The following is a 56,957-nucleotide window of genomic DNA, read 5'->3' as shown; positions in this document are numbered from 1 at the left end:
CAAAAATAAGGGCAAGCGTGGCGTACGCTTTAAGGTCGCGCCGTTCCTTCCGATAGATCATAAAAGCAATAAACGCCGCCAGCGCGAGCATGCCTGCGGCCCCGCTCACTGCACGATGAGACCATTCTATGAGTGAAGACAGCGTATGGGCGGGAACGAACTTCCCGTTACAGAGCGGCCATTCCCGGCCGCAGCCAAGCCCTGCATCCAGCTTCGTTACTGCGGTCCCACCCAGCGTGGCCATCAGCATAACAAAGCTGGAAGCATAACTCAGCCATTTCAGTTGTTTGGTATTCACTTTTTCCTCACCTGCTATATTCATTGGATTTACACAAATTAAGCTGCTCTTTCATTATAACCGATGAGGATATACATATCATAAGTCACATGTGACAAAATGATCAAATCATGAAATAACGCCACCCAAATGGATGGCGCTTGTGACTTTTGGTATTGCGTACCCTATTCCTTATGCTCCGCCGTATCGTGCAGAGTCCGGTACACATCCAAGGCACGGTTCAGGAAATCTTCAATTTCCTCCCGGGATTTACGGGCTTTGTTGACGAACCGGACAAGCTCGCGTCCGTCCGTATAGGCAACGAAGCTTGGAATGCCCAGGATATTCTGTTCCTGACTGACATCCCCTACCTTATCCACATCCACCTGAAGGAACGTGATGCGGTCTCCGTACTTCTCCTCAACCTCAGGCATAAATGGGTCAATGAATTTGCAATCTACGCACCAGTCTGCTTTGAAGACGGCAACAACCAAATTGCTGGACTGCGTTTCTACAGTAAACGCACCAGCGGATGTCACTTCTTTCATGAGCTTCAGTCCTTTCTATCGTTATCTCTCTTAGTCAATCAAAACGAAGAGTGGAAGTCAAACTTTTAGGCCATAATGTGACTAAATTCTTCTTACGTTATAATCACCTGCCAAGGTACATATTGACTCACTTTATTCGAAAGAGAGGGATCAACATGAGCCAGCCCTTTCACCAGGGTGACTCCAAGTCGCCCGGGCTTGCCGCAGTACTTAAAGAAATGCTTCTATCGCTTCCTTCCATGGTGAGTGAGGTGGTAAAGAGCAAAACCGCAGGCATCGCTGCCTCTTCACGCCTAAGGGAAGAGAAAATTCACCTGGACTGGAATGAGGCGTCTGCCAGGACCGTATATACAGAGGTGGAAGACCTCCTTAAGCGGAGCAGTCAGGGGCGGAGACTTGACGAGCCGCTGGGATTGATTGTCGATGCCAAGGATGGCCTAACCCCCGAAGACCAGCGCGTTATTGAGGAAATCGAGGAATCGGTGCGGATGAACAATATCAGCAATATCACCCGGACAGAGGCCTACCTGAAATGCTACCAGGCTTACCCTGAACTGCAATGGTCTTTCCTGGCCCATATGGTCTCGCGCAATGCAGGCTGGAACATGAGTGATCTGCGCGGCGGCCAAATGTATCCGCTGCTGGATGAGACCGGCAAGGAAGTGACCTACCGCTTTCTGGAAAGATGCAACGCGTTAATCTTCCAGGATGCCTACCCTCAGCTGATGCTCTATATGAAAAGCCGGGAGATCGGGTCAAGCCTGTTCTATCTGCTCCCTCACTTCCATGTCTCCCGGTTTATGCGGCCTTTCTGGGACCGCTTCTGGCTGGAGCGCGGCAGTGCCCTGCTGGCTGTAGGCCTGATTATCAACGAGCAAAATTACATTGAGAAACGGGTCGTCCGGAACCCCTACTTTCAGAACCGGGTCACGGAAAAAGCGAATTTCCACCTGCACAATTGGGCAGGACTCAATCAGATTATCTTTCCTCTGCTGGATCTGGATTCAGTATCTGCGGAAGACGGCACTCCAAAGCAGCAGGAAAAACAGACTTTGGATGCTTCATCCTGTCCCGAAGGGCATATTCCGCGGCTGGCCGGACGGATTCTTGGCGACTTCTCCAGTCTCAGCACGCGAATTACCTTCGGCAAGAACCTGTACGCGCTGCTCTTCGGCCTCGCTTCCCTGAGGAAAGGAGCCGAAGCCTTCGCCTCGCTTGTTCCGCACACCGGATCAAGGGCCGACTATTGGCCAGCCTTGTTCACCACAGACAAGGACCAAGCCTTGGGCCCAGGCCTTGAAGGGATGGAACTTCTTGAGCAGACCAGCCTGCCGGAAGGCAGACGCCTGTATGCGCCCAAGCTGCTTGACGCCTGGGGCGACACTTCATACGAGCCCATCTCCAGAGAGGATTGGCTGCAGGATCACAGCGCCCTGGACGGGCTGAGCAAGCCTCAGCAGCCCTATCTGTGCGATATCAGCTTCGAGCACCGGCTTGGTATTATCAAAACCGCCTTTGCCCATGATACGGCAAGTGGAACCGATCATTGAACAAGGGAGACACCGAAGTGTCTCCCTTGAAATTCAACGTATAAAGCTGTGCAGCACCAAATTTATGCGGAGCCAGCGGACCCGCGTTGGAGCCGCATAAGCGGGCGCAGTATTTTCTGGAGCACTCTCGGATAACTGCCCAGCTCGTCTTTGCGGACCACCCGCATGACTACCAGCATAACCGGATACAGAATGAGTACAGAAATACCTACCAGGCAGCAGGCGAAGAAGAAGCCCACTCTTGGCGGCAGGACAGCCGTTGTAAGGTCGCCCAGATAATTAAGGCCATATCCTGCTCCGAACAAAACAATTACGGTAAGCAGGAAGCCTGTCCACCGTCCGCTCATAATATGGAATGGCACAATCGCCTTCATCGAACGCAGATTAAGCAGTGTGATCACAAGGAAGCACAGACCCGTGCCGATGATAATCCCATAGATTCCAAAGAAAGGGGCTAGCGCGAAGCTGGCAATCAGCTTCACCACGATCCCAACAAGAACATGTCCCATGGACAAATTCACCTTGCCAAGCCCGATCAGAATTGAACTAGACGTTGACATCGTAATCTGAAAGATGGTTCCAAGGGTAAGCAGCCCGATAATTCCGCTTCCCTCCAGGCTGCTGAACAGAAGCCCATTCACGGAATAAGCTGCCGCACACAGAATGATGACAATCGGCATACCCGTCAATATCGATACCCGCATAGCGAGTGTAATCTGGCGTTCCAGGTGCGGACGGTCCCCTCTGGCAAACGCCGCCGCGATGACAGGCAGAAGCGATGCGCTCAGTGCGATGGACAGAATTGGCGGAATTCCCGCGATACTCTGTGCCCGGCTGCCCAGAATACCCAGTGTGTTCGTGGCCGCCAGGTTACCCATCTGGTGAATCAAGAGCGGCTTGACAAGGGTTCCGTCAATGAAGTTGACCGCTGGTACAGCCAAGGAAGCGAGCACAATAGGAATAGACAGCTTGAAGATGTCACCGTAAATGCGCATCAGTGGGAGCTGCTCGGACCCGGTTGACAGGTCCTCAAGCTGCTGTCTCCGGTCTTCTTTCCGCAGCTTACTGGAAAACCACATCAAGATGCCGAATGCTGCAACACTTCCAAGCACGCCGCCGAAGGAAGCACCCGCAGCTACCCATTCATCCTTATAATTCGCATGCAGCAGGAAGAATGCCAGCCCGATTCCGGTAATAACCCGCAGCACCTGCTCCATAATCTGAGAGATGCCGTTAGCGGCCATATAACCTCTACCCTGGAAATACCCCCGCATCATCGCAATAGTCGGGAACAGCAGCAGCGCCGGCGCAATCGCCCGGATAGCAGGCACGGCCTCAGGCTGCTTCGTTAAGGTGGCATAGACTGGTGCCAGCGTATAGAGCAGCACTGTCATGACGAGACCGATAAACACGGCAAAGATCAGCGCCGCCTTGTAGACCCGCTGCGCTTCGCCTGGGCGCTTTAAGGCATAGCGCTCGGAGACCATTTTGCTTAGTGTGCTGGGAATTCCAGCGGTGGCCACGGTAAGCAGCATCAGATATACGTTGTTCGCCACCGTGTAGGACGCATTGCCGACAGCCCCAAAGATGTGCTCAAGCGGGACACGCTGCACAAGCCCTAACACACGGGCTACCAGAGCCGCTGCGGCGAGGATCAGCGTTCCCTTTATAAAAGATTCTTTCTTAGACAAACCGATTTCCCTTCTTTCTCGGACCTATTCCTGGTTAGAAGCTGATAATCCAGATGAAGAATACAATAATCATCACGATTTCAAGCAGGATTTTGACGACCATGCTGCTGAACAAGCCAACGACCGAACCAAACCCGACTTTCAGCGATTTTTGAAAAGATGACCCTGAAATCAGTTCCCCTGCTACCGCCCCAACGAAGGGGCCGATAATGAGCCCAAACGCCGGAATAACGAAGGGACCGATAATTGCCCCGATCGTACTAAGCCATACGGACGCCTTGCTGCCTCCGAAGCGTTTAACCCCCCAAGCTCCCACCGCATAGTCCGCAGCCAACAGAACGATCACGATCAGCGTCTGCAGGGTCCAGAAACCCCATCCAAAATGCTCGAATGTAAAGAACCATCCGTACACGAAGAAAGCCGCATAGACCGCGATAACCCCAGGAAGAACGGGGATGACCGCTCCCGCAAGTCCCACGAGGAACAGCCCAATGATTAGAATCCAGCCCAGAATATCCACTAGAGTATCACTCCTCCGGTAAAATAAACTTCTGGATCACCTCGGCTATTCCGTCATCATTATTGGACGCCGTCACATAATCCGCGTTCTCCTGCACAGCGAGCTGAGCATTGCCCATAGCAACGCCAAGTCCAGCCGCCTGAATCGCCGCAAGGTCGTTCAGGCTGTCGCCAACGGCAATAACCTGGGACATGTCCAGCCCAAGAAGCTCACAGACAATTTTGATTCCTGTCGCTTTGTTGACCCCCTCAGGGTTAATCTCAAAGTTATACGGGGATGAATTGGTGATTTCGAGACCTCCCATATCCTGCAGCCTCATCAGAATTTGATGACGGAGATCGGCGTCCTCAGTATGATATCCGAACTTAATCCAATGGTTCACATCCACCAGAGCAGGGTCCCAGTTCTTCTCATTATATGATCCTTCCACCGAATAAGCCCAGAACCATACACCAAGTTCTGCAGCAATTCCATGCATCTGTTTGACTAGCTCTTTGTCCAGCAGTTCCCTGCGGTACAGCTCATGAGGCGTCTTCCATACTTCACTTCCATTGACTGTAATCATCGGTGTGTTCAGGCCAAGCTGATCTCCGAACGGCACCGCTTCATTGAATGAACGCCCGGTGGATAAGCAGACATGAACCCCGGCCGCAGCCGCTTTGCCGATCCATTCTGCTGTCTTTGGTGATATCTCGTGATTATCGTTAAGTAAGGTCCCATCCATATCGAGTGCAAGCAGTCGGTATTTCATCCGTTCATCCTCCATCTTCTGATACAATATAGGTTATCTATTTATCTCTAAACAACATCTTAGTCATTCTACCACAGGAGCCGCAGACCAACAAAGCGATTCCCCGCACAATGAGAAACCGGTCCCCGCCATATTAGGCCGAAGACCGGTTCAAGGAATTTCACCACCTGCGCTATTCATTATCCTGTAATCATAATAAGCGCCAGCACACCAAGTGTAATTCTTGCCCGCTGCAGGGGGCTTTTCTTAATCTTGACTTCCATGGACGCCAACTCCTTTAAGTTCTTGATGGGGATCAGGACACGGCCGTACTCGGGAACACTCCCCTCGAAATTTTCCTCAATAAAACAATGTTTCCTTAATGCAATTTTATTCAATAATTAAAAATAAGGCAAGGGGTTTTCCCCCTATGCCTTAGATTTGGGCGCCATCGTCAAACCTCTATACCAAGTGCTGCAAATGATTATACATCTGTTTTACCGAGTGGTGTTCTTAGAAACATTGGAATTATCAGCGTTCTGGCTCATCTGTCCCTTCGGAACTCCGTCCAAGCCATATACGGAATCATATGCGTCAAAAATCTTCCGGGCGACCGGCGCCGCGCTTTGTGCTCCGAAGCCGGCTTCAGGAATCATTACCGCAATAGCAAGTTTGGGCTTATTGCGGGGAGCGAAAGCGATGAACACCCCGTTATCCACATTTTCTTTCCCCGCCCATTGGGTGGAAGTCCCTGTTTTCCGGGCGAAATCATACTTAAATCCCTCGAACGAACTCACCTTGGTCGCCATCCCTTTATGAATTACGTTCCAATGTGCCTCACTAAATTCGGCCTTCCCAAGTAATTTGGGTTCGAACTTCTTGATCACCTTGCCAGAGCTGTCCCTGATCGTATCCACAATATGCGGCTCCATCCGGCGTCCCTTGGAGGCAAGCATGGCCGTGTACTGGGCAAGCTGCATCGTTGTATATTTCCCCTCCTGCCCAAATGCGGCGCGGGCCATCTTCGATTGGGTGGTCTCTTTCTTGTTCGTGTAATAATCCCGACCACCCTCATATTCATTAGGAAGATCCACCCCTGTCGGGATACCGAGTCCAAACCGCTTCATGTATCTGTCCCAAAGCTCGATCGAATCCTTGCCTTTGCTGCTGTACATCTTAAGCCCGACCATATCAATCATGAAGGCGTTAGAGGATTCCTTAATTGCCTCCTGTGGGGAGATGGCACCAAGCACATGCCCTGAGGAGTTTTTAATCCGGGTATTGTCTTTCCCGAACTCAGCATACCCTTTGTCATAATATGTTGAGTACGGACCAAAATATCCTTCATTTAAACCGATCAGCACGGTAAGCGGCTTAATCGTTGAACCCAGGTACACAACAGACTCAAGACGATTTTTGGCCTCGCTGGGGCGAAATGAGCGGATTGTGCCATTTTGATAAATGTATTTGATTTTATCGAAATCGTCATGGGTGATCCCGCCTGTCCGCCACACATTCGGATCGTAGTCCGGCATGCTCGCCATAGCCACCACCTTGCCTGTATCCACCTCCATCGCCACCGCATAACCAGCTCTGGCATTTGGATGAGTCCTTCCATTGACGAGGTGGGAATGAAGCCAGGTCAGCTGCTCAGATATCGCTTTCTGGGCGGCAATCTGAATATCCTTATGAATATTGAGGTACAGATCATTCCCCCTCTCAGGCGGGGTTATTCCCTCCAGACCCTTGGCCATATTTTTAGGGTCTACGGAGACGCTTCTGAAGCCGTTCTTCCCCCTGAGCACATCTTGATACTGGAGCTCCAATCCATCGTACCCTACGTCTTCAAGCTCTGTATATTGGAGCGCCGGATCATCGTTCTTCTTCTCCCTGATCTTCTTATATACTTTAAGACTCGTCGAAGCTCCCTTAAATTTCTTAATATATCCCACAGTCTGAACCGCAACACCGTTGACCCCGCTCTTGCTATCGTTGTAATAGTTGCGGACACTCTCTTCCACAATATAAAGCCCAGGATATTTAGATTTATTCTCTGTGAAATAAGCAACTTCATCTTTACTTAGTCCTGCTTTTATTCTCCGCGGTTCGAATCCTCCGCTGCGCATGGACAGGATATCCATCGCATAAATGATGTCCTTGAGCTCCTGCTGCTCCTGCGTGGGATCACCAAGCTCTTTGAATTTAGCCATAAGCTCTTCCCCAAGCTTAATTGCCTTCGGAAGAAATTTATACTCAGCGTTTAAAGTTATGTACAATGACTGCACCGGCGTCGAATAAGCCAGCTTCTCGCGGGAAGCATCATAGATCGTTCCCCTAATAGGAGGAAGCGGCACATTTTTGACATTCGGGTCCTCTGTTCCGGGAACAAGCTTAGGGCCCTCTACGAACTGAAGCACGGCAAGACGCAGAATGATGACGGTAAAAATGATAAACGATCCGAAGAAAAATAAGTTTAGGCGGAGATGGGATTGCCTTTTCTTGGTGACCTCCTCTTCTATACTGCTGCGGTCCTCACTGAACTTCATACCCGCTTCCAACTCCTTCCTCTCTCGATAACCAGTTCCATCGTATCACAGCTATGCGCCAATATTGGTTACAATTGGATAACTAAATAAGCAGGTAACGCCATTCCCTAATACAGAGCGCATAATATCTTTCCGCCCAAGCATTGAATATTTAGAGTTAAATCAAAAATAGGATTCATGACAATATAATAGCTATTAATCTATAAATGTATAAAAATAATATACATAATTGAGAATATATGGTATTTTGTGTTTGTGTTGGCCGACATGGTTATTTCACTAAAAAGGGAAAGGGTGGAATTGCATATCATGAAAAAAATATCTCTTTTATGTTCCTCTATGCTAGCCGCGTCTCTTTTAATGGCTGTCCCAAGTTTTGCTGCCGAGTCAAGCCAAAGCTCCGTGGATTTGGTCCAAAGTTCAGTGAAATCTACCCCGACATCAATTTCTGACTTACTAATTACGCCTAGCTCAGTAGCTGGATATTGGAAGACTGATCTCACGGAAAATAAAACAAAAAATCTAGCGACATTCACAATTACGGAAAAATCGACTATTACATTACTTGTTACCCAGAAAAGAACTGGGGGTACAGGCCCAGCGATTAATAAAGCTAGGTTGTATTATCATCTCACAAGTTCTAGTGGGAAAGAACTAACATTTAAAGATGTCTACGGTGACACCACTAATGAACAAGTTTCCTGGACTTATGTCTTGCCAGGTACTTATACGTTAAGCGTTTATATGCCACCAGAAGCTGGTTCTGGTGTTACAGCAGCTAGCACAACAGGCAACGTTTACACTACCCCGTCTCCTAAGAACTGACTCCGTTTATGAGACAGGGATCAAAAACAACTTTTAAGTCTAAGCAGCCAATTGTCGGAAGTAAACCGGCGACTGGTTGTTTAGTTTTGTTTAAGAAAGTAGCCATAGACACCAAAAGCCAAGGAACTAAGCGAAAACAGACCGCTTAGTCCTTGGCTTTTTACGATGATTATCCTGCTTTTCTGGTGAGCGTGCTCCAATGTTTAGTTTTGGGACAGCCTCTAGTTTAGTAAATTGCTGCTACTAATTATCGATTCCCGGCCCCGTTAGTCTGACCGCTCTTCCCGTCCTGATTGCCGGACTGGTTCTGAAGCGTCTTCTTCGGAATGCCGTCAAGACCATATTCCATATCATAAGCATCGAATATCTTCCGGGCTATAGGAGCCGCACTCTGAGCACCGAATCCCCCTTCAGGAATGACAACCGCTACAGCCAGCTTCGGCTTATTGCGCGGCGCAAAGGCGATGAACACCCCGTTATCCACGTTCTTGTGACCAACCAACTGGGTGGATGTCCCTGTCTTACGGGCAAAATCATAAGGGAAATTGTCAAAGGAGCTTACATCCGTAGCCATCCCCTTAATGATTTCGTTCCAGTATGAACTCTTGAAATTCTCCTCATTCAATACCTTAGGTGTAAACTTCTTAATAATGTTCCCCTTGGAGTCTTTAATCATGCTGACGATGTGGGGCTCCATACGTTTCCCCCGGGTAGCCAGCATGGTCGTGTACTGTGCCAACTGGAGAGTTGTGTATTTCCCCTGTTGGCCGAAGGAGGCATAGGCCAGGCGGGACAAGGCCGTCTCCTTCTTATTCGTGTACTCCCGGAAACCAAGATATTCATTAGGCAGATCTACTCCCGTAGAGACCCCGAGCCCAAACTTCTTCATGTATTCATCCCAAAGCCCGATGCCCTTCTCTCCATACTTCTTGTAAAGCCTCTCCCCGACCATATCAACCATGAAAGTATTCGAGGAGTGCCGGATTGCATCAGCCGGGCTGTTCAGATAACCATACACGTGCCCTTGGGAGTTGCGGACCTTGGAGGAGTCATTCTTACCAAAGGTAGCATAACCCTTATCATAATAAGGCGTGCTTGTTGTGAACAATCCATCATTCAAGCCAATCAGCACAGAGAGCGGCTTGATCGTGGACCCGAGTAGAACCACGGATTCCGGGTGCTGGCCCTTCTGGCCCGAACCGAAGGATCTGATCGTGCCGTTCTGGTACACGTTTTTGATTTTATCGTAGTTATCGCCGGAAATCCCCCCGGTACGCCATACATTTGGATCATAATCCGGCATGCTTGCCATGGCCACAACATTGCCTGTATCCACTTCCATCGCAACGGCAAAACCGGTTCTGGCATTCATGTGATACTGGCCGCTCACCGGGTGGGTATGAAGCCAGGACAGCTGGTCCATGATGGCTTTTTGGGTCGCCGTTTGGATCTTGCTGTCAATGTTCAGATAGACATCATGGCCCTTCTCTGGTGGAGTAATCTCGGTAACCCCACTGGCCATGTTGCGCGGGTCGACGGACACACTCTTGAAGCCATTCCGGCCGCGCAGCTCATCCTGGTACTGGTACTCAATCCCGTCAAAGCCTACATCCTCTGTATCGGTATACTGCAGAGCTGGATCATCCGCCTGTCCGACCTTCTTCTTGTAGAAGTCCAGCACAGTCGAAGCTCCTTTGAACTTCTTGATGTAACCTACCGTTTGAACCGCAATACCGTTTATGCCGTTACTTGGGTCCGTATAGTAGTTACGGATACTTTCCTCAACGACATCAATCCCAGGATATTCGCTCTTGTGTTCCATGAAATAAGCAACTTCCTTGTTGGACAATCCCACCTTCAGACGACGCGGGGCGAATCCGCCGCTAAGCTTGGACTTCAGATCCATCGCTTCCACCACGTCTTTCACGGTCAGCTTCTCACCGTTCGAATCACCGAGCTCATTGAACTTCGCAACCAGCTTAGTGGCTAGAGCCTGGGCATTGGCCTCGTTCTTTCCTGTATACTCCTTGGTAAGTGTCATATACAGCGATTGAACCGGCGTGGAATAGGCTAACTTCACATTCTGCCGGTCATATATCGTACCCCGGGTTGGTGGCAGCGGAATATCCTTAACTGCCAGATTGCCACCCTGCTTAACCAGCTTGGGACCTTCCACAAATTGAAGTATAGCCAGACGCACAATAATCACGGTAAATATAGCAAATGCGGTGAAAAAAAACAGATTAAGACGAATATTAAAATGACGCTGCTGCGCGGCCTGTTTCTCCCGCGGGTCATCCTCGTAATTCTTTTTCATTGGTTTTCCCCTGTAGCCTCCCTGATGCTTAATAGTTCTTCCCGTATTTTATCACAGGGTAATCGGACTAGGCGAATTTCTCTCAAGCCAGCCCCTATATGGCTTTATCTGCAATATGTGTCTCGTTAAAAGCCTTCGGGTTGAACCAGTCCCCGCTTTGGGCCCAGGTCGGATCAAGCGGCACCCATTTCTTCAATTCACTCAGGTAAACCTCGTTCCAGGCATGAGGGCCGTATCCACCCTGACCGTTATAACCAAGTCCGGTAATTACCTTCACCTTCAGGCCCTGTGAACGTGCCATAACTGCGTACAGACGGGCATAATCAATACATACCCCCCGTTTGGTTTCAAACGTCATCGCAGGTGTCTGTTCATGCCAAATCTGCTTCTCTTCGTAATCCTTGACTTTGTCATAGTCATAACTGATTCGCGTGCCTACCCAATCATACAGCTTACGCGCCTTCTCCTCGTCCGTGGCAGCCCCTTTCACAACAGCTGCTGCCGCACCCACGATGTTATCGGGAACCTGGGCGTCAAGCACCTCATATCTGCGCTGCATGATCCCATTCAGTTCTTCCTCCATACTTCGGGTGAAGACGGGAAGCTTCTCCTTGATCAGATTGCCCGATAAAGGCACAATGATAGACTGGGCCCCCTCGCGATACACAGGTGAAGCTTCAACATAACGGCTGAAGCCGCTGTTCGGATACAGGGTGACCACGATAAACAGTACAGCGATAACGACGATACAGCGGGCCGCACCGATGACCGCACCGATGCCTGCGCCAGCCAAACGGCTGAGCAGGGACGCAGGCCGGTCACTCCCACCACCAAAGCGGTGGATCAGGGATGCTCCGCCAAATACAAGTGCGGCAAGCAGACCGAGTACGGACCGGACCACCCAATACCCGATAATAAAAACAACTGCGAACCGCATGAGCGGAAACTCACGGATTGCAGTAATCAGTGTGTAATATATTTGCTCCCACTTGTTTAAATCTCTGGACGGCAGGTCAATGCTGGTCAGCCACTTCTGCACAATGGGCGACAGCCACATCGCCAAAGGCACGGATAGGGCAATCCCCGCCAGGGAGAGGACACCTCCGCTGATCAGGGAGAATAGACGGCCTGCCGACCTCGATCCCCCTCTGATCAGGCCCTGCAGGACAGAGACCGCCATGATCAAAATTAATAACAGATTGATAAAATTATAATTTTGCACATTTTGAACCCAATCTGGCACGTCAAATAGCCCCTCTCTTTGATCGTCTGGACTCAAAATGATCGTAGTTTATTTCGAGTTCCTCTTAGCTTCCTGTATAAAAGCATTCAAAGCATCGCTCCGGCTCCATTCGCCCAGCGATACGTCCCGGAAGGTGACTTTCACCTTATCACTGTCCGCACTCCCGCTAACCTCAAGATTCGGCGACTTGATCACAAAAGTGCCATCCGCTTTTCTAGTGAACTTTGCTTCCTTGGCTTCACTTGTCATCATCTTGATAGCTTCGCTCTTGACTGCATCCGTTGTCTGGGTGGTCAGCGTGGATGCCACCTGTCCAAGGTCCTTCAGGGACATTCCGCTATAAATCACCACGAATGCCACAATGACAAGAATGAGCCCCCATTTGACTACAGTCTTCACCAGGTTGGCAATCAGCAGCAGCACAACCAACGCAATTACAAGCACAAGCCAGTTTTGTTTAAAAAACTCAATCCAAACTTGAACGTCCATCCTTCTTTATACACTCCTAATTATCATTTGTTGGTGGAGCACGCCGGGCAAGGCGCCAAGTTGCCTTTTATATTATACATGATGGCCACACCTGGTGTCAGCCTAACCCCGCTTGGGGACTGTATCCAGCCCTTTTATCCAAATAAAATTTAAAAAATATATAAAATGAACTTATTAAGGTTCCCTTAAGGGGCGCTGCGATGCCGAGTGTTCTTACGACCGCTGTTGTCTCCGAAATGCTTGAACTAGATATCCAGTGGGGGCATTTCGGAGACAAAGGCGGACGCTCCGCTTCTTCAGAATCACTCGTCCTCTCCGCTCAGAGAGGTTAATTTTTAAAGTTCGTTTTATATAGCATAAGTTCGTCCCTTAGAACGTACAAGTAGAGCATATAGTTCGGTCGCTTGGCTGAAGCAGACCGGCTTGCTTTCGAAGCGAGTTTTGCTTTGCAAAACTAAGCCTGTGCTTTCGAAGCGAGTTTTGCTTCGCAAAACTTTAAGCCCATGATTTCGAAGCGAGTTTTGCTTCGCAAAACTTTAAGGAGGGACGGTATGAAGATCGCATTTTGGCTGTATTTTTTTATGTTCATCGCTTTTTTTGACCTGCACGCCCAGTATCCGATCCTGACGCCGTTCGCCCTGTCGCTCGGGGCCGCCCCCACCTTTATCGGCTGGATGATGGGCATTTACTCCATCACTCATCTGCCCGGAAATTTGCTTGCCGGCAGGGGCGTGGATAAACACGGCAGCCGCCGGTATCTCATATTCAGCCTGATTTCGGCCGGGATCATCCTCCTACTGCAAGCCCATGTCACCGCCCCTTGGCAGCTTCTGATGCTTAGATCACTGAGCGGCTTCGTGCTGGCCTTCCTGGCCCCTGCCTGCCTTGCTCTCCTTGCATCGCTGTCCCAAGACCCGATCAAGCAGGGCAAGCTGATGGCCGGGCATGGAGTCATGCACACCCTTGCTTCCGTGGTCTCCCCGGCTGCCGGGGCATTTCTCGTCGCTCAGGCCGGGTTCGCCACCACCTTCCAATCCCTCGGCTGGCTTCTTATCGGAACCGGCATCATTGCGATCTTCCTGATCAAGGGGAACCAGGGAAGCACCCCGGCAGTTTCGGGACATCTGACCAAGGGCTATGACGAAGTCCAAACCACCGGATTCCGTGTGATTCCCCTAAGGTTCTACCTGCTGCCCCTGGCTGTAGCCTGCTCCCAAGGTATCCTGTTCTTCGAGCTTCCGCTGCAGGCAGGGGGCATCTCGGGCATTCTCAATACCGGACTCTACTTCTCCCTGCTCAGCCTGGGGGCCCTGGTCACCTTGTGCATGCTCTTCTTGCACAGGTACTCCCCTTACGCACGGGCTACCACTGGCGTGCTGGGCATGGCGCTGGCATTCTACTCCATGGTCGCGAATTGGAATATTCCGCTGGCCGTATCACTGGTCTTTCTCGGCATGGCAAAGGGAGTGCTATTCCCGGCCATGGCCTCTTTGTTCATCGAGCTGAGCGGCGGTAAAAGACTGGGCACCGTATTCTCCCTGCAATCCATTGCGATGTCGCTGGGCGCTTTTCTCGGTCCGGTGCTGGCGGGCCAGATCCGCCACACCCTCTCGCCCTACTTCCTGGCTTTCCTCCTGCTGATGCTTCTGCTTGTAACAGTGCCGCCCATGCGCAAGAGGTCCAAAGCTGAACGTACCGCCGGACAGACTCCACCCGCGGTGGTTTAATCTGCGGATTAATCCATGGTTCGTTATAGGCTGCCGCACAAGACACATTAGCCCTGCCTGCATAATCTGCTTATGTAATCACCATTACTTGAAGGCAGGTGAATATCATGAGTCACGTCGATCATTGCGGTTCTGGACCTGTCGGACCTGGATATGGATTCTGGACATCCACAACTACTATCCTTGTTCTGTATATTCTTCTTGTAATCATCCTCCGCACACCTTTCTTCTAAGAACATCATACATGAGTGGGTATACACCCAAACTCAGAGACTTGCCCGCTGCACAGGGCGGGTCTCTTTTATTTTGCATGGAAAAGAGGGTGCGGTTTAAACTAACAGAAGAAACCCTAGCCTGCGAGGTGAGCCATTATGCCAGTATATATTATTGTGGAGGGCAAAAACGACAAGAGCAAGCTGCGCCGCGTCTTGAATGATGAGGTCGAGATTCTGTGCACCTTCGGGACGCTGAACACACTTAAATTGGAACAGCTCCGCCGAAAGATCAGGGACGAGGAGACCTATCTTTTTCTGGATAACGACTCTTCCGGCAAAAGAATCCGGGGAATTCTCCGGGACGCCTTCCCGGATGCCGGCCATATTTATACCCGCCGGGGTTATGCAGGTGTCGAGGGGACTCCTGACGAATATATTATTCAGCAATTAGAAAAAGCCGGCCTGGAAGAGTACATTGTGTACCCTCCAGCCAGCTTCTGATTACAGGCTTCCGGATATCCCCGGCGTCTCCTATTCCTTGGCCAACCGTTCAACCTCTTCCGCAATTTCCTTCGCGGTTACGTCATCCTTGTAATATTTGCGGTAGTTGCCATCCCGGTCCACCAGCGCAATCAGGTCCGAGTGCATGAAATTGCCGTCCCGGTCCTTGTTTACAATGAACTGGAACGTATTCATCGCGAAATCGGCTGTCTTCTTCTCGTCGCCACGAAGGAAATACCAGCCGCTGTAGTCAGCACTGAATTTGTCCCCAAATTCCTTGATCTTTTCCCGGGTATCCCGGACAGGATCGAAGGACACGGATACAAAGCTGACATCCTTGCCAAACAAGCCGTCCTTCTTCAATTGATTCTGAATCTGGGACATTTTGAAGGTGGAGATTGGACATACGTCAGGACAATTGGTAAAAAAGAAATAAAAGAGCCGGACCTTCCCGTTCGTATCCTGCAATGTGACAGTCTTTCCATCCACATTTTCCATTGAAAAATTCTGAACGGGTCTAATGACTGGAATTTTGGGCTTGCTGTATGTATCAATAAGAAGATAACCCGCCAAAATCACACAGATCGCAAGCAGAATAAAGCTCCACTTGTATTTCTTAAGCAGTGTCACAACTTAAGCCTCCTTAATGAATGGATATCTAAAAAAAGAACCCCATGTTCCCATGGGATTCTCAGGCAACCAACAGAGATTAATGGTGAACTGTATCCAGAATCAGGACAAGCAGAGTGAACATTAAATAACTGATGGAGAAAAGAAATACTTTTTTGGCCCAGGTATCGTTATCCGTCTTCTTGCTGAAGCCTGCCAAGGCCATGACCAGCCAAATTACAGCAAGCGCCTCACCAATAATCAGGAACCAGATTCCTGTGTATCCATACGCATACATCAACGGAGGAATCGGCAGCAGAAGAGCGAGATAAGGAATCATCTGAAACTTCGTTCTCTTGATGCCTTTCACAACAGGAAGCAGCGGGAACCCAGCTGCACGGTATTCTTCAACCCGCCGGATGCCAAGCGCCCAGAAATGGGGCGGCTGCCACAGGAATAGAAGAGCGAACAGCAGAACGGCGGCCAAATCAATCTTGCCGGATACAGCCACATAACCGATAACCGGTACGGCAGCGCCTGAAATAGCCCCTACAGATGTGCTCCAGGTAGAGGAGCGCTTCAACCACATCGTGTAAATGCCTGCATATACGACAAATCCTACAATGCCGCATATTCCGGCCAACCACCCGGAGAACGCGAACAACACGCCAAATCCCAGAATACCCAGAATAATTGAATACCACAACACAACGTTAGGCGTAAGCTTGCCGGTAGGAAGGGCACGAGTCTTCGTCCGTTCCATCTTACTGTCAAGCTCACGGTCATAATAGTTATTGAATACGCAAGCGGAAGCCATAATCAGAACGGTGCCGAGAAGTGTAAGCAGCAGCTTTCCATATTGTAAATCCCAACCGGAAGCAAGCCAAAAACCGGCAAATGCCGCAATCAGGTTGGAGCGAAGGATTCCGGGCTTTGTTAAAGCAACAAAATCTCTCCATGTGGCTGTATCGCCAGTCGGTGAAGGTCTCATAGTTATAGCTGGGGAATCCGAAGGAGCAGTGTAACTATATTGTTTACCCACGCGGATAGTTCCTCCTTATATGTTCATAGCGGGACATCTTATCCATCCTCGCTATAAACTTTATCATATCAAAAACGGTTAGTGTTTGACAATTACTGAACAATCGGAGTCATTGTATGACAATTCGGTGACACATGTCTGATGGACAGCATAAAAGCCGGACTTATTGTCCGGCCTTTGTAATATCAATGCCTGTCCATATAAAAGTTCGTTTTTCGCCCGGTCATGCTTTAGGTAGAAAGCCCATTCTTTCCTGCACCTCAGCAAGGGTCTTGGCAGCCATGGCCTCAGCCCGCTCGGCGCCCTGGCGGAGAATTTCGGTAATTTCACCAGATTCCCGGATCTCCCGGTACCGCTGCTGAATCGGCTCCAGCTTGGTGACCACAACCTCAGCAAGATCCTTCTTGAACGGACCATACATTTGTCCTTCATAGCGCTGCTCCACTTCGCTGATGGACAGGCCTGAACATTGGCTGTAAATGCTGATCAGGTTGCTGACTTCCGGTTTATTCGCCGGGTCATATTTCACCTCACGTCCGGAGTCCGTCGTGGCGCGGCTGATCTTCTTGCGGATATCCGCGGGTGAATCCAGAAGCGCAATATAACTGCCTGCATTCGGGTTGCTCTTGCTCATTTTGCTTGAGGCGTCATCCAAGGACATCACGCGCGCGCCCACTTTAGGAATATATGGCTCAGGGATCGTAAAGAAATCCCCGTATCTGTGATTAAAGCGGCCGGCCAAATCCCGGGTCAGCTCCAAATGCTGCTTTTGATCTTCCCCAACCGGAACAAGGTCCGCATTATACAGGAGAATATCCGCGGCCATCAGGGAAGGATAAACAAATAATCCTGCACCCACCGAATCCTTGCCAGAGGACTTGTCCTTGAATTGGGTCATACGCTCCAGTTCCCCCATCGAGGTCAAAGTGGTCAGAATCCAGCCGAGCTGGGCGTGCTGAGGCACATGGGACTGCATATAGACGTTTGCCTTGCTCGGGTCAATTCCCGCCGCGATGAACAAAGCGGCAACCGACTCGGATTGCTCACGTAAAGCGGCAGGCTCCTGGGCAACTGTGATCGCATGGAGATCCACAACCATAAAGTTGCAATCATACTCATGCTGAAGCTGAACAAAATTTTGCATAGCTCCGATGTAATTTCCCAAGGTCAGCTTACCGCTGGGCTGAATGCCGGAAAGAACGATTTTTTTCATTTTTTTCTACTCCTCTGTATAGATATTCTGAATATCCCTTTTTTTATTCTGAGAACACAAAAAAGCCTCACATCCGCAAGGGACGTGAGACCGTGGTGCCACCCTAATTCGCCGGCATTCCGGAACGGGAATGCTGCAGCCTTTGTGTTCTTGTTAACGGGGAACAACCGGCCGAACATACTGGGATGACTGCCTGTAAGGCAGACTCCGTTCCTCTCGGCGCTCCGGGGTCCATTCATCACTAGCATCCTGCCGGTTCGCATCCACCACCGGCTTTCTGGTAAGGGTGTGCTTTTGACTACTTCTCCCCATCAACGCATTGCATATCGCTCAAGTTTATGTTTCCATAATAATTGTGCCTAACCAATACTGTCAAATCAGATTTTCCGTCCATCCTTAAAAGTGTTATGATAGGTCTAGCTTTGGAATTTTGATTATAGTGGGAAAAGGAGCAACGATATGAAAAAAGTGACCAAAGGGCAATGGAACGGCTACGACACTTATATTTTACATAGCCGCGAACTTGAAGTCACACTGTTGCCACGGCTCGGGAATAATGTAATCGGCCTTACGGACAAGGTGCAGCAGCGTGAAGTGCTGCGGCGGCCCGAGGAGAATGAACTCGATTTTTATCTGCAGAAACCTTACCACTTCGGTATACCTCTCCTGATTCCGCCCGGAAGAATCCGCAGAGGCGAATTCGAGTATGCCGGGCAGCACTACCAATTCGACCGCAATACAGCGAACGACAATCATATTCACGGACTCCACCGCACCCAATGCTGGAGGGTTAGTGATATAGAAGAAGACGAAGAAGGCTGCGCGATTACCACCGAGTTTCTGACCTCAGATGATCCAGAATGGCTTCGTCAGTACCCGGTACCGCTGAAGCTCGAAATGACCCTAAGACTTCAGGGAGCAACCCTGTCCCAAACGTTCAGGATTACCCATTTGGGTGAAACCCCGGCTCCGTTCGGCTTAGGCCTACATACCTGGTTCCTCCTCGATGGACGACCTGACGAATGGACCCTACGTCTTCCGGTAAGTGAGACTTATCTGCTGGATGAAGAGAATGTGACTACAGGCGAGACAGCCTCTCTTGGAGATTTAGATCGCCTTAATACAGGACTTAATCTCGCTGGCACTAACTTCGACACCATGCTGAGCATAGGCGGCAAGCCTGTTCAGGCTGATCTTCAGCGCAAGGACGGATACACGCTCCGCTACTCGGCAGATCCGAAATATTTCAAACATTGGGTTCTCTATACGAAAGGGGAAGCGGACCAGTTTCTCTGCATTGAGCCCTACACCTGGATTCCAAATGCTCCAAATCTGAAGCTGCCTAATGAGGTCACAGGCCTGATAGATCTTCAGCCAGGCGAGCAGCTTGCTTTGCAGGTGAATCTGGATATTGTATATCCTTCTTAATCTATCTTGCCTAACAAGCGGTTGTCGCACCAGTTCAAGCTGGTGGTAACCGCTTTTTTATTTTGGGAGCTTTCAAACCCCTGAAGCCGCCTGCGATAGCCTAATAATTACCACCTCTTTCACTCTGATCTCTTGTGCATATTTTATGAGTCTAAAACCATACTAACATCACTAAGGTCGAAGGAGGTGACAAACATGGCAGGTTCAAACAGCCGCAGCGGAAGTCGTCGCAGCAACAACCTTATCGTTCCTCAAGCTAACCAAGCTCTCCAACAACTGAAATATGAGGCAGCTCAAGAGCTGGGTGTAACTATTCCTCAAGATGGTTACCTTGGAGACAACACTTCCCGTGAAAATGGTTCCCTCGGGGGCTACATCACAAAACGTCTGGTGCAATTGGCAGAACAGCAATTATCGGGTCGTTCTAACCTATAATTTGCGTTCTCTCCTAACTTCGATATAAAAACGGGCGGTCTGCTTCGGCAGGCCGCTTGTTTTTTTGTTACAACACTGTATTGAAGTATTGACAAATTGTCTGGATCGAATATCATTGTTGTATGACTATTGAACAACTTAAATCCAAGGATGAGACACTGGTGCATATGTTGAAAGCCCTGGCTGACCCAACACGACTGCAGATCATCAGGACTTTGCGTGATACCAAAGCTGAGCTGAGCTGCGGGGAAGTGGGCGACAGGTGCGAAGCTTCCAAGTCTAATGCTTCCTATCATTTTCGTACTCTGCGGGAGGCCGGACTAATTCTTGTACGGAAAGAGGCGCAAACAAAGTACATACAGATTAATGAAAGCACATTTACCCGTTTTTTACCTGGATTCCTGGACACCCTGTGATCCGGGTATCTTTTTGATGATTAGTTCAATAGTTGTTTAACTAATGAATCATGTTGGGGAGGATCAAGATTTGAATACAGCTGTGATGGGATTGTTATTTTTAATTATGTTTGTGATTGGTACGGATACTTTTTTAATTAGCCCACTTCTTCCGGTGCTTCAAACCACATTCCATGTGAACGCCGGTGCAGCAGGATGGATGGTTAGTGCCTATGCTCTAGGTTATGCGTTGTTCGCTCTTCTCGCAGGTCCCTTGTCCGACCGCCTAAACCGCAAAAAGGTTATGATCATGGGGCTCGTCTGCTTCTCCCTTTCCACCGGGCTGTGTGCCGCAGCATTTGACTTTTGGAGTATGAACCTGTTCCGCTTTGCCGCCGGGGTGAGTGCGGCGTTTGTCACCCCCCAGGTGTGGGCTTCAATTCCTCTTCTGGTACCTAAAGATAAAATACTTAGGGGCATGGGAATCGCCACGGCCGGGCTGTCCATTTCACAGCTTCTGGGCCTGCCTATCGGCAGCTATCTTGCTTCGGTGAACTGGCGTGTTCCATTTGTCGCGCTTGCACTAATCGCCTTATTCCTTGGGATAACGGCACATGCCGTGCTTCCTGGCCTGCTCCCCCACACCAAGGATACACAAGCCCGAGAGAGCCAGTCTCTAATCAGAACTTATACATATCTTTTGCGTTCTACTACGGCAGTACTCGCTTTTGGCGCGTATTTCATATTCCAATTCGGTAATTTTGCCGCCTTTTCCTTTTTAGGTTCCTGGTTGTCGGTATCATTTCATCTGGGGGTATCGGACATTGGGGGAGTTATGCTGTTCCTGGGCCTTGGAAATACCATCGGCAGTTTAGGGGGAGCAACGATTGTCCAGCGAATCGGGGTGAAGAAAACTTTGCTTATAGGGATAACTACCAGCGGTTTTATATATCTTCTGCTCGCTAATTCACCTTATCTTTGGATGGTCAAGGCCGGTTTGTTTGTAATCTTCATGATTAGCGGCACCTTATTTCCGCTTATGATCAGCTGCTTGCAGAGCCTGTCTTCTACAGCCCGTGGCACTACCGCGGCACTTTCCAATGCCTTGATGTATTTGGGAACATCACTTGGAGCTGCGGCCGCCGGTGGACTCTTTCAGGCCACAGGGACTTTCCTGTCCGTAACAATACTGACCTTTATCTCATTTATCTTGTTCTTAATCCTGTTTAATTCAAGTGGAATCCTGAAACCGCAGGTACCTGAAAAAGCTTGAGTTGGTTTAAAAGCAGGGCTTTCCAGATATCGCTCCAATGCGTACCGGTACAAGTCCTGCTTTATGTATGTTCTAAATTTCACATATCAAGACCACTCTTGAAATGTGCTGGTTGCATCCTTCCTGGGATAACGAATCATCAAATTAGCCATATTGTAATTGGACTCAAGTGTGGCATCCACAATCACCATATCCTGGCGGAGCGCAAATTCATAACTGATCTCCCCATGCGTCCAATGACGCTTAAAATTAAGCGATTCGATAGCCATCTTTCTGAATGAAGCTTGTTGGGCTGCCGTTAACCCGCTATCCCCTCCTGATAAATGTCCATTTCTTCCACTAATCGGATTCTGGCGGATACCGAATTTGCCGATAACATTGTTGCGGATTTGTACAAACACCGTGCCTGAAGTCAGGCCCGCCAACTCCGCTTCTAGTTCTCTGAACACAAGATCAAGCTGTCTTGGCAGAGAAAATTGGTCAGTTTTCAACAATATCCACCCTCCCTTCGCTATGTAATCCCCTATATATAGGGCTTCCGTCTCATTATATGCCATTCTAATATACCCATCAACAATAACCTACAAAATTGGGTATATATGCCTATATGATATATTTTTTCAATTTTATTCTTCCTCATGATTCGCTATTTCTTCTTATATAACGACAAAAATCCCCACCCGCACATAAAGAAATGCACCCTTGAAGCCTGATCAACCGGCTAAAAGGATGCATCCTATAACTTCAATTATTTACTTGGTCATCTCCAGGAACAACTCCACATCGGCTACGGCAAGAGAAACCGCCTCTTCCCAGAAATCAGGCTTAGTCAGATCCACGTTCAGATGCTTACGTGCCAAATCTTCTACCGTCATGCGCCCGGTATCACGCAGAAGCGCATCATACTTCTCGGCGAACGCTTCCCCTTCACGCTGTGCCCGTGCGAATATGCCTGTGCTGAATAGGTAGCCGAAGGTATACGGGAAGTTGTAGAACGGAACATCCGTAATATAAAAATGCAGCTTGGATGCCCAGAAATGAGGATGGTAGGATTCAAGCGCTCCATTATACGCTTCTTTCTGTGCTTCCACCATCAAAGCTGAGATCTCTTCTGCGTTCAGAAGGCCCTCTCTACGCTTCTCGTAGAACCGGGTCTCGAACAGGAAGCGGGCATGAATGTTCATAAAGAAAGCGACACTGCGCTGGATTTTATCCTCCAGAAGTGCGATCTTCTCCTCATCACTAGCCGCGTTCTTCACCTGCGCATCCGACAGAATCATCTCCGCAAAGGTGGAAGCGGTCTCTGCCACATTCATGGCATAGTTCTGGCAGAACGGCGGCAATCCGTCCATCACATGCTGGTGATAGGCATGACCAAGTTCATGTGCAAGTGTTGACACATTGGAGGCCGTACCACTGTATGTCATGAAAATTCGGGTCTGGCTGCTTTCGGTAAGAGACGTACAGAAACCGCCAGGCCTCTTGCCGGAACGGTCCTCTGCCTCCACCCAGTTCTGATTGAAGGCCTTGACCGTGAAATCCGCAAGCTTCGGGCTAAAGCCGTTGAACTGTTTCACAATCTCTTCAGCCGCATCGTCGTAGGCAATCTTAGCATCCGCAGAACCAATCGGAGCCTCCACATCAGCCCAGCTCAGGCGTTCGACACCCAGAAGCTTGGCCTTGCGTTCAAGATACTTCACAAATATCGGTTTATTCTTAGTAATAACCGCCCACATAGTATCGAGCGTCTCCTGCGACATCCGGTTGATGCTGAGCGGCTCCTTCAGCACGCTGTCCCAGCCGCGCTTCTCATACAGCTTCAATCTGAAGCCCGCAAGCCGGTTCAGGGTGTCTGCGCAGTAATCCGCCGCAGCTTCCCAGGCCTCCTCCCACTTGACGAAGGCCTCTTGGCGGACCTCGCGGTTAGGCGAGTGCAGCTTGTTATGAGCTTGACCAGCAGAGAGCAGCACCTCTTCCCCGTTCTCGTCCTTGAACGGAATCGTTACCTTGCTGACGATGGTATCATAGTGCTGTCCCCATCCGTGATAACCATCCACAGCCAGATCCAGAACAAGATTTTCTTGCTCAGGAGACAGCTTTTCCCGGGTCTTCTCCCGGCTTTCGTTCAGTGCGAAAGCAATCGGTTTAATCTCGTCCCGGTTGATCCATGCCGTGAATACCGCATCTTCCGTGCTGCCAAGCACATTCTCAAAACGGGTATTCACTCCCTCCAGAGCAGCATTCAGGGACGTAATCTTACCTGCCAATTGGACTGCTTTCTTGTCCGTCGTGTCCTGTGCCGTCAGGCACTCGGTGAACGAGGAGGCTTCCCTCAGCCTGGAATATGCGCTTTGGAGGGCTTCAATAAACCCGTCCAGAGAAACCGTATCTTCAACCGATTGCGGTGCTTCTAGAGCGTTGACCTGCCGTGCAAGGTCAGAGATATCCTGCTCAAGCTTGTTCAGGAATTGTCCGAACTCCTTGGAGGAGGAACCTCCCGGAAATACGCTTTCCAAATCCCATGTCAGCCCTACTGGCTTCTGCAGTTGTGTCATTTCATCTCATCCTTTCGTATGTCGCTGTATTGATCGACTATGGCTCAAAAGTGTATAACTAAGATATAGCCCTCCAGGGCAGATAAGGAGGAACCATATGAGACCACTTCAAATATCAGCCGAAACCGCTGTGAAATTAGCCGAGAAACTCGGGGTCCCTTTAGAGAACCTTATGCATATGCCGCAGCATATTTTACTTCAAAAGATCAGTGAGCTTGCCAAAGAAGAGGCCGGCTCGGAAGATAAGCCAAAGTCATGATTCCTTTTGAAAGAACACTTCCCTATGATGTGGTAATGGGTGATGTATATGTACAGAGCTGTCCTTTCTGCGGAAGCGAGAATGTTCTGCTCCCTATGAAGCCCCAGGAGCTTAAGAGTGTGCGTGAAGGCAAGAAGAAGCTGCTCGTCTTCCCCTGCTGTTACAACAGGGTAACAGTCGTGGACAGCGATCAGGACTATCTGCTTACCGATCAGGACATCCGGCGGTAGCAAGCCTGTCTTATTTATAATGATACCGCGGGAATCTCACGGCTGAGATTCCCGCGCTATTTTGCCAGCTAGCTATTCATCTCCTCGGGAATCTCCAGCTTCGCAGCAAGCATGTCCTCTCTGAGAACAGCCCACTGCTCACGTGAGGCCCTGATCATGGCCGCATCCATAATCTTCTTATCATTGATCACTCTGGAGAACCACCTTACGGCTTCAGAGTAATTGCCGGTGCGCCTGTTCAGCTCACCGATCAGATACATGAGGCGGGCATCATTCGCCCCGGCCCCCTCAAGCTCGTACACGCGGATATAGGATTCTAGACTAAAGCCCAGGAACCTCAGCTCCTGTTCCTTAAGCTCCTTATACCGGTACAACCAGGCGATATGATGAAGCAGACTCGAAATAATCCGCTCCTTCTCTTTGACCACCTGAGCGCACAGCAAAGCAAGTTTATAAGTCTCCAGCGCGGTTTCCCAGTCCCGGGGCCCACCGAAATCGCGAAGGTTGATCCTGTCCCCGATCTGTTTCTTGAATTCTGCCCGCTGAGATTCCTTAAGACGCTCGTCGAAATTCTCAGAGAACGCAAACCCGCAGGAAGGGCATACCCTTACAACATAGAAATCGGGATTCTCCTTGGCATAATAACGGCAGAAATCCGTATCCGTCTTCACCGCCCGTTTGAAGCTTGGTCTCACTCTTGATGTCATAAATTCATGTTCGCACTGAATACAAGTTACCTTAATCGTATAGAGCGGCTCCAGTTCCAATTTGCCCTACTCCCTTTCATTCTCTCAAGGATCTGATTGTGTAGTGAAGGTCATTTGTCCTTAATCTATTGCGGCGTATTGATGAAGTGATGCGCAGGTCCAGACAGACGCTGGAGAATAAATGCCCTGAACGGGTCTTCTATCCCGATCTCCTGCAGTGCGGAAGCCATACAGCTAAGCCAAGCCTCCGCCCGTTCCTCGGTAATCGGGAAGGGCATATGCCTTGCGCGCATCATCGGGTGACCATATTGATCAGAATACAACGAAGGCCCTCCAAAGAACTGTGACAGGAACATAAACTGCTTCTCCATCACTGGAAATATATCCTCAGGAAAAAGCGGGCCGAGCAGCGGATGTGCCTGGACTTTAGGATAGAAGGCCTCAACCAGGCTCCTTAGGGTCTTCTCGCCCCCCAGATTGTCGTATATAGACAGACTCGGATTATAATTCATCGGTTATTCGCCAACTTCCTTGTGATATATCTGCCGTTATATTATACCAATAAATCGCATCAGGTTGTACTTCCACGATATATAAGATCATTTCACAACCTGTCCATTGGTAATTCTCAGGGTCAACTTATTATAGGGAACAAAAAAAGACGCTAATTGAAGTTAGCGTCCTTACGTCAGTTAGGTTGTTAGTAGCTTCGCCAATCCTCTTCCCCGGAATGGACAAGAGAGGCGCGTATAACATATACAAAGGCGCATACGAGAACACCGGCGACAAAACTCATATCCATCACTCCATCCATATGAATTAAATTCATGCCGAAAGATCAGACGCATCTTTTGTATTTGTATTTTATCATAACCCTGCAAAAAAAACAGCCCAATCTGAAATCGCTTTCTTGCTTTTTTTGTACTGTTTGTCCCTGTCCGTTCATAGCCATAAGTAAGGATTTTGGCAATCACCGAGGGGGCTGAGAATCATGCTGTCAAAAAAATGGGGAGGGCCTCTTCTGTTGGCCACAATGAGTTTTCTATTTGTACTCATGCTCATCTATCCAGGCCCCGCCTGGAACGCAGGCGTCAGAGGCCTGGCCATCTGGTGGGACGTCCTGTTCCCTTCGCTCTTCCCCTTCTTTGTCATATCGGAAATGATGCTGGGCTTCGGCATTGTCCATTTCATCGGAATGCTTCTCGACCCGTTCATGAAGCCGCTGTTCCGCATCCCCGGCAGCGGGGGATTCGTAGCTGCCATGAGCTTCGCGTCCGGTTACCCGGTGAGCGCCAAGCTGACCTCCAAGCTCCGCGAGCAGCGGCTCATCACCCGCGAGGAAGGGGAGCGGCTCGTTGCATTCACCACGACCTCTGACCCGATCTTCCTGATCGGGGCGGTCTCGGTCGGCTTCTTCCATAACTCGCAGCTTGCAGGAACGCTGGCGCTCGCCCACTACGGGGGCGCCTTAATCGTGGGCATCCTCATGCGGTTCCACGACCGGGGAGCGCCGCCCACACCTGTACCTGTGCGGCAAGGCAAACCCCAGGGCTTCATCCTGCGCCTCGCGCTAGCGGCTATGCATGAAGCCCGCCTCAAGGATGGCCGCCCCTTCGGCGAGCTGCTGCGGCAGGCCATCATCTCCGCCCTTCAGCTTATGACCGTTGTAGGCGGACTGGTGGTGGTCTTCTCGGTGCTGCTGGAGGTCCTGGGAACTTCCGGAATCATGACCCAGCTGTACGAGCTTCTCCGGCATGTCCTTACCTCATTGCAGCTGCCCGCAGCGTTGGCCGAGCCTTTTGTTGGTGGCGGCTTCGAGGTTACCCTGGGGGCCAAAGCGTCGGCGGCGGTAGCCGGGGGCGTGCCCCTGGTCTTCAAGGCGGCAGCGGCGGCCTTCATTCTGTCCTGGGCCGGACTGTCCGTCCATGCCCAAATCGCAAGCATTCTGAACGGGACGGGCCTGAGGTATCTCCCTTTCATGGTGGCAAGGCTCATTCATGCCGTGCTTGCAGGACTGCTGGTCCCCCTTCTTTGGCCGCTGACCGGGCCTGATACAGAGGTATTCCTTGACTTTGGGGCTCCTGCCCTTTCAGGTGCGGGATGGGAAAGTTTTCCCTATGCCCTGCTGCTGCTGTTGCTGGTTCTGGCTCTGCTTCTCATTTTGTCCCTTTTTTCTGGAGTCATTCAGCGGCTTTGGAACCCTGTACGAATAACTAACCGGAAATGAAAGATTGTTTTCTGTTCTAGAATTGATTATGATCGGTACAAGACACAAGGCAAAGGAGCTTTCAACTTGAGATATTACGTTCTTGACCGCGGAGATCAATTGTCTGTCGAGTTAAGTGAGCAATTTCATAAGCTGGCGGCCGAAAATGGGTTTGAAATGGATGCCGAATCTCCTGAAATCGTCATCTCGATCGGGGGAGACGGTACGATGCTGCATGCCTTCCACACCTTCATAGACCGGATTCCTTCTATTGCATTCGTCGGGATTCATACAGGCCACCTTGGGTTTTATGCGGATTGGAAGTCTAATGAAATACCGGAGCTCATCCAGTTAATGATAGGGCACAAAGCTCCAGACCTTCCAAGACCACGCATCGTGAACTATCCATTGATTGATCTTGAAGTGAAGAAGAAATCAGGAACCTCGTCCTACATTTGTTTGAATGAGTTCACGCTCAAGGGAGTTGACGGCACGGTTGTAGCCCAGGTTGACATTAATGACCAGCAGTTCGAGATGTTTCGGGGAGACGGCATTTGTGTCTCGACACCCGCAGGGAGCACAGCATACAACAAAAGTCTTGGAGGAGCCATTATCCATCCTTCCATAGAAGCCCTCCAGATCACAGAGATCGCTTCGATCAACAACAGGGTGTTCCGTACGGCTGGCTCTGCCCTTGTACTTCCTAAGCATCACCATAGTGACATCTACTCTCGCAAAGATCAGCGATTACTGCTGACTATCGATCATATTAACCAGCCCGTGGACGATTTAATCTCAATCCGCTGCCAGGTTGCCAAGCAGAAGGTCAGCTTCATCCGGTACAGGCCGTTTCCGTTCTGGAATCGGGTCCGCAATGCTTTTCTCGGCTAAGAGATATATTTGAATAGGAACAACAGACAGAAGCTGGCGGATCTGTTCCGCCGGTTTCTTTGGCGTTCTGGTAAATGGTTGAAAATTAACCGTAGACTTTGATTTGCAGCAGTGGTATAACCGATCTATCTGTTTAAATTTTTTCATAAAGGTGGACTCATTTCTGTGAAACGTATTCTATCTGTATTAGGAGCGGTGAGCCTGATTCTCTCGATGTCCCTTCCCGCCAGCGCGGCCCCCGGGTCCATTTCAGTTTACCTGGATGGAAACAAAATCAGCTTTCCTGCGGGAGCGCCGTATACCAGCCAGGGCACCACGCTTGTCCCCTTCCGGACGATCTTCGAGAAGCTGGGGCTTCAGGTGACCTGGAACGCCAAGACGCAGACCGTAACAGGCAGCAAAGAAGATCTGACCATCCAGCTCACCCTGGGCAGCAACCGGGCCAGCATTAACGGGGTAATCCAGAAGCTGTCCGTGCCCCCCGCCACGGTAAAGGGAACAACCTATGTGCCCCTTCGTTTTGTCGGCGAGGCAGCCGATGCCAAGGTGGATTGGAACGAAGGCTCGGGCTCCATCACCATTCAAACGGCCAAATCCACAGCAGTGGAGCAGGAGAAAATTCGCAAGCTGCTTGTTCAAGTTCTGAGCTGCTTGGATAAAGGTGATTACAACGGACTAAAGCCTTATTTGTCCGCTGATTCGCCTTTTCAAGACAGTGAGAAGGAGCTTAATGAATGGTCTCAGAATAACAGCCAGATTAGCAAAATTACCGATTTCGAATTCGTGTCCTTGAACCAACGGACCGGGGAAGCCTTTGTTGAAACGGTGGAGGACACGCATAGAACGGGCGGTTTATACATGCCTGATATGCTGAATCAGATGATGTACACCGTAGTGAAGGAAGATGGCCTTTGGAAGCTTCAGGATTTTGAGATCAAGGAAATCACGTATAAGCTTCCTGCCGATGCGCTGACCAAAACCGTGAATGTGCCGAGCACGGAGGACAGTAAAATTAATGAAGTGATAAATTTATACAATAAATATTTATCAGACAAAAATTTGGATGGGATTCTTGCGCTTTCTGATCCGGGTATCATCACGGATGAATTTAAAGCTAACCTTCAATCCGTTTTTGCAAGTAGAAAGATGTGGGAAGGCGACGTGAAAATCTCCAATGTAAGAACGATTTACTACTCTGAGAGCGAAGCGGCCGTTTACTTTGAGGAGAACTATTTAAATCCGGATACCAAAAGCAGCTTAATCCTGGGGAATGTCTTTGTTCTGCACAAATCCACAGAAGGCAAATGGCTTATTAATGCAGGCTACAGGGTATCCAAGAAATTCAAAGGGGAAGAAAATTAGACTATGACCAAAATCTCTATCCGTAATGCAATCATCACATCAACTCTTGCTGTATCCCTACTGCTGACCCCGGCTGCTGCAATGGCCGCTGACAGTCAACAAACAACTGATGAGCAAACGTCGCAGCCCTCGGACCTGCAGCTGATTCAGGAGGTGCTGGATTACATTAACCAATACAATGTCTCTGGCGTCACGAAGGAGCAGCTCATCCGCGGGGCCATTGAAGGCATGGTCTATGAGCTGGATGATCCCTATTCGGAGTATTTCACCGCTGAAGATCTGAAGCAGTTCCAAGACTCCATCAATCAGGACTATGTAGGAATTGGTGTTACTTTATATGTGGAGAACAACAAACTGATGGTAGACAGTGTGATTCCCGGCTCTCCAGCTGAGACTAGCGGAATTAAAGCAGGGGACATCATTACACGCATAAATGGACAGCCCGTCAAAGGTTCAGACTCTGCAGCTGATTTAGCGGGGGATGCGAATAGCAAGGTTACGGTCACTGTGCAGCGCGCGGGCAAAAGCTTAACTTTCAACATCACCCGGGCGGAAGTGTACATACCTTCGGTGGAGGCTTCCATCAGCAGCAGCAAAATTGGCTACATTAAACTCTCCAGCTTCTCGGAGACAGCCGATGAAGAATTTAGCGCAGCCATGAGCAAGCTTAAGGGCGCAGGGATGAAGTCGCTGGTGCTTGATTTGCGCAACGACGGAGGCGGTTATATCGAGACCGCAACCAATATCGCCAAGCAATTAATGGATAAGGGCATTCTCATGTATACCCAGGATCAGAGCGGCCAATTGGTCCCTCAGACCGTTACGGGCGGGGAGAAAATCGGGGTTCCTATCATCGTTCTAACTAACGAGAACAGTGCCAGCGCCTCCGAGATTCTGACAGGTGCGCTTCATGATAATCGTCTTGCAACGACAGTGGGTACCACTACCTTCGGGAAAGCGCGCATTCAGAATGTGATTCCCTTGTCTAATGGGGATGCGCTTAAGCTGACGACCCAGAAGTATCTGACTCCGAACAAGCTGGATTTTAACAAAATCGGGCTAAAGCCGGATTTTGAAGTCCGGGGCAGCACGGCACAGTTGGTCACCGCTTTCTCCCTTGCGGGAATGAAGAGCATGAAGATCACGGGCGACAACCATTCCCTGACTCTTAACGGCCAGCGCTTTGACGGCGTACTGGGCAGCATTAAGAAAGGAAACTCCATCTATGTGCCTTCCCGGGTACTTGCTGCCATGCTTCAAAGCGAAGTAAGCTGGAATGCCAAGGAGAAGAAAATTATCATTACAGATGCACGCGGACGCCAGAGCAGCTTCACCGTAAGCTCAGGACAAGTAGTGTTCCAGAATGGGGATAGCTATATTGAAATCCATCAGTTCGTGAAGAAGTATCCGGCCCTCAAATGGAGTTACGCCCAGAACAAGCTCACGCTTAGTGTGCAGTAAAATATAATCAAAGTGCTGTAATAAATAAGGGAAACGGCGAGCCTTCAAGGATCGGCATTTCCCCGTAACTCTGCCAAAACAAAAAAAAGTCCCTGATATGAATGAAGGAAACTCCATTCATATCAGGGACTTTCATGTTTACCCATCATGCACCGTAGGCCAGAGCAGACGGCTTACCTTGGAATTACTTACCCCTCCCGGGTTGTTGCCTGACCCGCAGAAGCAGTCTTTGGCTGCTCTGACGACAGCGGCTGCTTTCCCTGAGCTAACCCTTCAACTCCAACCGTGGCACTTGCTTGCTTGGACTGGAGGGCAGGGCTTAGCTTGTCCTTGGTCTCCTTGGTCTCCTTGGTCTCCTTGGACTCTTTAGTCTCTTTGGCATCCACGGATTCCTTGGCTCCTTCAGGCTCGCGGGCAACGTCCTTCACCCTTTGAAGAACAAAGTAAGGACAGCCAAAATTACAGTACTCATTAATATAGTCCATGATTCCAGAAATGGAGGAATCCTTGCTCACCTTAGGGTGATTATCGCGGTAAAACCCCTTGAGGCGAAGCTGGTTGTAACCCCAATCACCAATCACGTAATCATACCGCTCAAGCACATCGCTGTATCTCTGTTTAAAAGCTTCCGGATCCCAGCCATTCCGGTTCTCCTGAATCAATTCATAGCTTTTGCCGTTCACCTGGATCACAACAACGTTCCCCCTTACTTCACTTAAGCTGGCGTATGAACGCCTTCCTTCGAGCTCTTGGCTGATTTCACCTGCTCGTGTGCATGATAGGAACTGCGGACAAGCGGACCGGATTCTACATGGCTGAAACCGCGCTTCAGTCCCTCTTCCTTCAGCTTAACGAACTCTTCAGGACGGTAATATTTCTCCACGTCCAGATGCTTCGGAGACGGCTGCAAGTACTGGCCAATAGTCAGGATATCTACATCCACTGCGCGCAGATCGTCCATCGCTTGGAGAATTTCATCCCACTCTTCTCCCACACCAAGCATAATGCTTGACTTGGTTGGAATGTCCGGCTGCATTTCCTTGGCTTTCTTCAACAGCTCCAGGGAGCGGCTGTATTTGGCCTTGGCGCGAACCCGGTCGGACAGGCGTTCTACCGTCTCGATATTGTGATTTAGAATGTCTGGCTTCGCATCCATAACAATCTTAAGTGACTCCGTATCTCCCATAAAGTCTGGAATCAGCACTTCAACACTGCACAGAGGAAGACGCCGGCGGATGGCATGTATGGAGCCCGCAAAGATCTGTGCTCCCCCGTCCTTCAGATCGTCCCGGGCAACACTGGTGATGACACAGTGCTTCAGGTTCATATTCTCGGCTGCTTCAGCTACACGTTCTGGTTCTTGAAGATCAAGCTCGGTTGGCATTCCAGTATTCACCGCGCAGAAGCGGCAGGCACGTGTGCAGATATCTCCCAGAATCATGAATGTAGCGGTCCGGTTGGCCCAACATTCATATATATTTGGACAGCGAGCTTCCTCGCAAACGGTATGCAGTGTTTTGGAGCGCATCATATTCTTGATGTCCTGATAATTCTCTCCGGTAGTCAGCTTAATCCGAATCCAGTCGGGTTTTGGCTCTTTCACTTTGTTAGACAACGGGTCTGACCTTCCTTCTCTGATAGAATAAGCACTAGACAATTGAACAGAAGATACATCATCTCGTTCCCAGGCTCATAATAATACGGCCTTTCAAGTATGTATTCTCCGTTCATTCGTGTTTACTGCCCATTATTATACCATGAATGGAATTGAAATACTTCATTCACACCCGCAGAATAAAATCCCTTTCCTTGCTCCATATTATAGAATCATAACTTGCCTAATAAACAAGCTTTAGAGGGAGAGGAGGACAACAAATGCATAACAGGGACTCACTGCAGGGCAAAATCGTTAGTATCCTGCTTGGCCTGTTGGTTATTACTACGGTCTGGAACGCAAGGACTCCAACCGCCTCGGCCACCAATGCCCTGCGGCCTCAGGAAGAAACCAAACAGGATCCTTTTCTGGCCAGACGCCATCTCTATGAAGAAATCGGCGCACTCGTCCACATTCCCTGGTACCGGCTCGCAGCCGTAGACCAGTATGAGCGTACAATGACGCCCAGCTCCAAGCTGGCTAAGCCCGACGGGCGGTTAACCCGGTTATCCATCATTCCTCCCGTTTGGTCAGGATGGCTGAATCCCGAGCCTGAAGATACCAACCCTGTATCCATCTCCCTTTTTGCTGGAATCGGCAGGGATGCTAATGGTGACGGTGTCGCTGATCCCACTGACGACAGGGACGCTTTATATACAATTGGGCGTTATATCGCCGGATTCGGATATGCGGAGGATGACTTCCAAATTGCCCTCTGGAAATATTACCAGAATGACCGGGCAGTTCATCGAATCAGCCAGTTCGCCAAGATCTATGAGGCATTTAACCGCCTGGATCTGTTCGACAACGCATTCCCGCTCCCGATCTCTAATCTGTACAGCTACAAGGATACCTGGGGCAGTTCCAGAAGCTGGGGAGGATTCCGTATTCACGAGGGAAACGACCTGTTTGCTCCCTATGGAGTACCCGTCCGGAGTGTATGTTATGGGATTGTTGAGACCAAGGGCTGGAACCCTTTCGGGGGCTGGCGGATCGGAATCCGGGATTTGAACAATCGGTATCACTACTATGCGCACTTAAGCGGGTATGCCAAAAACATTAACGTTGGCGACATGATGACCCCCGGAAAGGTTATCGGATGGGTGGGAAGCAGCGGCTACGGTCCGCCCGGAACCCAGGGGAAATTCCCCCCTCACCTCCATTTCGGCATTTACAGGGATAACGGAAGAAGCGAGTGGGCCTTCGACCCCTACCCTCTTTTAAAGCGTTGGGAATCAAGTGAGAAGGCACAGCTTCATAAGCGCAAGAAGACGCCCTCAGAATAAGGGCGTCTTCTTCTCTTTATTGGAAACACTAAATTAAGACGTCGGCTTTCCTTCTTGCGAAGGATGTGTGGGCAGGGTGATATTTGGTGCATTCGGGCTGTTCTCCCCTACCGGATTGCCGTTGTTGTCATAGTAGTAGGTTGGGACATCCCCCACCACAAGAAGATAAGAGACCGGAATTTCCGTCTCAACCGACTGGGGTACCATATCGAATGGAACTACCACCGCAACCTCTGTCTTGACCCGTAAGTAGACCTCCACAAGAATCATATTGATTCCCGCATCCTGTCTGCGCGTGTTGAGGTCCACCTTCACTTCGCTTTTGGGCTCAAGCCGAAAAGGAATTCTCGGGCCAAAGGAAGCCAGAATCGGACTTCCGAGGGCCTGCCCCAGCGGGATATTCTCAGATAACTTGGAAATCCGGTCCAGCGTTGATTGGACCGTATGGATGGTGTCTGAAGTGATCTTCATATGCGCCGAGTAGTTAATGACGAATCCCTTGATTTTGCCGGTCTCATCCGTCTTCCATTCAATCAAATCATCAAACTGCTTCTGATCCTTAACCTGTGCTGTAATGGCCTCATTGATCGATTCCGTTGCAATTTGCTTGACCCGGATCTTGGCCAGATTGCTGATCGGATCTCTCATCTGCCTTTCGACATACAGGAAAAACTGAACAAGACATACACCGGCTATGATGACCCCGAACAGCCAAATTCTCCGTCTGCCTACCTTCTTTCGCTGCCGCCGGCTGTGCCATCTCCTTCTTCTCCACACTCCCATGCCCCCCTGCTGCAGTCCATGTTTCTATATAACAGGGTATGCATGTCAGCATGGAAAAAGAAGACCAAGTCCACCTGCAGAAATCAGATGGACTAGTCGATAAATTTTACTTGCTTCGCTTCAGATCATTCATAATTTGCCGTCCTGTTGGAGTCTGAGCCAGTCCGCCGCCTGCGGTCTCGCGATGCTTCTCGGGCATCGCCGAGCCCACCTCCAGCATGACTTGTATCACCTCATCGGAAGGAATCACACTGCGGACCCCGGCAAGAGCCATATCTGCCGCGGCAAGCGCGGTAACTGCACCGAATCCGTTGCGGACGATACAAGGAATTTCTACCAGTCCTCCAACCGGGTCACAGATAAGTCCTAGCGTATTCTTCAGAGCCAGCCCCACGGCGTGCACTACCTGCGCCGGAGTACCACCCCTAAGCTCTGTCAGCGCACCCGCAGCCATACCGATTGCCGATCCTACCTCAGCCTGGCAGCCGCCTTCAGCTCCCGACACAAAAGAATTGTTCGCAATCACATAACCGATTGCTCCTGCGGTGAACAGGCCATACACCATCTTCTGGTCATCCCAGCCGAATCTGTCCTGGCAGCTGATGAACACCCCCGGAATAATTCCACATGAACCGGCCGTAGGTGTGGCAATAATCCTCCCCATCGAAGCATTAACTTCAGATACGGCCAGGGCATAAGCCATCGCCTCCGAAGCGGCTCCGCCCAGACAAGGCTCACCTGATTCACTGTATGACTTCACTCTTTGGGCATCCAAGCCCGTAAGACCACTCGGTGAAGTCGTGTTCTCCGTTAATCCCCGCCTTACCGCGTCTTTCATGACCTCGTAATAGTCGGCCATTTTGGCAAATTCAAGTTCCTTCGGCCTTCCCGATTCAGCGCTCTGTTCCTCCAACATCAAAGATCCAATACTGATGCCCCGTTCCTCGGCTAACTTGGCAAGCTCTCCTAATGTCTGGAAATTCATAATTGACTTCGCTCCCCTTTATGTTGTGGCCCTGCGTCCAGGTTAATTTCGGTCACTGCGTGAACAGCAGGCAGATCTCCCAGGTCATGAAGAAGCAGGTGCTCGGCAGCAGCATCCAGCTCAAGAACGGTCAATGCCTCCCCGCTTCGCTGCTTGCGGTCAAGCGACATATGCCCAATGTTAACCTCCCACTTTCGAATCACTTCGGTTACATTCGCAAGCACGCCTAGCCAATCCATGTGGCGTATTAGTATGGTGGGATAGGTGCCGGTCAGCTTTACACTGAAACCGTCAATATCCACAATCTCAATATTCCCGCCGCCAATAGAAACCCCTATTAACGTTAACTTCTCTTCAGGCTCGTCCCCGTAAAGCCGCAGCTTGACGGTATTAGGATGGGGGAACAGTCCCGTCCCTGAACGAAAAGTTACCTCCATCCCGGCTTCTGCAGCAAGGCTGAGGGATTGCGGGAGCCTTTGGTCATCCGTCGTGAAATCAAGCAGGCCACCAATAATCGCCCTATCGGTTCCATGACCCTGATAGGTTGCCGCAAATGAACCGTAAAACGTGACTTCAACCGACTTAGGCATATGCCCGAACAGCTGCCTGCCGACTCTTCCGATTCTGGCCGCCCCAGCCGTATGCGAGCTGGAAGGACCGACCATTGCGGGACCAATGATTGAGAATACATCTTTAAAACGCATCTAAAGCAGCCCCCATAGTATAAACTTGTTCCTATGATTAAATAGTACTGATAAATCTGGAAAATGCCATAAACTATGTTAACGCGTTAATCCAGCTCAATGTCATGCCCTAATCCCAGAACAGATCACAGACTGACCAGACCTGCTCAAGACCAGTGAAAACTTCTTGACTGAAGCAATTAGGCTGAGAAGTTATTGTCTGCATCTGTAAGCTTGAATAACCGCCACATCACTCCTCTGGTCATCACTCCGCTCTCAGATCGCCAGATTCTACCCTCCACCATCCGGATGTTACGGCATTAGGCAATGCTGTAAGCCTTAAAATTAAAAAAGACGATCAGGGCTATATAAGCCCCAATCGTTTTCCAGCACGCTCAAGCCGGTCCAGAGCAAAATTCAGATCGTCTTCTGTATAACTTGCCGTTATAATCAATCTGACCCTGCCTTTGTCCATCGCCACCGTTGGATAGACAATACCTTGAGCGAACACGCCCTCTTCAAGCAATGCATCCGAGAACTGCATCGCCGCAGCCGGATGGGAGGCCTATGATGGAGCTGTATAGCTTTAGCAAGGAGTTCGGCAGCACAATTACCAAGTGCTGCTCATATCGGATGCATGTACTTGGAAGAAAACGGAAAGATTGGAATGCACCAAGCAGTTATCCCCCAGCTACTGTTAATTCTCTCCGGGAGGGGATTTTCAGTGGGGGGCAAGGTGAAACTGCCTCAGTCCAAGCAGGTGACGCTGTATTTTGGGAAAAAAGGGAATGGCATGAAACAAGCCCCGAAGAGGGATTAATCACAATTGTGATCGAAAGTGAAGAGCTATGCCCCTCAATGTATATGACTCCGAAGAGAGAAAGTTATACCTTACAGGCTCCGTGGGGATTTTGAACTAGGGTAAAAGAGATCTTAAAAGCAAAAGGCAGAGAGCCTTAATAAAAGTATCTCTGCCTCTTGCTTTTTGGCGGAATCAAGTTGAATTGTAACAACCTAATTTGTTAGTTTTAAGATCATTTGAGACAAAACCAGTCTGTTATTGGCTGCTTTTTTATAATGACTGCTTGAGACTGTTTATAACATGATTATTATAAGATGGATCGAGATAAAGCAATGTTAATGCCTATCATGTACTAATGAATATTTTGTACTCTTAAATATGTAAAAACTCCTCATCCTGATTAAATAATAGATAAAAAGTGTTAACATCCAGCCCCTTCTTGCTATACAATACCGGAACTTTTTCATCTGGAACACCTTCAAGTTTTATATTCACCAACGCTTGGTCAAAGGCCTCCTTTAGAGAAAGACCGAAACCTAATGCAGAATACAATTGTGATGCAAAAAAACGTGCTGCTGAATCACCAATTGCATCATTCATCCCAATAGCAGCCCCAACGTGCTCTGCTACAGCTTCAGCCATTGCGGATGAAAAACAATTATTAAAAATCACAAGTTTGACATAACCTGACGTAACCTTAAATAATGAAACTATACCTTCCAAACTAACAATCTTAGGCTCACTTTTTTCATCAAGTAGAATTAATTCGCCTTTATCGCTTCCATGGCCGCTAAAATGCACTACTTGTGGTTTATATTCATTTAAAGATTGCAAAAGATCATGCGTTCTAGTCGACCACTTTGAAATTAAATTAAACCTCTCACGGTGCTTTGCTCTACTAATCCGGTCCTCAATATCCCTTACCTCGTCATCTAAACGCAATGAATCACCTATAGGATTAGCCGCAAAAAATAATATTTTAATAACTTCTCTATTCACAGTAGAATTATTCCTTTCTACATTTTTAGTCTTTATTAATTGGATATCAGTAGAACTTTCACTTGCCACTGTCTTTCTCAAAGACCACTCGAGAACAAAGCGCTCCGATAATGAAAGTGCATGACTTGTTTTTATGTGCAATAAGTACTTGTTTTTCTCATAATCCGGTAAAATCGCACAAGCTATTAAAAAAGCTCTTCGACTCCAGGGGTCTAATGTTGAAAAATTTTCTTTTTGTTCTCTAATCCAAGTTGAAGCCCCTGCCTCGTAGGCAGCAAATATAATTTTCCTTCTGACCTCAGATGATGAAAACTTAAATAAAGCCAAAAGCCTGTTTAAATGATTTAATTTTGCATTGCTTGAAAATAAATTTAAAATTGCTATGTAGAAATACTCGTTTGCCTTAATAAGATCATCATCTAGTATAGTAACGATTTGATCTCCCAGAACTAAAAAGTTATCCTCGAAATTCCTGCTTGCAGATATTAAATAATGGCACACATCACTAATTGCAGGTACCAGTTGCTGAATATTTAACAGAGTATACTCAATTCCATTTGGTGCGCCAATTTGCCCCAACCTTCTATATATCCATCGAATTTTCTTATAGTCCGGTTCATCATCTTCTAGATAACTATCTATTATGCCACGAATATTTACATCAGAAAACAAGTCTTGCTCATCTTGGTCTAAGCTTTTGTAGTTAATGCTTTGATAAGGACCAGAGGTATGCTTACTTAATACACTAATCATCTGATGCTCATTTTCACTTAATGAGTTATCATTCAACATTCTGTTACATAGATCAGAAAATTCATGATCTTTGTATACACAGGTTTTCTGTTTTTGAAGAATCAGCCTTTGTTGTTTATCCAGTATTTCAGCCATACGAAGAACTGTAATTTGCGCCTCCTTTTCATCATTACAAAAGACATATATATCGTCGGCATAACGGCAAAATTCCATTCCTTTTAAAAACAAACTATCATCTATAGGGATTAAAGCCATTTCCGCAAGTAGATGTGATGAATGAGGACCTATTGGTATTCCCCTAGGTACTGTCTTAGTGATGTCCCCAAGCAATCTCATAATAAATTCTATAATGTCATTAGGGAATAAAGACTCTCTCAATTGATCTTCTATAGTATTGTGCGAAATTTGATTATAAAAATCCGAGATATCCATTTGTACTATGTATTTTTTTTGCTTACACTTTATCAAACAAGACCTCCAAAAGTCTTTCCAGGAGTTCTCATCACTATAAAATACTCCATTTTTTAGAGGAGCAAAACGGTAACTAAAAACACTCTCCTCTTTTACAGGCCTCCTCCGTTTTTCGATTAAATCCCCATATTCGTAAATAACTGCAGCTAATAACAAGCTGTCTACTGGATCTAGCTGAGTTGCAGTTCTATAAGAAAGCTCCGTTTTAGGAATTACAAATCTTCTTGAAGGGCTAAATTTATGTTGTGTTATATCATAATCCTTCAACTCAGCAATTATATTATTTGCACTCTCAGAGAATGCAATAATTTCTTTTGGACTTGGAAATAAATCTGTATCTTTTTCGATTTGTAAATGTTTAAGAGCCCACTTTATAGATTTTTCTTCAAGTTTCATATTTCACCTCGACATTTTATCTATTTGTCTTAGCTTGTTGTTATTTTCACTTTGAAATGCTTAAGTTAATATTACTTTGCACCTCTTCCATACCCAGCTTAAATCCAAGTTTTCAACTAATTACTTTCTTCATTATGTCCGTCTAATTCGCTTAAATCAACTCCCATTTGATTTAACCTTATTTTCTACGATATTAAGTTTATTTGGATTGCCATGTGAATCAACCTCCTTCAGAGATCTTTTTTCCAATTATCGTTTAGTTTCCGAGTGGAAGAGTTCTTTTCCCTTGAATATCTCTAAAGCTATTATGCTAAACTTTATCTAACGGGATAATTATCGGATTACTTGAACGTCCATTTCCCCCTAAAAGCTTCAATGCCCCAGATAAGTGGCCAGCATCGATGTGAGTATTGTTATAACTCACATTAATAAAACGTCTCTTACTTGGAACACTCCTATAATCCACAAAAAATTACTGTCCCAAAACTTGCCGTTGCCAACACGTCCCAACCCCTTGTCCCCCAAGGCCTTCACCCTATTTTCAAGATAATAATTAATGTCCAATCATGTCAGTTTAAAAAAGCAGAAAACTAGAAAAGAACTGGTTCAATTGTGAACGAAACGAAATAATAATTCGTGTCCATTCAAGTGAGAGTTAAATTTGAGAAAAGCCTTGCTGGGCTTGAAATATGGCTTGGGGAGATGGTTGAAAAAATGTTTGAGATGGGCTTCAAAGATTGAGAAAAAGACTGAGAAAAGCTCGGGGGATTACCCGTGCATTTGCCAGTCTTTAGTCTTGCTTGGACACTAATTTTTATTCAGGGACAGTTATTGTGGAATTAGTCAGGAATTATTTTTATTTGAAAACTCCCGCTGCCTCAAAGCCTCATACAGCAGGACCGATGCGGCCATAGCCACATTCAGCGATTCCGACTGCCCTTTCATCGGTATAATTAGCGCGTCGTCCAACAGAGCCTGAACCGGAGCCGACAGGCCACTTGCCTCGCTTCCGAAGAGCAGCCAGGTCGGACCAGTAAAGTCGTACTCATAACAGACCTTTGCCGCTTGAAGGCTGGTGCCTGCTAGCCCGAAGCCTTTGGCTTTGGCTTGAGGAAGCACTTCGGCCAAATCACCGGACACAATCGGAAGATGAAACAGCGATCCCATCGTGGAACGAATGGTTTTCGGACTGTAGATATCCGCACAGCCAGCTCCTACGATAACCCCGCTCGCTCCCGCGGCATCCGCTGTCCGAATAATCGTTCCCACATTCCCGGGGTCCTGCACACCATCCAGGACAACAACCAGTCCATTCCCCTGCTCCAGCAGATCCTCAATCCGGCTGCGCGGCTTGCGAAGCACCGCAAACACGGGCTGAGGCGATTTGGTCTCTGTACATTTGGCAATGACCGCATCCGAAACGCCAATCCATTCTGCGGCATGATTGTCTGCCGAAGCTTGTGCAAGCTCGGCAGGTATCCCATGATCCAGCGAATAGGCGATAAATTCAATTTCAGCCCGGGACTTCAGCGCCTCATGTACAAGATGAATGCCCTCCACGATATACCGCTGCTGCTTGTCCCGGTGCTTTTTCTCGAGCAGTTGGGCCCATTCTTTAACCCGCACATTTTGCGGTGAGATAATTTCCATATGTTCTTCATCCTAAGTTTTAAATTTGAGAGTAAGCCAGCTCCAGCTTGGTTAGATCCCCCTTCTCACCGACAATAACAAGAATATCATCGTCACGCAGACGGTAAGAAGCGTCCGGAGAAATGTTCATTTTCGTCCCGTTCTTGATTGCCATCACGTTGCACCCGAACCGGGCGCGAAGGTTGAGTTCAATTAGATTTTTACCGCGCATAGCCGAGTTCACTTTAATCTCGAGAATGCTGTAGTCATCCGACAGCTCAATATAGTCAAGAATATTCGGGGATACCAGATGATGGGCAACCCGCTGCCCCATATCCCTTTCCGGATAAATGACCTTGTCCGCCCCAATCTTCTGAAGCACTTTTCCGTGAAGCTCATTTTTGGCTTTTACCACGATAACAGGCCCGCCCAGGTCTTTCAGTATTAATGTGGTCAGAATGCTGGCTTGAATATTCTCCCCGATAGCCACTACGACAACATCAAAATTTCTTACCCCTAGCGCACGCAGTGCTTCCTCCTCAGTCGAGTCCGCAGTGACGGCATGCGTAACAATATGGGAGACCGCCTGAGTCCGCTGCTCGTCCGAATCAATAGCAAGTACGTCAAATCCCATACTGCTCAGGGAATTAGCTACACTGAACCCGAACCGGCCCATGCCGATTACTGCAAACTGTTTCTTACCCACGTCATATCTCCACCTGTCCGGTATGTATAATAATTTAGTATATCACACTCCACAATTAACTTGAATTTGACGCCCCCTAATCGGGAACAGTAAGATGCGGACCTTGCAATGTAAATACACATTAAGGAGGAATTCGTGTGGGAATCATGCTGGATCTTAGACAAGCTGTCATGCATAAAATCCATGGAGCCGATGAGAATGGGCTTCGGGATATGATCGAGGGTTCTGTGGATGGAAAAGAAGCCGCTTTGCCTGGACTGGGTGTGATGTTTGAAATGGTCTGGAAAAATATCGGCCACCAGCAGCAGGACGAGCTGGTCCACGTGATTAGCCAGCAGATTAAAAACACCGAACTCAAACCGCTGCGTTAAAATCCTGCTGCAGTTTGCTCAACTGCACGCAAGGATGCTATTAACGTACAAAAATCCCTCACTCGTGCGCGGCACGGGGAGGGATTTCCTTCTTATTGCTATAACCGGTTTAAGGAGCCGTCTCCAAAAATTTAGCCGTAGGATTCTTCTCCATAGCTGTTCTCATCGCGTACTCATTCTCAAACAAGACGACGTAATTATCCTTTTTGTCTTTCACCAAGAGAGAGTTAATCCGGAACTTGGACGGATCAATCTTGTCATCGATAATCCAGCGCGCAAACTGGTACGGAACCCGCTGCAGCTGCACGTCAACACCATACTCGCCCTTCATTCGGTATTCGAACACCTCGAATTGAAGCTGTCCAACCACACCGAGAATCGTATCATCAAAGCTTACCGTGTTGAAGACCTGAATGGTTCCTTCTTCCGTGAGCTGATCGATCCCCTTCTGGTACTGCTTATGCTTAAGTGCATTCTTCACGGTAACCTTGGCAAAAATCTCCGGGGAGAACGTAGGCAGCTCATCGAACACGATTTCGCTTCCCTGGCTCAGCGAATCTCCGATACGGAAGATTCCCGGATCGAAAAGACCGATAATATCGCCAGGATAAGCTTCTGCCACAATGTCCCGGTCCTGTGCAAGGAACTGCTGCGGCTGGGAAAGCTTAATCTCCTTCCCTACCCGCACATGCTTAACCGCCATGCCCCGCTCGAATTTGCCAGAACATACGCGCAGGAACGCAATCCGGTCGCGGTGGGCCGGATTCATATTCGCTTGAATTTTGAAGATATAACCACTGAATTTCTCATTGGTCGGCTCGATCAGACCGGCTGTGCTTTGACGCGGCTCCGGCTTTGGAGCCAGCTCCAGGAAGTTCTCCAGGAAAGTCTGCACCCCAAAGTTGTTCACCGCACTGCCGAAGAATACAGGGGTCAGTTCCCCGCGTCTTACTTTCTCATAGTCGAACGGGTCACCCGCCACATCGAGCAGCTCAACATCCTGACACAGTTGGTCATGCAGATATTCCCCAGCCATCTCCCGGATCGCCGGATCGTTGTAATCCGATACCTTCTTCACTTCAATGTGGGAGTGGTCGTCTCCTTGGAACAGCTCCACCTGATTCTTCATTCGGTCATATACTCCGCAGAGCTCACGTCCCGAGCCGATCGGCCAGTTCATTGGAACAGAGCGGATACCGAGCACAGACTCGATTTCTTCCATAAGTTCAAACGGGTTGCGTCCTTCCCGGTCAAGCTTGTTAATGAAAGTGAAGATCGGAATTCCGCGTTTGGCACAGACCTGGAACAGCTTCACCGTCTGCGCCTCCACCCCTTTGGCCACGTCAATCAGCATGACTGCACTATCTGCTGCAGTAAGCGTACGATAGGTGTCCTCACTGAAATCCTGGTGACCTGGAGTATCCAATATATTGATTCGATGTCCCTTATAATCGAACTGCATGACAGAAGAAGTTACGGAAATTCCCCGCTGCTTCTCAATTTCCATCCAGTCACTTGTTGCATGCTTGCTGGCTTTACGGGCCTTAACCGAACCCGCCTCACGGATCGCTCCCCCGAAGAGCAGCAGCTTCTCCGTTAGTGTTGTCTTCCCGGCATCCGGATGGGAAATAATCGCAAACGTTCTGCGTTTGTCGACTTCCTGCCGCAGCACTTCGTCCAATGCTTTGCTCATTTCTCACTTATCCCTTCGTTCCACAAAGTCATGTGTTCTATTGTACCATATTTTTTGTGCCTGTACGCAAATCGCCCCATGCATAAAGATGCATGAGGACGAGATGCTTCAAACCGTTAGATTGTTATAGTCTGGAACGGATATTAAGGGTTTAAGCGGAATACGGCAATCAAGCTTCTATAAGCACATCTTATGCGCAAGCCATACACCCTCTCTTCGGAATATCCTTATCCCTGCTTAATCCAAATTACGTTATCTTCCTCTTGGCCATTGACCGGCCACCAGTGGAATCCGTCTTTAGCCAGCAAGTCATGGGCTTCCTGCGGACCCCATGATCCCGCCGGATAATGTTTGATATCGCCCGGATTCTGCTTCCATGCCTGAGCAATCCGGTCGATGAAGGACCAGGCTGTCGCCACTTCATCCCACCGGGTGAAATAAGTGGAATCTCCTTCGGCCGCATCATGGATCAGACGCTCATAGGCTTCTGGCGAGTTAATGCCTACTTGGCAGCTTTGGCAGAATTCCATAGCGAGGGGCTCAATCTGGGATTCAGTGCCTGGCTTCTTGGCATTAATTTTGATATAGATGCCTTCCATAGGGTTAACCCGGATAACAAGCAGGTTTGGTTCCAGTGTATGCTTCTGCCCCAGGTAAACGTTCGTAGGCATATTCTTGAATTCCACCACCACTTCAGTGGTCTTCACCGGCAGGCGTTTGCCTGTGCGGATATAGAAGGGAACCCCCGCCCAGCGGAAGTTATCCACGAACACTTTGGCTGAGAAGTAAGTTTCCGTGTTGGAGTTAGGATCAACCTTGTCCTCTTCGCGGTAACCTGGAAGCTTCTGTCCGCCGCTTTCCCCTTGCGTATATTGGGCGCGCACCACATTCTCCTCCACCTCGGCTGCTGAAGCGTATGGACGAAGGGAACGGAGAACCTTCACCTTCTCGTCGCGGATATCTTCGGGAAGCAGACGGCTTGGCGGCTCCATAGCAATCATGGTCAGCATTTGAAGCATATGATTCTGCCCCATATCGCGCAGTGCTCCCGCGTGGTCATAATAACCTCCGCGTTCTTCCACACCCACGGTTTCGCTCAGCGTAATCTGAACGTTGGCAATATGTTTATTGTTCCAGAGCGGTTCGAAGAACGCATTTCCGAAGCGGATCACCTCGATGTTCTGAACCATCTCCTTGCCAAGATAATGGTCAATCCGGTAAATTTCTTCTTCCTTGAACACCTGGCTGAGCTCTTCATTCAACTTCTGTGCTGACAGAAGATCGTAGCCGAACGGCTTCTCGATCACGAGACGGTGCCATCCACTGCTGCTAAGCATGCCGCCCTTCTTAAGATTGAGGGACACATTTCCGAACAGCTCTGGCGCAAGCGCCAAATAGAACAGACGATTGCCCGGAATACTGTACCGCTGCTCCAAGCTCTCCGTTTGCTCCTTAAGCTCATGGTATCCATCGATGTTGTTAATATCCAGGGACTTGTATTCAAAATGCTCAGCGAATCTTGTCCAGTGTGCGGTATCCAGCACTTTATACCGGCAGAATTCCTGAATTGAATTGTATAAATCCTGTCTGAACTCATCCTGTGTGCGTGGGCGTCTTGCCACACCGATCACAGCGAAGTCTTCAGCCAGCTTACCTTCGCGGTACAAAGAATAGATCGCCGGAAACAATTTACGCCGTGCCAGATCTCCAGTTGCTCCAAAAATAAAAAATACAGCTCCAGGGGTTTTAAGTGCATTTAGATTTTGTTGTTCAGCCATGGCTCCTCATTTCTTTCTATGTAGTATAGTTGTATATTTATACAAATTAAAACATTTATTCTCATCCAATTATTTCATTTGTGCCATTAATTTTAGCATATTCGTGCCAAGGATGCTATCCTATTCACTACAAAAGCAGTCAGAAAACTGCAATTTTCATGGGATATTCAGACGAAGTTCATTTTAGTATTCCACCGTGAGTACCGGAGAGCCCAATGAAAACTCTTTTTGTCCGGTTACCGTATTATCATGCACAGCCATCTGAAGAGCAATGCTGTTTCCCCCGCTTTGCACTGATATGGGGAAATTCGGGACTTCATAGGATTCCGATACCGTTCGTCCGTCTTGGAACCCTTCAACCCGCCGGAGTTCGAAGAAGACTCCCGCATGTCTTTCCAGCTTCTCCAGCATAACCGTGATATTTCCCTCTGTATTCCGGCTTTCTGTCAGCTTGTCCCCACTGCCTTGAACCGCCGCATTCCACTTCACATCCATGCCAAGTGAAATCAATTTCTCACCTGCCTGAGCCTGGACTCCCTTAAGCTGAGACGAATTGCCCTCACTCAGCCCTTTGATTTGGGCCACCGCATACAGCTCCTGCGCGCTTCCCCGAGTTACCGAGATCTGTACTCTTGCCCCTGTGTTCAGCCCTTCAGCCCGGTATACAAGATGATCCTGAACCATTGTATGATATGGACGACCTAAGCCCAAATGCTCTGCTATCATTGCAGCAGCTTCCTCCGGCTTACGGTCAGTATTCCATGTGCCCTGCCATTTTATGATGACATCAAGAGGTTCCTGGCTAACCTTATGCCCGACAGCCAGCAGCGCATCCAATTGCTTGCCGGCATTGGCCACAGCTTCAGCAGCAGGTCCCGACTTTGGTTCCAAATTCACAAATCCGAGAACACCCGTCATTAGTAATGCGATCACCAATATTATACCCATCCATCTAGCACTGAACCGCTCCATCATTTGCTTCGCACCCTCTCATCCGAATCTAGCATTCTATGAAACAGGATGTCCTGAAGGAGAAGCCGTTATACCTTATCGCCTGCCGCCTATCGAAAAAAAGCCGGAGACCTTAGTCTCCGGCTTACACCTTATTATCATAACGGCTGCTTTATTCAGCCAGTCCGTTCTTATATGCGTAGATCGCGGCTTGAGTCCGGTCCTCCACATGCAGCTTGGCGAGTATGTTGGTGACATGGAACTTAACCGTCTTCACTCCAATAATCAAGTCATCTGCGATATCCTGATTCGATTTCCCTTGGGCCAGCAGGCGCAGGACATCCATCTCGCGCTCGGTCAGTTCCTCATGGGCAGGAGCCTCGGCTTTAGGCTGCCTGAATCTGTTCATCATCTTCGAAGCAACCTGGGATTCGAGAACGGATTGTCCTCTTGCCGCCGCCCGGATCGCTTCAGCAACCTCGGAAGCCCTTGAAGTCTTCAGAAGATAGCTGAATGCACCGGCTTCGATAACCGGATACATTTTCTCATCATCCAAATAACTGGTCAGTACAATAACCTTACATTCAGGGTATAGCTTGAGCAGCTGGCGGGTCGTCTCGATCCCGTCCATCCCATCCATCACCAGGTCCATTAAGACCACATCAGGCTTATACTCCTGTGCTAGCCGGATTCCTTCTTGGCCGCTGCTAGCTTCGCCTACTACTTCAATGCCATCCTCTGTTCCAAGTACAGCGGCAAGACCAATGCGTACCATTTCGTGGTCATCCACAAGCAATACTTTAATTGGAATTTCCGTCTCCATCGTTCTCATCTCCCCCGCCTTCCTCGTTCATTATGGGCACTGTAATCTCGATTCTAGTTCCATTTCCAGGAGCTGTAATAAATTGAATGGAGCCCCCAATTTCATGCACCCGTTCCTGCATGTTGGACAGACCGTAAGAGGTCTGCTTCTTCTCATCCATCTGGAAGCCCACTCCGTTATCCCGCAGAATCACACGGACAGCCTCTGGACGCTGCTGAATCCTAATTTCCATCTTATCCGCTCTGGAATGGCGGAGTGTGTTGGACAAGGCTTCTTGGATAATCCGGAACAAGTGATTCTCAATTCCCTTTACAAGCTTGATATCGCTGTCCATCTCCAGTGTAATATCCATGGGCACCTTGCTCTTAAGCTCCCTGATAAGCTCTGCCACACCTTCCGAGAGCGCCTTGCCCTCCAGATAGACGGGCCGCAGATGGAGCAGAAGGGCACGCATTTCAGACTGGGCGACCGATGACATTTCCTCAATCAGCTCCACCTGTCTCTGTGCCTTATCGAAGTCCTTCTCCAGCGTCCGGCCCACCGCGGTAGCAGTCATCGATATGGCAAACAATTGCTGGGAGACTGCATCGTGCAGCTCGCGGGCAAGCCTCTGCCGCTCCTCTACAATCGCGGAAATACGGGCCTGTTCAGCGAGCTGGGCATTATTGGTGGAGAGACGCTGCAGAGAGCTTACCTGCTCCTCCCACCTTTTGCTGATACGGTCCAGCTGTTCACCCAATCTTCCGAACTCATCCTCGCCAAGCTCGGGCACGGAGCCTGCCAGATTCCCCTTCTCCCACTGCAGAAGCGAATCTCTTAACAAGTCCATCCTTCGTTTTATATTATAGGCCTGATAGAATCCGTAAACTGCTCCAACACCAATCAAGAGCAGGCCTGCCGTTATGGAAGCCTGAACCACTTTCGTCCATTTGGCTGTGGGACTTAAATATCCGTATGTATCCAGCAAATAAATAATGGCACCGAACAAAAAGAAGGACAGGAGAATCCCGTCACGCATGCTGCGTGATATCATATTTACCGGTTTTCTTCTTCTCATCAGGGACTCCCCTCCTCTCTAGGATAACCTTATATCAATATCGCCTACCAGGTAGGAGATCATAATTTTCACTTTTTTATCCTGGGCCTCATAATTGGGAGAACGCCAGTATAATCTGTTTACCATGCCTGTTTCCTTGTCAGGACCGAACTCAATCTGCCCGAACATGACAAAGGCCTCGATCTCCACACCATAGTCGTCCGAAATAACCAAATCCATATCCCCTACTACACCTTGGAACATAATAATATTCTCCCGCTCTTCAGCGATTGCCAGGGACAGGTCAATATCGTGTTCCCCAAACACATGCCACATGCTGATACTGCGAAGGTTCCAAGGATCCCGGTCCCAATGTACTCCGGCAATGAAGTTCTGCTTCTGGATATGATCCCCCCGTGGAAGCATCTTCTTCACCTTGGCATAGAACAGACCAAGCGAGATCAGAACGATCGCCACAACGAGCATCAGATGCTCAAGCAGGATCAGCCCACTGCCTACCACAAGCAGCACATATCCGGTACGCGTGTCCTCACCCTGACGGATTTTATAGACACCAAGTATAAGAAACAGAAGGGCTACAAGGGTAAGGAAGTTTATACCTTGACCAAAGAACAGTAATATCCCGAAGCCAATTAGCAAGATGGCCAAAAATGATTTCCTCTTATCCATGCTGCACCCCCTGTCTTAGTATAAAAGATTGCCACTCATAAGAATAGGCCTGATCTCATTAATCCATAAAGCTCGGAAAAGCCATAACGGTATTATGTACCGTATGGCTTCACCTCAATTAGAATACCATATTCCCCTTAAAAACGGATAGTTATTCTTTAGTCGCAGTTTCCTTTGTCGCCGTAGGGTTCAGCTTGGACTTGAGCGCATTCAACTGCTCTTCGACCCGAAGCTGCTTTTCAGCGTCCGCAGGGCTGATATAGGAGCCTGCTGCCGCGCTAGGGCGGTAGGGAGTTCCAAGCACATCGGCTTCAGCTTCCATCTGAAGAATCTTCTCCTCCATCCGGCTGAATCCAAGAGCTGCTCCGCCGCTTTCAATTGTACTAAGCGGGCTCGCTTGAGCCAGCTGCTTCTTAGCTTTGGCCATTTGAGCACGGGCCACCAGCTCATTACGTTTATTGCGCAGCTTGTAAAATTCGTCCTTCATGTCATGGAGCTGCTGCTGCAGGTCAGCGGCATGAATCTCCGCTTGAGCATGAAGATCTCTAAATTCCGTTTGTTTTTGATCAAAATGGATTTTCTCTTCAAGCAGGCGGCGTGCAATTTCTTCTTGGCCGTTCTTCAGTGCAGCTTCGGCCTGAGCTTCACGCTGTGAGGATACACGGTATGCTTCCTCCAGGCGTTGTTTCATGCGGCGCTCGTTGGCAATTTGTTTGGCTACGGTAACTTCCGCATCCCGGATTTCAGCTTCCATATCACGAAGATACTGGTTCAGCATTACAATTGGATCTTCAACCTTATCGAGCAGCTCGTTTACCGACGCTTTTGTAATATCTTTAATTCTTTTAAATACTCCCATTTTATAAATCTCCCTTCTCATATTTGGACAGCTTACGGCGAAGCTCATCCAATTCTTTTTTCATGGCTTTCTTCTCAATGTCTTCCATCATGGAGTCCAAATTAGAGGCCTCTTCCTGGCTTCTGAAAGATGAACCCGCCGGTCTGGCACCACTCGTTGGCCCTCCTTGGAACGGATTCCCACCAAACGGGTTGCCGTTATAAGAATTCCCGCCAAACGGATTGTTGCCATAAGGAGGCCGCTGGTTGTACCGCGGATCTCTTGGATCATAACCTCCTGGCCCTGGCCCTGGTCCTGGACCATAACCTCCGCCCTGCCATCCACCATGCTGGTAAGGATCATATGGAACATATGGCTCTTTGGAAATCACCAGTGAGGCGATGAGGTAAATCAGGATCGTAGTCCCGCCGGAAAAAGGAATACTTATGGCCGTCAGCAGCCGAAGCACGCCGACATTGACACCAAAGGACTCTGCAAGCCCCCCACATAGACCGGTAATCCACCGGTCCCGCCGGGAACGGTATAAAGTGCCCATGTTAACTACTCCTCTCCTCGCTTGTTCAGCTTCTGTTTAAGACGCGACAGCTCCTGTTCCAGAGTAGATTGAATCGCGCTTCCAGCCTGATTGAAGAGATCCTGTCCGGCCTTGCGCAGGTCACGCAGGCTCCGGGCTTCCCATTCCATATCAGATACCCGATCTTCGAGGCGGTTGAACATCTTAGGCACATCCTGTGTTCCATGGCTGCCCATACGTTGATTCATTCTCTGCTGAAGTCGAAGTGTTTCCATTCTCGCGTAATAATATTGACGTTTGTTATAAACAGCCTGGTACTCTGTTTTAAGCTCATTCAACTGGGCTTCCAGCTGCTGCAGCGCTTCTAGGCTTTGAGTATAGAGCTCGGAGTACTGCTCGAGCTTCTCCTCATACAACAGCTTCTCTTGCAGCGCCAGCTTGGCCAGATGTTCTTCGCCAGCTTTCAGTGCCAGCAGCGCCTGCTCTTCTCTCTTGCTAAGCATTGAGGACGCATGATCGACCTGCTGCTTCAACTGCCGGGTATGACCCGAATATTGATGATGAAGCTTCTCAGCTTCAGCTATTTCATGCCGGGTCTCAACCAGAAACTGATCGATAAGTTGAACCGGATCTTGTGATTGCTCCAAACGTTCATTCAATGTCGCAACAGTTATATCTCTTACACGTCTAAACACACTCATGATCGTTCTATTCCCTCCTAACCTTATTGTCCTGTGTATTAGTAACTCCGTTTATTACTGAGCGAGGAAATACCGTATACAATCAAACCGATACCAAGAACCGGCACGATAATCCAAGCCAGCTTTGCGATCAGGGAGAACACACCGATGACAAGAACAATCCAGCCGAAGAATGCGTTGCCTCTGCGGATTCCGTAGTAACCCAGTCCGATCATTACGACAGCAATCAGAATGCCGAACAAGTTACCGAAGAAAGGCGTTAGCTTTCCTAACAGAATCAGCACCCCGAGTGCAATAAGTACGATAGCAAATCCGTTTGGTTTGTTAGTTCTCATTTCATTCACCGCCTCTCTTTTATATCAACCTTATGTCTTTATTCTAGGCCTTATCGTGTTTTCCCAAAACGGACCGAGGACGGTTTTTTATACTGGACTAAGGTCGAGTATACCCCGGGGCCTTAGATAGAGAGTTCCCTGGCCTGATTCATCCCCAAGCGCTCTATTCAATTCGGCGTGTCCAATCGCTTGATGAACATTAGGATCGCAAGTCCCCTGAAATTCACCACCCATAACTATCCCATCGCTCCCTATAAATACAACCAGCCCCGGAATCCTAAGATTACCGGGGCTGGCTGATCTTTAATCTTCAGTTATAATCGCACTTGTTCTCTTATCTGAACTGTTCCAGGAAGCTGTCGGTTTTTCCGATTAGAGCTTTTAACCGAATTAATACATCGGCTGCCTCCGCCCGTGTGACAATACGATCCGGCTCGAACTTGCCATCCTTCACATCCATGAGCTTGAGCCTCAAAGCAATAGAGACATCTCCCTTATTGGAGATACTTGCCGCATCGGAGACACCTGCAAGATCTGATGGCTGACTGTAGAAATCGGCCAGCTTCTTATAATGAAGCATCTCCACCAAATATTCAGCCAACCGCTCACGAGTTAACTTGTTAGTCAGGTTCAGGGGAATATCCGGATTAATAGTGATCCAATTATTACTTATATATGTTTGGATTGCCTTGTAATATTCCGTTCCAAACTCAATTCCGCCTATAGGCTGCCCGTCCTCGCTTCCATAGTAGTTCTCCAAATCAGGATAGTACGCTCTAGAAGCCATGATCATCCAGTCTCCTTGAGCAATCGGTTCATTTGGCTTAACCTTGCCATCCTGATCCGGAACAAGAACCCGATACTTTACCAGTTCAGTCAATGCCTTCTCCAAAGGATGACCTTGAATGTCCTTGACTTCCTTCAGCTTGGTTTCCCCGGTAGACGAGTATATTTCCTGTCTTGCGCCTGTAATTGCGTTAATAGGAGCAAAGGAATAGTAAGTGTCCTCCCCGTTAACAGGGATCGGGGCGTATACCAGCTTATTGCTTTCAGGAATTACGTTTCCATTCAATTGATATGATCCGCCAGTAGACTCGTATCTTAACTCCAGCTTTGTATCATCCAGATAACGTTTTTTGGCTTCTTCTTTGGAGATGGCCGGCTTCGAAGCAGGCAGGGATGAAGTATCCGCATTAATTGATGTGGAGAAGTCCCGAACGGCCCCATCTGAGCTGAGACTCAAATTCACGAAATCATTGAACACTAAAATTCCGTTAAGATAACGCTTGAAACTGTATACATAAGTGCTTGAAGGGTCCTTCGGATCCCGGTTGGTTACACTTGTCAGCTTGAACTCAGCACTCGCATTTGGAATCAGGTTCTGCACAATCTCAAGTGCTCTGGCCTTGGCCTCTGCTGGGGTAATAATTTTACCTGAAGGTTTATACTCCTTCCGCTTTGGACCGTAGTCATTGTAATTAAAAGAAACCAGTCGTCCATTCTCCGCATCAATCGTAGCAAAAATACTATCATTGGTGAAACCGTTATTATCTTGCTTTTGATTTAATGATAAATTCCAGACTTTCTGGTTGTCTCTTCCCGATTTAGAAAGCTGCTTGTTCACTATCGCATAGCTCTTAGGGACTTCCACCAAAGCATGAAGCCGCTCTACAGCCGCATCATCGTCTAGAATAGGCGTTTTTGAGGTTGCATAGACAGCACCTTTACCAACCGGAATTGATTCTGGCTTAAACTCAGGCTCTAGTTGATCCGTAGGCGGAAATACTGTTTTCTTTCCTGTATGTGCATCAATGCTGTTAGCTGAATTCTGGGAAGGAACATACCCTAAGAAATATTTGGCTGGTTGTCTACTGAACATTTGATCTGGAACATATGCAAGTTCAATCTCCAGTCCTTCTCTGAAAGTTTTCTCCGCTGCTTCCAAGGAAATAGCTGGTTTAGAGGATGGGTATGCAGAAAAAGACTTGTTCCTATAATAACCGGTGACTTCACCGTTATAATTCACAGTGACCTGAAGTTTCTCATAATTAGAAATTATGCCATTTACAGGCACATCAAAAGAGAAATAATAGCTTTGTGATCCAAACAGAGAGTTATTCCCCATGTAAAATGGAGCATCTTCCTTCAACGTTGTGGTATCCAGACCTTTAACCTTCTTGGCGATCCATTCCAACGCAATTTTCTTAGCAGCAGCCTCATCCACCTTCGCCGCATCCGGCCTACTGTATGTTTGAATAAGACGCTCTGGAAGATTGACAGAAAGAACTTCCCCAGTTACTCCGTCAACCCGAGCATCAAATCCCATGCTACTATTACCGTACTGGTAGGTATACTCCAAATTCCATTTCTTATCATAATCGACAGGGTATCTATTCGTATCGCCAAAAGAAACTGAGGTTAACTTTGCTTTGGACAAGAGCGGGAACATCTCTAGAACCAGCTTTTCGGCCTGGGCGGAGGAAATCTTCGCTCCAGTGGGAACCTTGTCACTGACAACAGATGGTGAATTAGCTGTGCTGCCTGTTGCTGATCCCCTTACAGTTGTGCTGCCTGATGCACTGCTTGCGCTATCTATCTTGGTTGTTGAACTTGAATCCGCCCATACAGCGGCTGGAGTCAGCAATAGTACAAGCGTCAACGTTCCCGCCGCAACAGACAGTGCTTTATGGCTATGGCTAAGCCTCCTGCCTTTTCTTTTTGAAATTTGATGCTGTCCTTCGTTCATAACGTCTTCCCCTTTCACCGGCTGAAATATGTACTGTCTTATTAAGAACAGCACAATCAGGTAAAAAGTTGTACGAAATGTAAAATTACTTCATATAAGATCAGGATATTGTGAAAACAAATAAAAAAACCATGAACTAAAGTTCATGGTTTACTTGATATAAAATGCCGGTGAAGGGACTCGAACCCCCACGGTTTCCCTCACGATTTTGAGTCGCGCGCGTCTGCCAATTCCGCCACACCGGCACATCATAGATTTCTCAATTAGAGAAAATGGCGCGCCCTAAGAGATTCGAACTCCTGACCTTTTGATTCGTAGTCAAACGCTCTATCCAGCTGAGCTAAGGGCGCATGCACATGATGTTGTTATACCAGAGAAAATAAAATGGAGGCGCCACCCAGATTTGAACTGGGGATAAAGCTTTTGCAGAGCTGTGCCTTACCACTTGGCTATGGCGCCATGTAATGGAGCGGACGACGGGAATCGAACCCGCGACCCTCGCCTTGGCAAGGCGATGCTCTACCGCTGAGCCACGTCCGCATATTTAAAATGGCTGGGGATATAGGATTCGAACCTATGCATGACGGAGTCAAAGTCCGTTGCCTTACCGCTTGGCTAATCCCCATTAAAATTAAATGGGGCGATCGATGGGACTTGAACCCACGAATGCCGGAGCCACAATCCGGTGCGTTAACCCCTTCGCCACGACCGCCATAAGATTCAGTTGAAATAAGAAATGGCAGGGGCAGCAGGAATTGAACCCACACCAACGGTTTTGGAGACCGTTGTTCTACCTTTAAACTATGCCCCTATAAATGGTGGAGGCTGATGGATTCGAACCACCGAACTCGTAGAGAGCAGATTTACAGTCTGCCGTGTTTAGCCACTTCACTAAGCCTCCATATAAATGGTGCCGGCGAGAGGACTTGAACCCCCAACCTACTGATTACAAGTCAGTTGCTCTACCAGTTGAGCTACACCGGCACGGTGTAAAGAATCATGGTGGCTCGGGACGGAATCGAACCGCCGACACGAGGATTTTCAGTCCTCTGCTCTACCGACTGAGCTACCGAGCCATAATTTTAATAATTGTTTGTATCTCAGTGAATCCTAGTGGATTCTCATCCCGATACACAAGGATGTTAATGGCGGAGCCGACGGGATTCGAACCCGCGGTCTCCTGCGTGACAGGCAGGCATGTTAGGCCTCTACACCACGGCTCCACACTAGTAAAACAATTGCGGGGGCAGGATTTGAACCTGCGGCCTTCGGGTTATGAGCCCGACGAGCTACCGGGCTGCTCCACCCCGCGTCAGTAAAAGTATATTATGGTGGAGGCTGAGGGGATCGAACCCCCGACCCTCTGCTTGTAAGGCAGATGCTCTCCCAGCTGAGCTAAGCCTCCATAGGTTGAACATAATCTTTATGTTACCAGATGAACCTTCTGTAAATCAAGTGTAAAATCACTTTTAATGAAAGTGATAACCGTAGGGGATACTCATTCTTCGAATGAGACTACGAAGTGGATGCTAACGAAGTTTATGCTCCGACGAACCCTGATGGATTCTCATCCCCACTTGAAGCTGTTAAAGAAAGTGATGACCCGTAGGGGATTCGAACCCCTGTTACCTCCGTGAAAGGGAGGTGTCTTAACCCCTTGACCAACGGGCCTTACAAAATATTATGGCGGAGAGAGAGGGATTCGAACCCTCGAGACGCTTGTGACGCCTACACGATTTCCAATCGTGCTCCTTCGGCCAACTCGGACACCTCTCCATATGGCTCCCCGAACAGGACTCGAACCTGTGACAACTCGATTAACAGTCGAGTGCTCTACCAACTGAGCTATCAGGGAATATCATTATTTCAGGCTTGATCACCTGAAAACTAGATACGAAACGAACTTGCGCACCCTTCTAGGAACTGCGTCCTTCGGGTATTTTTGGATAAGCCCTCGACCGATTAGTACTGGTCAGCTCCATGCATTGCTGCACTTCCACCCCCAGCCTATCTACCTCGTCGTCTTCAAGGGGTCTTACCTATTGGGAAATCTCATCTTGAGGGGGGC

Annotated in this window: 53 protein-coding genes, 16 tRNA genes, 1 rRNA gene, 1 pseudogene and 1 other annotated feature (1 of these 72 running past the window's edge); of the genes and pseudogenes, 18 read left to right on the top strand and 53 right to left on the bottom strand. The window is 48.7% G+C overall.

Going from position 1 to position 56,957, the window contains the following annotated elements:
* Positions 1–298, bottom strand: the beginning of a protein-coding gene (locus tag KJS63_RS21490) for a COX15/CtaA family protein (RefSeq protein ID WP_213621002.1). The gene continues 662 nt to the left of window position 1, outside the view; the window shows 298 of its 960 coding nt (coding positions 1–298); the start codon lies at positions 296–298; its stop codon lies beyond the left edge, outside the window.
* Between the two features lie 164 nt (positions 299–462).
* Positions 463–825 carry a thioredoxin family protein gene (locus tag KJS63_RS21485; RefSeq protein ID WP_068620121.1) on the bottom strand — a complete coding sequence of 121 codons (363 nt, stop codon included), beginning with the start codon at positions 823–825 and terminating at the stop codon, positions 463–465.
* A gap of 155 nt (positions 826–980) precedes the next feature.
* Here KJS63_RS21485 and KJS63_RS21480 point away from each other — a divergent pair, with 155 nt between their 5' ends.
* The gene (locus KJS63_RS21480; protein WP_244862718.1) at positions 981–2,375 is read left to right on the top strand and encodes a DUF2515 family protein; all 1,395 of its coding nucleotides are present in this window, start codon (positions 981–983) and stop codon (positions 2,373–2,375) included.
* Positions 2,376–2,437: 62 nt separating this feature from the next.
* Here KJS63_RS21480 and KJS63_RS21475 read toward each other — a convergent pair whose 3' ends face one another.
* The 4 genes from KJS63_RS21475 to KJS63_RS21460 all read right to left on the bottom strand — a co-directional run bounded on the left by KJS63_RS21475 (position 2,438) and on the right by KJS63_RS21460 (position 7,862).
* The gene (locus KJS63_RS21475) at positions 2,438–4,066 is read right to left on the bottom strand and encodes a putative polysaccharide biosynthesis protein (protein WP_213621001.1); all 1,629 of its coding nucleotides are present in this window, start codon (positions 4,064–4,066) and stop codon (positions 2,438–2,440) included.
* Positions 4,067–4,100: 34 nt separating this feature from the next.
* Entirely contained in the window at positions 4,101–4,586 is a 486-nt protein-coding gene (locus tag KJS63_RS21470) for a DUF456 domain-containing protein (RefSeq protein WP_068620124.1), read from the bottom strand.
* Positions 4,587–4,593: 7 nt separating this feature from the next.
* Entirely contained in the window at positions 4,594–5,352 is a 759-nt protein-coding gene (locus KJS63_RS21465) for a Cof-type HAD-IIB family hydrolase (RefSeq protein ID WP_213621124.1), read from the bottom strand.
* Between the two features lie 461 nt (positions 5,353–5,813).
* Positions 5,814–7,862: a peptidoglycan D,D-transpeptidase FtsI family protein gene (locus KJS63_RS21460; RefSeq protein ID WP_213621000.1), complete on the bottom strand. Its 2,049-nt coding sequence runs from the start codon at positions 7,860–7,862 to the stop codon at positions 5,814–5,816.
* Positions 7,863–8,171: 309 nt separating this feature from the next.
* On the opposite strand from KJS63_RS21460, the gene KJS63_RS21455 reads away from it, so the two are divergent.
* On the top strand, positions 8,172–8,687 hold the full coding sequence (locus tag KJS63_RS21455) for a hypothetical protein (protein WP_213620998.1): 516 nt from the start codon (positions 8,172–8,174) through the stop codon (positions 8,685–8,687).
* A gap of 247 nt (positions 8,688–8,934) precedes the next feature.
* Here KJS63_RS21455 and KJS63_RS21450 read toward each other — a convergent pair whose 3' ends face one another.
* The 3 genes from KJS63_RS21450 to KJS63_RS21440 form a co-directional block, all read right to left on the bottom strand.
* The gene (locus KJS63_RS21450; RefSeq protein ID WP_068620126.1) at positions 8,935–11,004 is read right to left on the bottom strand and encodes a peptidoglycan D,D-transpeptidase FtsI family protein; all 2,070 of its coding nucleotides are present in this window, start codon (positions 11,002–11,004) and stop codon (positions 8,935–8,937) included.
* Positions 11,005–11,098: 94 nt separating this feature from the next.
* The gene (locus KJS63_RS21445) at positions 11,099–12,184 is read right to left on the bottom strand and encodes a transglutaminase domain-containing protein (protein WP_213621123.1); all 1,086 of its coding nucleotides are present in this window, start codon (positions 12,182–12,184) and stop codon (positions 11,099–11,101) included.
* A 111-nt stretch (positions 12,185–12,295) separates the two neighbouring features.
* On the bottom strand, positions 12,296–12,736 hold the full coding sequence (locus tag KJS63_RS21440) for a hypothetical protein (protein ID WP_068620128.1): 441 nt from the start codon (positions 12,734–12,736) through the stop codon (positions 12,296–12,298).
* A 200-nt stretch (positions 12,737–12,936) separates the two neighbouring features.
* On the opposite strand from KJS63_RS21440, the gene KJS63_RS26475 reads away from it, so the two are divergent.
* The 3 genes from KJS63_RS26475 to KJS63_RS21430 all read left to right on the top strand — a co-directional run bounded on the left by KJS63_RS26475 (position 12,937) and on the right by KJS63_RS21430 (position 15,179).
* Complete coding sequence (locus KJS63_RS26475) at positions 12,937–13,068, top strand: hypothetical protein (RefSeq protein ID WP_280520841.1); 132 nt, start codon at positions 12,937–12,939, stop codon at positions 13,066–13,068.
* A gap of 219 nt (positions 13,069–13,287) precedes the next feature.
* Positions 13,288–14,463: an MFS transporter gene (locus tag KJS63_RS21435; RefSeq protein WP_213621122.1), complete on the top strand. Its 1,176-nt coding sequence runs from the start codon at positions 13,288–13,290 to the stop codon at positions 14,461–14,463.
* A 371-nt stretch (positions 14,464–14,834) separates the two neighbouring features.
* A complete protein-coding gene (locus KJS63_RS21430) occupies positions 14,835–15,179 on the top strand; it encodes a toprim domain-containing protein (RefSeq protein WP_213620996.1) in 345 nt (114 codons plus the stop codon).
* A 30-nt stretch (positions 15,180–15,209) separates the two neighbouring features.
* Here KJS63_RS21430 and KJS63_RS21425 read toward each other — a convergent pair whose 3' ends face one another.
* From KJS63_RS21425 to trpS, 3 genes are all read right to left on the bottom strand, one after another.
* Entirely contained in the window at positions 15,210–15,809 is a 600-nt protein-coding gene (locus tag KJS63_RS21425) for an SCO family protein (protein WP_213620994.1), read from the bottom strand.
* A gap of 79 nt (positions 15,810–15,888) precedes the next feature.
* Positions 15,889–16,779, bottom strand: coding sequence for a heme o synthase (cyoE, locus tag KJS63_RS21420; RefSeq protein ID WP_213621121.1), 891 nt, complete (start codon positions 16,777–16,779; stop codon positions 15,889–15,891).
* Positions 16,780–17,053: 274 nt separating this feature from the next.
* The gene (gene trpS, locus KJS63_RS21415; RefSeq protein WP_213620992.1) at positions 17,054–18,043 is read right to left on the bottom strand and encodes a tryptophan--tRNA ligase; all 990 of its coding nucleotides are present in this window, start codon (positions 18,041–18,043) and stop codon (positions 17,054–17,056) included.
* Between the two features lie 75 nt (positions 18,044–18,118).
* Positions 18,119–18,367: a binding site (T-box leader), on the bottom strand.
* 135 nt (positions 18,368–18,502) lie between these two features.
* On the opposite strand from trpS, the gene KJS63_RS21410 reads away from it, so the two are divergent.
* The 4 genes from KJS63_RS21410 (at position 18,503) to KJS63_RS21395 (ending at position 21,574) form a co-directional block, all read left to right on the top strand.
* Positions 18,503–19,471, top strand: coding sequence for an aldose 1-epimerase (locus KJS63_RS21410; protein WP_213620990.1), 969 nt, complete (start codon positions 18,503–18,505; stop codon positions 19,469–19,471).
* Positions 19,472–19,666: 195 nt separating this feature from the next.
* A complete protein-coding gene (locus KJS63_RS21405) occupies positions 19,667–19,906 on the top strand; it encodes an alpha/beta-type small acid-soluble spore protein (RefSeq protein WP_068620134.1) in 240 nt (79 codons plus the stop codon).
* Positions 19,907–20,028: 122 nt separating this feature from the next.
* Positions 20,029–20,322 (top strand): ArsR/SmtB family transcription factor, encoded by a 294-nt coding sequence (locus tag KJS63_RS21400; protein ID WP_068620135.1) that lies wholly within the window; start codon positions 20,029–20,031, stop codon positions 20,320–20,322.
* A gap of 85 nt (positions 20,323–20,407) precedes the next feature.
* On the top strand, positions 20,408–21,574 hold the full coding sequence (locus KJS63_RS21395) for an MFS transporter (RefSeq protein ID WP_244862728.1): 1,167 nt from the start codon (positions 20,408–20,410) through the stop codon (positions 21,572–21,574).
* 86 nt (positions 21,575–21,660) lie between these two features.
* Here KJS63_RS21395 and KJS63_RS21390 read toward each other — a convergent pair whose 3' ends face one another.
* On the bottom strand, positions 21,661–22,068 hold the full coding sequence (locus tag KJS63_RS21390) for an O-methyltransferase (protein WP_213620988.1): 408 nt from the start codon (positions 22,066–22,068) through the stop codon (positions 21,661–21,663).
* Positions 22,069–22,326: 258 nt separating this feature from the next.
* Positions 22,327–24,129: a M3 family oligoendopeptidase gene (locus KJS63_RS21385; protein WP_213620986.1), complete on the bottom strand. Its 1,803-nt coding sequence runs from the start codon at positions 24,127–24,129 to the stop codon at positions 22,327–22,329.
* A 97-nt stretch (positions 24,130–24,226) separates the two neighbouring features.
* On the opposite strand from KJS63_RS21385, the gene KJS63_RS21380 reads away from it, so the two are divergent.
* Complete coding sequence (locus KJS63_RS21380) at positions 24,227–24,388, top strand: YycC family protein (RefSeq protein ID WP_068620139.1); 162 nt, start codon at positions 24,227–24,229, stop codon at positions 24,386–24,388.
* Complete coding sequence (locus KJS63_RS21375; RefSeq protein WP_068620140.1) at positions 24,385–24,618, top strand: hypothetical protein; 234 nt, start codon at positions 24,385–24,387, stop codon at positions 24,616–24,618. Before KJS63_RS21380 ends, KJS63_RS21375 begins: the two co-directional genes overlap by 4 nt.
* Before the next feature lie 68 nt (positions 24,619–24,686).
* Here the strand turns inward: KJS63_RS21375 and KJS63_RS21370 are convergent, their stop codons facing one another.
* Together KJS63_RS21370 and KJS63_RS21365 are read right to left on the bottom strand one after the other, a co-directional pair.
* Positions 24,687–25,385 (bottom strand): DUF2225 domain-containing protein, encoded by a 699-nt coding sequence (locus tag KJS63_RS21370; RefSeq protein ID WP_068620141.1) that lies wholly within the window; start codon positions 25,383–25,385, stop codon positions 24,687–24,689.
* Positions 25,386–25,450: 65 nt separating this feature from the next.
* On the bottom strand, positions 25,451–25,837 hold the full coding sequence (locus KJS63_RS21365; protein ID WP_213620984.1) for a globin domain-containing protein: 387 nt from the start codon (positions 25,835–25,837) through the stop codon (positions 25,451–25,453).
* Between the two features lie 479 nt (positions 25,838–26,316).
* Between KJS63_RS21365 and KJS63_RS21360 the strand changes: the two genes are divergently transcribed.
* From KJS63_RS21360 to KJS63_RS21345, 4 genes are all read left to right on the top strand, one after another.
* On the top strand, positions 26,317–27,552 hold the full coding sequence (locus KJS63_RS21360) for a nucleoside recognition domain-containing protein (RefSeq protein WP_483874614.1): 1,236 nt from the start codon (positions 26,317–26,319) through the stop codon (positions 27,550–27,552).
* 66 nt (positions 27,553–27,618) lie between these two features.
* Positions 27,619–28,422 carry an NAD kinase gene (locus KJS63_RS21355; protein ID WP_068620144.1) on the top strand — a complete coding sequence of 268 codons (804 nt, stop codon included), beginning with the start codon at positions 27,619–27,621 and terminating at the stop codon, positions 28,420–28,422.
* A 165-nt stretch (positions 28,423–28,587) separates the two neighbouring features.
* Entirely contained in the window at positions 28,588–29,784 is a 1,197-nt protein-coding gene (locus KJS63_RS21350) for a copper amine oxidase N-terminal domain-containing protein (protein WP_213620982.1), read from the top strand.
* 3 nt (positions 29,785–29,787) lie between these two features.
* Positions 29,788–31,245, top strand: coding sequence for a S41 family peptidase (locus KJS63_RS21345; protein ID WP_213620980.1), 1,458 nt, complete (start codon positions 29,788–29,790; stop codon positions 31,243–31,245).
* A 188-nt stretch (positions 31,246–31,433) separates the two neighbouring features.
* Here the strand turns inward: KJS63_RS21345 and KJS63_RS21340 are convergent, their stop codons facing one another.
* Together KJS63_RS21340 and lipA are read right to left on the bottom strand one after the other, a co-directional pair.
* Positions 31,434–31,937 carry a YutD family protein gene (locus tag KJS63_RS21340; protein WP_213620978.1) on the bottom strand — a complete coding sequence of 168 codons (504 nt, stop codon included), beginning with the start codon at positions 31,935–31,937 and terminating at the stop codon, positions 31,434–31,436.
* Positions 31,938–31,960: 23 nt separating this feature from the next.
* Positions 31,961–32,860, bottom strand: coding sequence for a lipoyl synthase (lipA, locus tag KJS63_RS21335; RefSeq protein WP_213620976.1), 900 nt, complete (start codon positions 32,858–32,860; stop codon positions 31,961–31,963).
* Positions 32,861–33,120: 260 nt separating this feature from the next.
* On the opposite strand from lipA, the gene KJS63_RS21330 reads away from it, so the two are divergent.
* Positions 33,121–34,185: a M23 family metallopeptidase gene (locus tag KJS63_RS21330; protein WP_213620974.1), complete on the top strand. Its 1,065-nt coding sequence runs from the start codon at positions 33,121–33,123 to the stop codon at positions 34,183–34,185.
* A gap of 33 nt (positions 34,186–34,218) precedes the next feature.
* Here the strand turns inward: KJS63_RS21330 and yunB are convergent, their stop codons facing one another.
* The 4 genes from yunB to KJS63_RS21310 all read right to left on the bottom strand — a co-directional run bounded on the left by yunB (position 34,219) and on the right by KJS63_RS21310 (position 37,180).
* Complete coding sequence (yunB, locus tag KJS63_RS21325) at positions 34,219–34,968, bottom strand: sporulation protein YunB (protein ID WP_213620973.1); 750 nt, start codon at positions 34,966–34,968, stop codon at positions 34,219–34,221.
* Between the two features lie 106 nt (positions 34,969–35,074).
* Entirely contained in the window at positions 35,075–35,953 is an 879-nt protein-coding gene (gene sdaAA, locus KJS63_RS21320) for an L-serine ammonia-lyase, iron-sulfur-dependent, subunit alpha (protein ID WP_213620971.1), read from the bottom strand.
* Positions 35,950–36,657 carry an L-serine ammonia-lyase, iron-sulfur-dependent subunit beta gene (gene sdaAB / locus KJS63_RS21315; protein ID WP_213620969.1) on the bottom strand — a complete coding sequence of 236 codons (708 nt, stop codon included), beginning with the start codon at positions 36,655–36,657 and terminating at the stop codon, positions 35,950–35,952. The genes sdaAA and sdaAB overlap by 4 nt, the downstream gene beginning before the upstream one ends.
* A gap of 343 nt (positions 36,658–37,000) precedes the next feature.
* Positions 37,001–37,180 carry a hypothetical protein gene (locus tag KJS63_RS21310; RefSeq protein ID WP_244862717.1) on the bottom strand — a complete coding sequence of 60 codons (180 nt, stop codon included), beginning with the start codon at positions 37,178–37,180 and terminating at the stop codon, positions 37,001–37,003.
* Between the two features lie 81 nt (positions 37,181–37,261).
* On the opposite strand from KJS63_RS21310, the pseudogene KJS63_RS26320 reads away from it, so the two are divergent.
* Positions 37,262–37,551 (top strand): annotated as a pseudogene (locus tag KJS63_RS26320) (cupin); the annotation flags it as partial.
* A gap of 259 nt (positions 37,552–37,810) precedes the next feature.
* On the opposite strand, the gene KJS63_RS21305 reads toward KJS63_RS26320, so the two are convergent.
* The 3 genes from KJS63_RS21305 to KJS63_RS21295 all read right to left on the bottom strand — a co-directional run bounded on the left by KJS63_RS21305 (position 37,811) and on the right by KJS63_RS21295 (position 42,392).
* The gene (locus KJS63_RS21305; RefSeq protein ID WP_213620968.1) at positions 37,811–40,057 is read right to left on the bottom strand and encodes a reverse transcriptase domain-containing protein; all 2,247 of its coding nucleotides are present in this window, start codon (positions 40,055–40,057) and stop codon (positions 37,811–37,813) included.
* Positions 40,058–40,900: 843 nt separating this feature from the next.
* The gene (locus tag KJS63_RS21300) at positions 40,901–41,707 is read right to left on the bottom strand and encodes a TrmH family RNA methyltransferase (RefSeq protein WP_213620967.1); all 807 of its coding nucleotides are present in this window, start codon (positions 41,705–41,707) and stop codon (positions 40,901–40,903) included.
* A gap of 19 nt (positions 41,708–41,726) precedes the next feature.
* Positions 41,727–42,392, bottom strand: coding sequence for a potassium channel family protein (locus KJS63_RS21295; protein WP_213620966.1), 666 nt, complete (start codon positions 42,390–42,392; stop codon positions 41,727–41,729).
* Between the two features lie 137 nt (positions 42,393–42,529).
* On the opposite strand from KJS63_RS21295, the gene sspI reads away from it, so the two are divergent.
* Positions 42,530–42,763: a small acid-soluble spore protein SspI gene (gene sspI, locus KJS63_RS21290; RefSeq protein ID WP_082926996.1), complete on the top strand. Its 234-nt coding sequence runs from the start codon at positions 42,530–42,532 to the stop codon at positions 42,761–42,763.
* Positions 42,764–42,872: 109 nt separating this feature from the next.
* On the opposite strand, the gene KJS63_RS21285 is transcribed toward sspI, so the two are convergent.
* The 28 genes from KJS63_RS21285 to KJS63_RS21150 all read right to left on the bottom strand — a co-directional run.
* A complete protein-coding gene (locus KJS63_RS21285; protein WP_213620965.1) occupies positions 42,873–44,456 on the bottom strand; it encodes a peptide chain release factor 3 in 1,584 nt (527 codons plus the stop codon).
* A 227-nt stretch (positions 44,457–44,683) separates the two neighbouring features.
* Complete coding sequence (gene zwf / locus KJS63_RS21280; protein ID WP_213620964.1) at positions 44,684–46,234, bottom strand: glucose-6-phosphate dehydrogenase; 1,551 nt, start codon at positions 46,232–46,234, stop codon at positions 44,684–44,686.
* Positions 46,235–46,417: 183 nt separating this feature from the next.
* Positions 46,418–47,209, bottom strand: coding sequence for a YwmB family TATA-box binding protein (locus KJS63_RS21275; protein ID WP_213620963.1), 792 nt, complete (start codon positions 47,207–47,209; stop codon positions 46,418–46,420).
* A 148-nt stretch (positions 47,210–47,357) separates the two neighbouring features.
* Positions 47,358–48,008: a response regulator gene (locus KJS63_RS21270; RefSeq protein WP_068620160.1), complete on the bottom strand. Its 651-nt coding sequence runs from the start codon at positions 48,006–48,008 to the stop codon at positions 47,358–47,360.
* Positions 47,986–49,065 carry a sensor histidine kinase gene (locus KJS63_RS21265; RefSeq protein ID WP_213620962.1) on the bottom strand — a complete coding sequence of 360 codons (1,080 nt, stop codon included), beginning with the start codon at positions 49,063–49,065 and terminating at the stop codon, positions 47,986–47,988. The genes KJS63_RS21270 and KJS63_RS21265 overlap by 23 nt, the downstream gene beginning before the upstream one ends.
* Before the next feature lie 18 nt (positions 49,066–49,083).
* On the bottom strand, positions 49,084–49,734 hold the full coding sequence (gene liaF / locus KJS63_RS21260) for a cell wall-active antibiotics response protein LiaF (RefSeq protein WP_213620960.1): 651 nt from the start codon (positions 49,732–49,734) through the stop codon (positions 49,084–49,086).
* Between the two features lie 151 nt (positions 49,735–49,885).
* Positions 49,886–50,593 (bottom strand): PspA/IM30 family protein, encoded by a 708-nt coding sequence (locus tag KJS63_RS21255; protein ID WP_068620163.1) that lies wholly within the window; start codon positions 50,591–50,593, stop codon positions 49,886–49,888.
* A 1-nt stretch (position 50,594) separates the two neighbouring features.
* Entirely contained in the window at positions 50,595–51,128 is a 534-nt protein-coding gene (locus tag KJS63_RS21250) for a PspC domain-containing protein (protein ID WP_213620959.1), read from the bottom strand.
* A gap of 5 nt (positions 51,129–51,133) precedes the next feature.
* Complete coding sequence (locus tag KJS63_RS21245; protein WP_213620958.1) at positions 51,134–51,808, bottom strand: PspA/IM30 family protein; 675 nt, start codon at positions 51,806–51,808, stop codon at positions 51,134–51,136.
* A gap of 38 nt (positions 51,809–51,846) precedes the next feature.
* Positions 51,847–52,143: a LiaF transmembrane domain-containing protein gene (locus KJS63_RS21240; protein ID WP_068620166.1), complete on the bottom strand. Its 297-nt coding sequence runs from the start codon at positions 52,141–52,143 to the stop codon at positions 51,847–51,849.
* A 334-nt stretch (positions 52,144–52,477) separates the two neighbouring features.
* Positions 52,478–54,889 carry a YcdB/YcdC domain-containing protein gene (locus KJS63_RS21235; RefSeq protein WP_213620957.1) on the bottom strand — a complete coding sequence of 804 codons (2,412 nt, stop codon included), beginning with the start codon at positions 54,887–54,889 and terminating at the stop codon, positions 52,478–52,480.
* A gap of 165 nt (positions 54,890–55,054) precedes the next feature.
* Positions 55,055–55,134, bottom strand: a tRNA-Leu gene (locus KJS63_RS21230).
* A gap of 28 nt (positions 55,135–55,162) precedes the next feature.
* A tRNA-Arg gene (locus tag KJS63_RS21225) sits at positions 55,163–55,239 on the bottom strand.
* 35 nt (positions 55,240–55,274) lie between these two features.
* A tRNA-Cys gene (locus tag KJS63_RS21220) sits at positions 55,275–55,348 on the bottom strand.
* Positions 55,349–55,354: 6 nt separating this feature from the next.
* A tRNA-Gly gene (locus KJS63_RS21215) sits at positions 55,355–55,429 on the bottom strand.
* A 10-nt stretch (positions 55,430–55,439) separates the two neighbouring features.
* Positions 55,440–55,514: transfer RNA gene (locus tag KJS63_RS21210), tRNA-Gln, on the bottom strand.
* Between the two features lie 11 nt (positions 55,515–55,525).
* A tRNA-His gene (locus tag KJS63_RS21205) sits at positions 55,526–55,601 on the bottom strand.
* Between the two features lie 25 nt (positions 55,602–55,626).
* Positions 55,627–55,700: transfer RNA gene (locus tag KJS63_RS21200), tRNA-Trp, on the bottom strand.
* 5 nt (positions 55,701–55,705) lie between these two features.
* Positions 55,706–55,790, bottom strand: a tRNA-Tyr gene (locus KJS63_RS21195).
* A gap of 7 nt (positions 55,791–55,797) precedes the next feature.
* Positions 55,798–55,873 (bottom strand) — tRNA-Thr (locus KJS63_RS21190).
* 16 nt (positions 55,874–55,889) lie between these two features.
* Positions 55,890–55,965: transfer RNA gene (locus KJS63_RS21185), tRNA-Phe, on the bottom strand.
* Positions 55,966–56,035: 70 nt separating this feature from the next.
* Positions 56,036–56,112 (bottom strand) — tRNA-Asp (locus KJS63_RS21180).
* A gap of 15 nt (positions 56,113–56,127) precedes the next feature.
* Positions 56,128–56,201: transfer RNA gene (locus tag KJS63_RS21175), tRNA-Met, on the bottom strand.
* Between the two features lie 17 nt (positions 56,202–56,218).
* A tRNA-Val gene (locus KJS63_RS21170) sits at positions 56,219–56,294 on the bottom strand.
* Between the two features lie 194 nt (positions 56,295–56,488).
* Positions 56,489–56,560, bottom strand: a tRNA-Glu gene (locus KJS63_RS21165).
* Between the two features lie 13 nt (positions 56,561–56,573).
* A tRNA-Ser gene (locus KJS63_RS21160) sits at positions 56,574–56,665 on the bottom strand.
* A gap of 3 nt (positions 56,666–56,668) precedes the next feature.
* A tRNA-Asn gene (locus KJS63_RS21155) sits at positions 56,669–56,744 on the bottom strand.
* An 87-nt stretch (positions 56,745–56,831) separates the two neighbouring features.
* Positions 56,832–56,957, bottom strand: a 23S ribosomal RNA gene (locus tag KJS63_RS21150); the annotation flags it as partial.

This window comes from Paenibacillus sp. J22TS3 (assembly GCF_018403205.1).
GTDB lineage: Bacteria > Bacillota > Bacilli > Paenibacillales > Paenibacillaceae > Fontibacillus > Fontibacillus tuaregi.
The sequence above is the reverse complement of the archived record's forward strand: the minus strand, read 5'-3'. Positions and strand labels throughout refer to the sequence as shown.

Excerpts from the sequence above, each read along its gene's own strand:
- KJS63_RS21485 (WP_068620121.1), bottom strand. The coding sequence starts at position 825 with ATGAAAGAAGTGACATCCGCTGGTGCGTTTACTGTAGAAACGCAGTCC.
- KJS63_RS21480 (WP_244862718.1), top strand. The coding sequence starts at position 981 with ATGAGCCAGCCCTTTCACCAGGGTGACTCCAAGTCGCCCGGGCTTGCC.
- KJS63_RS21465 (WP_213621124.1), bottom strand. The coding sequence starts at position 5,352 with ATGGAGGATGAACGGATGAAATACCGACTGCTTGCACTCGATATGGAT.
- KJS63_RS21460 (WP_213621000.1), bottom strand. The coding sequence starts at position 7,862 with ATGAAGTTCAGTGAGGACCGCAGCAGTATAGAAGAGGAGGTCACCAAG.
- KJS63_RS21455 (WP_213620998.1), top strand. The coding sequence starts at position 8,172 with ATGAAAAAAATATCTCTTTTATGTTCCTCTATGCTAGCCGCGTCTCTT.
- KJS63_RS21450 (WP_068620126.1), bottom strand. The coding sequence starts at position 11,004 with ATGAAAAAGAATTACGAGGATGACCCGCGGGAGAAACAGGCCGCGCAG.
- KJS63_RS21445 (WP_213621123.1), bottom strand. The coding sequence starts at position 12,184 with ATGGCGGTCTCTGTCCTGCAGGGCCTGATCAGAGGGGGATCGAGGTCG.
- KJS63_RS21440 (WP_068620128.1), bottom strand. The coding sequence starts at position 12,736 with ATGGACGTTCAAGTTTGGATTGAGTTTTTTAAACAAAACTGGCTTGTG.
- KJS63_RS26475 (WP_280520841.1), top strand. The coding sequence starts at position 12,937 with ATGCCGAGTGTTCTTACGACCGCTGTTGTCTCCGAAATGCTTGAACTA.
- KJS63_RS21435 (WP_213621122.1), top strand. The coding sequence starts at position 13,288 with ATGAAGATCGCATTTTGGCTGTATTTTTTTATGTTCATCGCTTTTTTT.
- KJS63_RS21430 (WP_213620996.1), top strand. The coding sequence starts at position 14,835 with ATGCCAGTATATATTATTGTGGAGGGCAAAAACGACAAGAGCAAGCTG.
- cyoE (WP_213621121.1), bottom strand. The coding sequence starts at position 16,779 with ATGAGACCTTCACCGACTGGCGATACAGCCACATGGAGAGATTTTGTT.
- trpS (WP_213620992.1), bottom strand. The coding sequence starts at position 18,043 with ATGAAAAAAATCGTTCTTTCCGGCATTCAGCCCAGCGGTAAGCTGACC.
- KJS63_RS21410 (WP_213620990.1), top strand. The coding sequence starts at position 18,503 with ATGAAAAAAGTGACCAAAGGGCAATGGAACGGCTACGACACTTATATT.
- KJS63_RS21405 (WP_068620134.1), top strand. The coding sequence starts at position 19,667 with ATGGCAGGTTCAAACAGCCGCAGCGGAAGTCGTCGCAGCAACAACCTT.
- KJS63_RS21400 (WP_068620135.1), top strand. The coding sequence starts at position 20,029 with ATGACTATTGAACAACTTAAATCCAAGGATGAGACACTGGTGCATATG.
- KJS63_RS21395 (WP_244862728.1), top strand. The coding sequence starts at position 20,408 with ATGGGATTGTTATTTTTAATTATGTTTGTGATTGGTACGGATACTTTT.
- KJS63_RS21385 (WP_213620986.1), bottom strand. The coding sequence starts at position 24,129 with ATGACACAACTGCAGAAGCCAGTAGGGCTGACATGGGATTTGGAAAGC.
- KJS63_RS21380 (WP_068620139.1), top strand. The coding sequence starts at position 24,227 with ATGAGACCACTTCAAATATCAGCCGAAACCGCTGTGAAATTAGCCGAG.
- KJS63_RS21375 (WP_068620140.1), top strand. The coding sequence starts at position 24,385 with ATGATTCCTTTTGAAAGAACACTTCCCTATGATGTGGTAATGGGTGAT.
- KJS63_RS21365 (WP_213620984.1), bottom strand. The coding sequence starts at position 25,837 with ATGAATTATAATCCGAGTCTGTCTATATACGACAATCTGGGGGGCGAG.
- KJS63_RS21360 (WP_483874614.1), top strand. The coding sequence starts at position 26,317 with ATGCTGTCAAAAAAATGGGGAGGGCCTCTTCTGTTGGCCACAATGAGT.
- KJS63_RS21345 (WP_213620980.1), top strand. The coding sequence starts at position 29,788 with ATGACCAAAATCTCTATCCGTAATGCAATCATCACATCAACTCTTGCT.
- KJS63_RS21330 (WP_213620974.1), top strand. The coding sequence starts at position 33,121 with ATGCATAACAGGGACTCACTGCAGGGCAAAATCGTTAGTATCCTGCTT.
- yunB (WP_213620973.1), bottom strand. The coding sequence starts at position 34,968 with ATGGGAGTGTGGAGAAGAAGGAGATGGCACAGCCGGCGGCAGCGAAAG.
- sdaAA (WP_213620971.1), bottom strand. The coding sequence starts at position 35,953 with ATGAATTTCCAGACATTAGGAGAGCTTGCCAAGTTAGCCGAGGAACGG.
- sdaAB (WP_213620969.1), bottom strand. The coding sequence starts at position 36,657 with ATGCGTTTTAAAGATGTATTCTCAATCATTGGTCCCGCAATGGTCGGT.
- KJS63_RS21310 (WP_244862717.1), bottom strand. The coding sequence starts at position 37,180 with ATGCAGTTCTCGGATGCATTGCTTGAAGAGGGCGTGTTCGCTCAAGGT.
- KJS63_RS21305 (WP_213620968.1), bottom strand. The coding sequence starts at position 40,057 with ATGAAACTTGAAGAAAAATCTATAAAGTGGGCTCTTAAACATTTACAA.
- KJS63_RS21300 (WP_213620967.1), bottom strand. The coding sequence starts at position 41,707 with ATGGAAATTATCTCACCGCAAAATGTGCGGGTTAAAGAATGGGCCCAA.
- KJS63_RS21285 (WP_213620965.1), bottom strand. The coding sequence starts at position 44,456 with ATGAGCAAAGCATTGGACGAAGTGCTGCGGCAGGAAGTCGACAAACGC.
- zwf (WP_213620964.1), bottom strand. The coding sequence starts at position 46,234 with ATGGCTGAACAACAAAATCTAAATGCACTTAAAACCCCTGGAGCTGTA.
- KJS63_RS21275 (WP_213620963.1), bottom strand. The coding sequence starts at position 47,209 with ATGATGGAGCGGTTCAGTGCTAGATGGATGGGTATAATATTGGTGATC.
- KJS63_RS21270 (WP_068620160.1), bottom strand. The coding sequence starts at position 48,008 with ATGGAGACGGAAATTCCAATTAAAGTATTGCTTGTGGATGACCACGAA.
- KJS63_RS21265 (WP_213620962.1), bottom strand. The coding sequence starts at position 49,065 with ATGAGAAGAAGAAAACCGGTAAATATGATATCACGCAGCATGCGTGAC.
- liaF (WP_213620960.1), bottom strand. The coding sequence starts at position 49,734 with ATGGATAAGAGGAAATCATTTTTGGCCATCTTGCTAATTGGCTTCGGG.
- KJS63_RS21255 (WP_068620163.1), bottom strand. The coding sequence starts at position 50,593 with ATGGGAGTATTTAAAAGAATTAAAGATATTACAAAAGCGTCGGTAAAC.
- KJS63_RS21250 (WP_213620959.1), bottom strand. The coding sequence starts at position 51,128 with ATGGGCACTTTATACCGTTCCCGGCGGGACCGGTGGATTACCGGTCTA.
- KJS63_RS21245 (WP_213620958.1), bottom strand. The coding sequence starts at position 51,808 with ATGAGTGTGTTTAGACGTGTAAGAGATATAACTGTTGCGACATTGAAT.
- KJS63_RS21240 (WP_068620166.1), bottom strand. The coding sequence starts at position 52,143 with ATGAGAACTAACAAACCAAACGGATTTGCTATCGTACTTATTGCACTC.
- KJS63_RS21235 (WP_213620957.1), bottom strand. The coding sequence starts at position 54,889 with ATGAACGAAGGACAGCATCAAATTTCAAAAAGAAAAGGCAGGAGGCTT.